The organism is Nocardia sp. NPDC003345, from assembly GCF_053589395.1.
Genome location: NZ_JBSFRU010000008.1, coordinates 1 through 47,234, shown reverse-complemented (window position 1 = coordinate 47,234; position 47,234 = coordinate 1). Strand labels below are relative to the sequence as shown.

The 47,234-nt window shown below is 68.2% G+C and carries 41 protein-coding genes; 23 read left to right on the top strand and 18 right to left on the bottom strand.

Annotation, left to right across the window (positions count from 1 at the left end):
* The 9 genes from ACWDU1_RS02200 to thpD form a co-directional block, all read left to right on the top strand.
* The coding region (locus ACWDU1_RS02200; RefSeq protein WP_449995140.1) for an FAD-dependent oxidoreductase at nt 1-1,194 on the top strand (1,194 nt) is incomplete at its 5' end.
* 136 nt (nt 1,195-1,330) lie between these two features.
* Nucleotides 1,331-2,440, top strand: a complete 1,110-nt coding sequence (locus ACWDU1_RS02195; RefSeq protein WP_449995138.1) for a PP2C family protein-serine/threonine phosphatase — start codon at nt 1,331-1,333, stop codon at nt 2,438-2,440.
* 214 nt (nt 2,441-2,654) lie between these two features.
* Nucleotides 2,655-2,960, top strand: coding sequence for a hypothetical protein (locus ACWDU1_RS02190; protein ID WP_449995136.1), 306 nt, complete (start codon nt 2,655-2,657; stop codon nt 2,958-2,960).
* Between the two features lie 161 nt (nt 2,961-3,121).
* Nucleotides 3,122-3,832 (top strand): response regulator transcription factor, encoded by a 711-nt coding sequence (locus ACWDU1_RS02185; protein ID WP_449995135.1) that lies wholly within the window; start codon nt 3,122-3,124, stop codon nt 3,830-3,832.
* Between the two features lie 3 nt (nt 3,833-3,835).
* Nucleotides 3,836-4,933: a sensor histidine kinase gene (locus tag ACWDU1_RS02180; RefSeq protein WP_449995133.1), complete on the top strand. Its 1,098-nt coding sequence runs from the start codon at nt 3,836-3,838 to the stop codon at nt 4,931-4,933.
* Between the two features lie 171 nt (nt 4,934-5,104).
* Nucleotides 5,105-5,617 carry a diaminobutyrate acetyltransferase gene (ectA, locus tag ACWDU1_RS02175; RefSeq protein ID WP_449995131.1) on the top strand — a complete coding sequence of 171 codons (513 nt, stop codon included), beginning with the start codon at nt 5,105-5,107 and terminating at the stop codon, nt 5,615-5,617.
* 1 nt (nt 5,618) lies between these two features.
* Nucleotides 5,619-6,878 carry a diaminobutyrate--2-oxoglutarate transaminase gene (gene ectB / locus ACWDU1_RS02170; RefSeq protein ID WP_449995130.1) on the top strand — a complete coding sequence of 420 codons (1,260 nt, stop codon included), beginning with the start codon at nt 5,619-5,621 and terminating at the stop codon, nt 6,876-6,878.
* A gap of 14 nt (nt 6,879-6,892) precedes the next feature.
* Nucleotides 6,893-7,288 carry an ectoine synthase gene (locus ACWDU1_RS02165; RefSeq protein WP_449995129.1) on the top strand — a complete coding sequence of 132 codons (396 nt, stop codon included), beginning with the start codon at nt 6,893-6,895 and terminating at the stop codon, nt 7,286-7,288.
* 18 nt (nt 7,289-7,306) lie between these two features.
* Nucleotides 7,307-8,176 (top strand): ectoine hydroxylase, encoded by an 870-nt coding sequence (gene thpD / locus ACWDU1_RS02160; protein WP_449995127.1) that lies wholly within the window; start codon nt 7,307-7,309, stop codon nt 8,174-8,176.
* Between the two features lie 65 nt (nt 8,177-8,241).
* Here thpD and erm read toward each other — a convergent pair whose 3' ends face one another.
* The 3 genes from erm to ACWDU1_RS02145 all read right to left on the bottom strand — a co-directional run bounded on the left by erm (nt 8,242) and on the right by ACWDU1_RS02145 (nt 12,534).
* Nucleotides 8,242-9,084 (bottom strand): ErmE/ErmH/ErmO/ErmR family 23S rRNA (adenine(2058)-N(6))-methyltransferase, encoded by an 843-nt coding sequence (erm, locus tag ACWDU1_RS02155; protein ID WP_449995125.1) that lies wholly within the window; start codon nt 9,082-9,084, stop codon nt 8,242-8,244.
* Nucleotides 9,085-9,537: 453 nt separating this feature from the next.
* A complete protein-coding gene (locus ACWDU1_RS02150) occupies nt 9,538-11,031 on the bottom strand; it encodes an MFS transporter (RefSeq protein WP_449995123.1) in 1,494 nt (497 codons plus the stop codon).
* A gap of 84 nt (nt 11,032-11,115) precedes the next feature.
* The gene (locus tag ACWDU1_RS02145) at nt 11,116-12,534 is read right to left on the bottom strand and encodes a hypothetical protein (protein ID WP_449995121.1); all 1,419 of its coding nucleotides are present in this window, start codon (nt 12,532-12,534) and stop codon (nt 11,116-11,118) included.
* 590 nt (nt 12,535-13,124) lie between these two features.
* Here ACWDU1_RS02145 and ACWDU1_RS02140 point away from each other — a divergent pair.
* Complete coding sequence (locus ACWDU1_RS02140; protein ID WP_449995119.1) at nt 13,125-14,723, top strand: alkaline phosphatase D family protein; 1,599 nt, start codon at nt 13,125-13,127, stop codon at nt 14,721-14,723.
* 19 nt (nt 14,724-14,742) lie between these two features.
* Here the strand turns inward: ACWDU1_RS02140 and ACWDU1_RS02135 are convergent, their stop codons facing one another.
* From ACWDU1_RS02135 to ACWDU1_RS02110, 6 genes are all read right to left on the bottom strand, one after another.
* Nucleotides 14,743-16,002, bottom strand: coding sequence for a cytochrome P450 (locus tag ACWDU1_RS02135; RefSeq protein ID WP_449995117.1), 1,260 nt, complete (start codon nt 16,000-16,002; stop codon nt 14,743-14,745).
* A 184-nt stretch (nt 16,003-16,186) separates the two neighbouring features.
* Nucleotides 16,187-17,968 (bottom strand): ATP-binding cassette domain-containing protein, encoded by a 1,782-nt coding sequence (locus tag ACWDU1_RS02130; protein ID WP_449995115.1) that lies wholly within the window; start codon nt 17,966-17,968, stop codon nt 16,187-16,189.
* Between the two features lie 47 nt (nt 17,969-18,015).
* Nucleotides 18,016-19,188 (bottom strand): type III polyketide synthase, encoded by a 1,173-nt coding sequence (locus ACWDU1_RS02125; RefSeq protein ID WP_449995144.1) that lies wholly within the window; start codon nt 19,186-19,188, stop codon nt 18,016-18,018.
* 84 nt (nt 19,189-19,272) lie between these two features.
* Entirely contained in the window at nt 19,273-20,763 is a 1,491-nt protein-coding gene (locus ACWDU1_RS02120; protein WP_449995113.1) for a fatty acid desaturase, read from the bottom strand.
* Nucleotides 20,764-21,109: 346 nt separating this feature from the next.
* Nucleotides 21,110-21,931: an LppX_LprAFG lipoprotein gene (locus ACWDU1_RS02115; RefSeq protein ID WP_449995112.1), complete on the bottom strand. Its 822-nt coding sequence runs from the start codon at nt 21,929-21,931 to the stop codon at nt 21,110-21,112.
* 234 nt (nt 21,932-22,165) lie between these two features.
* Nucleotides 22,166-23,473, bottom strand: coding sequence for a PucR family transcriptional regulator (locus tag ACWDU1_RS02110; protein WP_449995110.1), 1,308 nt, complete (start codon nt 23,471-23,473; stop codon nt 22,166-22,168).
* 228 nt (nt 23,474-23,701) lie between these two features.
* On the opposite strand from ACWDU1_RS02110, the gene ACWDU1_RS02105 reads away from it, so the two are divergent.
* The 8 genes from ACWDU1_RS02105 to ACWDU1_RS02070 all read left to right on the top strand — a co-directional run bounded on the left by ACWDU1_RS02105 (nt 23,702) and on the right by ACWDU1_RS02070 (nt 31,383).
* Nucleotides 23,702-24,460 (top strand): ABC transporter ATP-binding protein, encoded by a 759-nt coding sequence (locus tag ACWDU1_RS02105; protein WP_449995108.1) that lies wholly within the window; start codon nt 23,702-23,704, stop codon nt 24,458-24,460.
* Complete coding sequence (locus ACWDU1_RS02100; RefSeq protein WP_449995106.1) at nt 24,457-25,176, top strand: ABC transporter ATP-binding protein; 720 nt, start codon at nt 24,457-24,459, stop codon at nt 25,174-25,176. Before ACWDU1_RS02105 ends, ACWDU1_RS02100 begins: the two co-directional genes overlap by 4 nt.
* A 2-nt stretch (nt 25,177-25,178) precedes the next feature.
* A complete protein-coding gene (locus tag ACWDU1_RS02095) occupies nt 25,179-26,060 on the top strand; it encodes a branched-chain amino acid ABC transporter permease (RefSeq protein WP_449995104.1) in 882 nt (293 codons plus the stop codon).
* A complete protein-coding gene (locus ACWDU1_RS02090; RefSeq protein ID WP_449995103.1) occupies nt 26,057-27,130 on the top strand; it encodes a branched-chain amino acid ABC transporter permease in 1,074 nt (357 codons plus the stop codon). Before ACWDU1_RS02095 ends, ACWDU1_RS02090 begins: the two co-directional genes overlap by 4 nt.
* The gene (locus ACWDU1_RS02085) at nt 27,120-28,373 is read left to right on the top strand and encodes an ABC transporter substrate-binding protein (protein WP_449995101.1); all 1,254 of its coding nucleotides are present in this window, start codon (nt 27,120-27,122) and stop codon (nt 28,371-28,373) included. The genes ACWDU1_RS02090 and ACWDU1_RS02085 overlap by 11 nt, the downstream gene beginning before the upstream one ends.
* A gap of 79 nt (nt 28,374-28,452) precedes the next feature.
* On the top strand, nt 28,453-29,187 hold the full coding sequence (locus tag ACWDU1_RS02080; protein WP_449995099.1) for a hypothetical protein: 735 nt from the start codon (nt 28,453-28,455) through the stop codon (nt 29,185-29,187).
* Between the two features lie 173 nt (nt 29,188-29,360).
* Nucleotides 29,361-30,209, top strand: coding sequence for a crotonase/enoyl-CoA hydratase family protein (locus tag ACWDU1_RS02075; protein ID WP_449995097.1), 849 nt, complete (start codon nt 29,361-29,363; stop codon nt 30,207-30,209).
* 124 nt (nt 30,210-30,333) lie between these two features.
* On the top strand, nt 30,334-31,383 hold the full coding sequence (locus ACWDU1_RS02070) for an AraC family ligand binding domain-containing protein (protein WP_449995095.1): 1,050 nt from the start codon (nt 30,334-30,336) through the stop codon (nt 31,381-31,383).
* A gap of 40 nt (nt 31,384-31,423) precedes the next feature.
* On the opposite strand, the gene ACWDU1_RS02065 is transcribed toward ACWDU1_RS02070, so the two are convergent.
* Nucleotides 31,424-32,254, bottom strand: coding sequence for an alpha/beta hydrolase (locus tag ACWDU1_RS02065; protein ID WP_449995093.1), 831 nt, complete (start codon nt 32,252-32,254; stop codon nt 31,424-31,426).
* Nucleotides 32,255-32,556: 302 nt separating this feature from the next.
* Between ACWDU1_RS02065 and ACWDU1_RS02060 the strand changes: the two genes are divergently transcribed.
* From ACWDU1_RS02060 to ACWDU1_RS02045, 4 genes are all read left to right on the top strand, one after another.
* Nucleotides 32,557-33,690 carry an MFS transporter gene (locus ACWDU1_RS02060; RefSeq protein ID WP_449995142.1) on the top strand — a complete coding sequence of 378 codons (1,134 nt, stop codon included), beginning with the start codon at nt 32,557-32,559 and terminating at the stop codon, nt 33,688-33,690.
* 167 nt (nt 33,691-33,857) lie between these two features.
* Nucleotides 33,858-35,297, top strand: a complete 1,440-nt coding sequence (locus ACWDU1_RS02055; RefSeq protein ID WP_449995091.1) for a basic amino acid/polyamine antiporter — start codon at nt 33,858-33,860, stop codon at nt 35,295-35,297.
* A gap of 46 nt (nt 35,298-35,343) precedes the next feature.
* Nucleotides 35,344-36,597: an arginine deiminase gene (locus ACWDU1_RS02050; protein WP_449995089.1), complete on the top strand. Its 1,254-nt coding sequence runs from the start codon at nt 35,344-35,346 to the stop codon at nt 36,595-36,597.
* A 112-nt stretch (nt 36,598-36,709) separates the two neighbouring features.
* A complete protein-coding gene (locus tag ACWDU1_RS02045; RefSeq protein WP_449995087.1) occupies nt 36,710-37,306 on the top strand; it encodes a dihydrofolate reductase family protein in 597 nt (198 codons plus the stop codon).
* A 21-nt stretch (nt 37,307-37,327) separates the two neighbouring features.
* Here ACWDU1_RS02045 and ACWDU1_RS02040 read toward each other — a convergent pair whose 3' ends face one another.
* The 7 genes from ACWDU1_RS02040 to ACWDU1_RS02010 form a co-directional block, all read right to left on the bottom strand.
* Entirely contained in the window at nt 37,328-38,098 is a 771-nt protein-coding gene (locus ACWDU1_RS02040) for a MerR family transcriptional regulator (RefSeq protein ID WP_449995085.1), read from the bottom strand.
* Between the two features lie 66 nt (nt 38,099-38,164).
* Nucleotides 38,165-39,676, bottom strand: coding sequence for a flavin-containing monooxygenase (locus tag ACWDU1_RS02035; protein WP_449995083.1), 1,512 nt, complete (start codon nt 39,674-39,676; stop codon nt 38,165-38,167).
* Between the two features lie 10 nt (nt 39,677-39,686).
* Nucleotides 39,687-40,610, bottom strand: coding sequence for a ferritin-like domain-containing protein (locus ACWDU1_RS02030; RefSeq protein ID WP_449995081.1), 924 nt, complete (start codon nt 40,608-40,610; stop codon nt 39,687-39,689).
* 1 nt (nt 40,611) lies between these two features.
* Nucleotides 40,612-41,505, bottom strand: a complete 894-nt coding sequence (locus ACWDU1_RS02025) for an SDR family NAD(P)-dependent oxidoreductase (protein WP_449995079.1) — start codon at nt 41,503-41,505, stop codon at nt 40,612-40,614.
* A gap of 1 nt (nt 41,506) precedes the next feature.
* Nucleotides 41,507-42,490, bottom strand: a complete 984-nt coding sequence (locus ACWDU1_RS02020) for an alpha/beta hydrolase (protein ID WP_449995077.1) — start codon at nt 42,488-42,490, stop codon at nt 41,507-41,509.
* Between the two features lie 85 nt (nt 42,491-42,575).
* On the bottom strand, nt 42,576-43,226 hold the full coding sequence (locus ACWDU1_RS02015; RefSeq protein WP_449995076.1) for an HD domain-containing protein: 651 nt from the start codon (nt 43,224-43,226) through the stop codon (nt 42,576-42,578).
* A gap of 36 nt (nt 43,227-43,262) precedes the next feature.
* Nucleotides 43,263-44,219: a GlxA family transcriptional regulator gene (locus tag ACWDU1_RS02010; protein WP_449995074.1), complete on the bottom strand. Its 957-nt coding sequence runs from the start codon at nt 44,217-44,219 to the stop codon at nt 43,263-43,265.
* Between the two features lie 154 nt (nt 44,220-44,373).
* On the opposite strand from ACWDU1_RS02010, the gene ACWDU1_RS02005 reads away from it, so the two are divergent.
* Nucleotides 44,374-45,168, top strand: a complete 795-nt coding sequence (locus ACWDU1_RS02005) for an SDR family NAD(P)-dependent oxidoreductase (protein WP_449995072.1) — start codon at nt 44,374-44,376, stop codon at nt 45,166-45,168.
* Between the two features lie 18 nt (nt 45,169-45,186).
* Here ACWDU1_RS02005 and ACWDU1_RS02000 read toward each other — a convergent pair.
* A partial coding sequence (locus tag ACWDU1_RS02000; RefSeq protein ID WP_449995070.1) for a neutral/alkaline ceramidase occupies nt 45,187-47,234 on the bottom strand: 2,048 nt, incomplete at its 5' end.

The following is a 47,234-nucleotide window of genomic DNA, read 5'->3' as shown; positions in this document are numbered from 1 at the left end:
GATCTGATCGCCCGTACCCCGGAGGAACATCGCGCCCGCAAGATCGATGTGCGATTGCGCCACGAGGTGGTCGAACTCGATATCGCCGGGCGCCGGGTCCGCAGTCACGACCTGGCGAGCGGAGCCGAAACCTGGACCGGCTACGACGCACTCGTCCTGGCGACGGGCGCCCGTCCGATCCGTCCCGACCTGCCCGGTATCGATGCACCCGGGGTGCACGGAGTGCAGACCCTGGACGACGGCGAAGCCCTCATCGCCACCCTGTCGGCCACCACGGGCCGGCGTGCCGTCGTGGTCGGTGCCGGCTATATCGGCGTCGAGATGGCGGAGGCGCTGATCCGGCGGGGTTTCGAGGTGACCGTCGTGCATCGCGGGGCCGAACCCATGTCGACACTGGATCCCGATATGGGGTCGCTGGTGCGGGAGGCCCTGTGCGGAATGGGGGTGACGGTGGTGGGCGACAGCGCGGTCGGGGAGATCCGGACCGGACCCGATGGCCGCGTATGCGCCGTGGTGGCCGGTGATGCCGAATATCCCGCCGATGTGGTGGTGCTGGGCATCGGGGTGGTTCCCGAGACCGGTCTGGCTGCGGCGGCCGGGCTCCCGCTCGGTGAACACGGCGGCCTGCTGACGGATTCGGCCATGCGGGTGCGCGGGTACGAGGACATCTGGGCGGGCGGGGACTGCGTGGAGGTGCTCGACCTGGTGTCGGGGATGAGCCGTCATATTCCGCTGGGGACCCATGCGAACAAGCACGGTCAGGTCATCGGCGCCGGTATCGGCGGCGGCTACGCGACTTTCCCCGGGGTCGTCGGAACGGCGGTCAGCAAGGTATGCGATCTCGAGGTGGCGCGTACCGGGTTGCGTGAGAAGGACGCGCGCGCCGCGGGTCTGCAATACGTCACCGCGACGATCGAATCGACCGGGCGCGCAGGCTATTACCCCGACGCGGCCCCGATGACGGTGAAGATGCTCGCCGAGCGCAGGACCGGAAGATTGCTCGGCGTGCAGATCGTGGGGCGCGAGGGCGCGGGTAAGCGGGTGGATATCGCGGCGGTCGCGCTGACCGCGCGGATGACCGTAACCCAGATGACCGCACTCGATCTCGGCTACGCGCCGCCGTTCTCGCCGGTCTGGGATCCGGTGCTGGTCGCGGCGCGTAAGTCGGTGCGCGCGGTCGAGGAGCGCGGTTGAACTCGCCCGCCCGCCTACCCCGTACTATCTTCCATCGTCAGTACGGAACGGAACGGGTCGATGAAGGGGGCGGTGTGCGGGCCGGGGGTATCGGGATCGGGCAGCACCGGGAGCTACGCATGAAGAGGGCGGCAGGATGAACTCCGACGCGAACGCCGGGGGCGCCGACCCCGCCGACATCCTGGACGCGGTGACCGAACCCATGCCGAGAGTACGGGAGGCGACCGATACCCGGCGCCGCCTCGCGGCCGCCGAGGACACCGTGGCGCGGCAGACGATCACCCCGGGGGTGCACCGGGTCGCGCTACCCGACGACGGACTCGCCGAAGTCGTCTGCGTGCACTGCGGGACCCAGAGTCGTGGTCCGCGCTGTTCGGCCTGTGAACGCCCGCACCGGGTCCAGGACCGCTTCGAGGCCGATCTGGGCGTGGCCGGTCTCGTCACCGATCGCGGGATCCTGCACGCGCGTAACGAGGACGCGGTGGCCGCCGCTGTCGTCCCCGACGAGGACGGCAGCCCGGGGACCATCGTGCTGGTGGTATGCGACGGGGTGTCCTCTTCCCCGGATCCGCAGGCGGCCTCCGGTACCGCGGCGCGCACCGGTGTGGACGCCTGCCTGGCCGCGCTGGCCGGCGACCGGACCGCGGAGGAGGCCGCGGCCGCGGGGATGGCCGCGGCGTCCGAGGCGGTCCGCAATCTGGTCGGTCCGGACGGGGACGCGCCCTCGTGCACATACGTCTCGGCGATCGTGCGTTCGGAGGCGAACGGGCAGACCTCGGTCACCGTGTCCAATATCGGGGACAGCCGGGCCTATTGGCTGACGGCCGGGGAACCGGCCGCCGAACAGCCCGCCCGGCCCGGCCATCCGGCGGCGCTGTCGGCCGCGCAGAAACTCACCGTCGACGATTCCTGGGCGCAGACCCTGGTCGAGGCGGGCGCGATGGACGAGCAGGCCGCGATGGCCGATCCACGAGCCCATACCCTGATGCGCTGGCTGGGCGCGGACGCCGGTCAGCATCCCTGGTCCGCGGACAGTATCCGCACCTATTACGTGGAGTCGCCCGGACTGCTGCTGCTGTGCACCGACGGGCTGTGGAACTATCTGCCGGGCCCGGCGGATCTGGCCCGGCGTGCGATGGGCGCACCGACAGTGGACGCGGCCCGCGCACTCGTCGATTACGCCGTGGTCTGCGGCGGCAGCGATAACATCACGGTCGCGCTGGCCCCGGTTTCCGGCGGTTCGTGAGCGCTGCTCCGAGCACGGCAACTTTCCGGCAATCCGGGACAGGTGGCCCCGCCACGCGGTCGCGCTCGGTTCGCGCGCTGCGGACACCACGGATATCCGGTTGTCCGCGGTGTTTGCAAAAGTGCGAAGTCGGGTACAAATCCGGAAAGCCGGTGCCGGCACCCCGAGGTCGGACCGGGTGAGCAGGTACGCACCTACCGCAAGGAGGTTCGTCATGAAGGGTGGCCTGTCCGCCGCTCCGGGAACAACCATGGTCACCACGAATCATGAGGTCATCCGCCAGTGGGCGCAGCGGCGCGGTGCGAACCCGGCGACGATGCCCGGTGGCCGGTACGACGGTGAGGTGGGCGTGCTGCGGCTGGACTTCCCGCATTACGGGGGTGCGGTTCTGCAGCCCGTCAGCTGGGCCGACTGGTTCGCGAGCTTCGACGCGCGCCGGCTGAGTTTTCGCTACCAGGAATTTCGCGCAGACGGAACGCCGAGTAACTTCTTCCGCCTGGAGCATACGCACGATATGTGAACGTGAGGCATTTCACTTCAGGGGTTTACGCCGGGACGCTTTCGGCTATTCGTATAACCGGAAGGTTGCTCGAGTAAGCTGAGAAGCGGGCTGTCGCGTCGGTACGGGGATGCGAAACCCGCGCCGCGGCACGCCACGTGCGTCTGCAAGGGAATGAAAATTTGAGCGCGAACCTGATGATCGTGGAAGACGACGACCGGGTCCGGGGTGCTCTGCGCCTGGCGATGGAAGACGAAGGCTACGACGTCGCGGAGGCCGAAGAAGCCGAGGCCGCGCTCACTCACCTGCGCACGATCGGCGTGCCCGACGTGATGATCGTCGATCTGATGCTGGGCGGAATGGATGGGTTCACCTGCATCCGCGAGATCCGCCGGGACCACGATGTACCGATCATCGTGGTCAGTGCCCGCGACGATACCCACGATGTGGTCGCCGCCCTCGAGGCCGGCGCCGACGATTTCGTCACCAAACCGTTCGAGATCAAGGAGATCACCGCGCGGATGCGGGCACTGCGCCGCCGGGCGCGGTTGTCCGTGGAACGCGAGGCCCCGATCGAAGTGGTCCTCGATGCCGATCCGGACGCGCCGCTGATCCTGTCCCCGGACGGCGGCGCGGTCCGGCGCGGCGAGGAAGAGATCGGTCTCACCGTCACCGAGTTCCGGCTGCTGTGCGAACTCGCCGAGGCGCCCGGCCGGGTATTGAGCCGTGACGTCCTCCTGGAGCGCGTCTGGGACCGCGGTTTCTTCGGTGACGAGCGGATAGTCGATGTGCATATGCGCAGATTGCGAACCAAGATCGAGCGCGATCCCTCCGATCCGCGGATCGTGGTCACCGTTCGTGGCCTCGGTTACCGGCTGGACGTGCAGCGCTAACCGATGAACAGTGTGCGTAGCGATACCGGGATCGGACCCGATCCGGGGCGCTGGAGCCTGCGCAGCCGCGTGACGACCGCGTTCGCGGCATCCTCGGCCCTGATGACGCTGGTCCTGGTGGTCGCCGTGTTCGCGGTGGTCAGCGAGGAGAGCCGGACCTTCGGTGAACGCCTCCGGCACCGGCCCGGCCTGCTGATCGGCTGCGCCGTGGTCGCGGCGCTGGCCGGTGCCGGCGCCGGGATCTGGGTCGGCCGGCGGATGCTGAAACCGTTGCGCGATGTCGCCGAGGCCGCCGCGCGGATCGCCGCCGGTGAACTGGATACGCGACTACCCGATAGCAACGACCAGGACCTGGCGAGTACCGTGGCGTCCTTCAACAGAATGATCGACTCGCTGCAGCGTCGCATAGATCGGGAACATCGCCTGTTCGGTGATGTCAGCCACGAATTGCGGACCCCGCTGACCACCCTGACCACCGCCGTGGGTGTACTGAACAAGTACCGGGACGACTGCCCGCCGCGTTCGCGCCAAGCCTTGGATCTGGTGACCGCCGAGGTGGAACACCTACGGCGGCTGCTCGACGATCTGCTGGCGCTGGCCCGGGTGGAGGCCGGTATGCACCACGGCGACGCGGATCCGGTCTCGGTGGGTGACCTGCTCACGCACACCCTCAGTGACAGCCACCGCCCGGCCGGGCTGCTCACCGTCGACGACGAGGTGACGGTGCTCGGCCGCAAACTGGAACTCGAGCGTGCCGTGCTCAATGTGCTGAAGAACGCCGATAAGCACGGCGGGGGTGTGGTGGGTGTCACGGTACGCCGCGACGGCGCGGAAGCGGTGGTCGAGATCGACGATGCCGGACCCGGTGTGGCGGCCACCGACCGCGACCGGATTTTCGAACGTTTCGCCACTTCACGGTCGGGACGGCGCTATGCCACCGGTGGCACCGGAATAGGCCTGGCATTGGTCGCCGAAACTGTGGCGACCCATAAGGGCCGAGTGGAATGTGTCGAACGTCCCGGTGGTGGAGCCCGTTTCATTCTCCGGCTTCCGGTTATACAAAGAGAGGAACGACGTCATACGCCTGTAACACGATCGTAAAGAACTCGACCAGGTCACCTCAAAGTTTGTTCGTAAGCCTGGGAAAGTACTGCAAGCAGACATCGGAGTTGTATGTCTTTACAAACTGAGTCCACGCAGACCGCCGGCCCCGCCGGCGCCGACTCGACCACTTCGTCCGCCGCGACCGATGCGGAGCCCGCCAGTACCGGCGTGGTGCTGCGCGCGCCGCGGATCGCCGACGCCGCGAGGCTGTGGCAGATCGCCGACGAGTCGCAGGTCCTGGATGTCAATTCGAGCTATGCTTATCTTCTGTGGTGCCGCGATTTCGCGACCACGTCCGTGGTCGCCGAGAGCGACGGCCGTGTGGTCGGCTTCGTCACCGGCTACCTGAGACCCGAGGCGCCCGGAACACTGTTCGTCTGGCAGGTCGCCGTCGACACCGACCAGCGCGGCCGGGGCACCGGCGTCGCCATGCTGGACTGGCTGGTATCCACCGTCACCGCGCCCGGCCACCCCGCCGGCGGCAGCGTCGACGCGCTGGAGACCACCGTTTCTCCCGATAACCCCGCCTCGATCGCCATGTTCTCGTCGCTGGCCCGCCGCCGCGGCGCCGAAATGGTGCGCAGCGATCTGTTCGACCCGGATGTATTCCCGGACAATCACGCCGCCGAGGACCTCTACCACATTTCTCCGATCGCCCGTAAGAACGAAAGGGATCACTGAGATGATTACCCCCGAAACGACGATCTTCGATGAACTGGAATCCAATGTCCGCGGTTACTGCCGCTCCTGGCCGACGGTTTTCGAAACCGCGCAGGGCGCATGGCTGCGCGATGAGAACGGCAAGGATTTCCTCGATTTCTTCGCCGGCGCGGGCGCGCTGAACTACGGCCACAACAATCCGCTGCTGAAGTCCGCCCTGCTGGACTACATCGCCGGTGACGGCATCACGCACGGCCTGGACATGTCCACGGTCGCCAAGCGCAAACTGCTGGAAACCGTGCGTGACACCCTGCTGGCCCCGCGCGGACTGAACTACAAGGTGCAGTTCCCCGGCCCGACCGGAGCCAACGCGGTCGAGGCCGCGCTGAAACTGGCGCGCAAGGTGACCGGCCGGCAGACCATCCTGAGCTTCACCAACGCGTTCCACGGCATGACCCTGGGCGCCCTGTCGGTGACCGGCAACGCGATGAAGCGCGCCGGCGCCGGTGTCCCGCTCAACCACGCGACGCCGATGCCCTACGACGGCTACTTCGACGGCACCACCACCGACTTCCTGTGGATGGAACGGGTGCTCGACGATTCGTCGTCCGGTCTGGATCGCCCGGCCGCCGTCATCGTGGAAACCGTGCAGGGTGAGGGCGGTGTGAATCTGGCCCGTGACGAATGGCTACGCCACCTGGCCGCACTGTGCTCCGAGCGCGGGATCCTGCTCATCGTCGACGATGTCCAGATGGGCTGCGGCCGTACCGGCCCGTTCTTCTCCTTCGAATCGGCCGGTATCACCCCCGACATCGTGACGCTGTCCAAGTCGATCGGCGGCTACGGCCTGCCGATGGCACTGGTGCTGATGAAGCCGGAACACGATGTGTGGTCACCGGGTGAGCACAACGGCACCTTCCGCGGTAACAATCCGTCCTTCGTGACGGCGCAGGTGGCGATCGAGCACTATTGGTCCGATGATGTACTGGAGAAGTCCACCCTGGCCAAGGGGAAGCGGGTGGCCGCGGCGCTGAACGAGATCGCCGTGGCCGTTCCGGGAATATCCACTCGCGGCCGTGGCCTCGTGCACGGGTTGGTCTTCGACGACGCCTCGCAGGCCGGGAAGGTCTGCCAGGTCGCGTTCGATCGTGGTCTGCTCACCGAGACCTCGGGCGCGTCCGACGAGGTCGTCAAACTGCTGCCGCCGCTGACCATCGCCGATGACGAACTCGATCAGGGCCTGCACATCCTGAGTGACGCCGTCGAAACCGTTTGCAGCTGAAAGGGAAAAACCGAATGATCGTTCGCACCACCGAAGAAATCACCGGCACCGACCGCGATGTGGGTGCCGAGGGGTGGCGGAGCAAGCGCATCGTGCTGGGTGGCGACAAGGTGGGATTCTCGTTCCACGAGACCACCATCGAGCCCGGCACCACCCACGTCTTCCACTATCAGAACCATGTGGAAGCGGTCTGGCTGGTGGAGGGTGAAGGCACCCTGACCGACCTGACCAACGACCGCACCTACGATCTCGCGCCGGGCACCATGTACCTGCTCAACGGGCACGAGAAGCATGAGGTGCGGACGCGGACACGGATGCGGATGCTGTGCGTGTTCAATCCTCCCGTCACCGGACAGGAGGTGCACGACGAGAACGGCGTTTATCCGTTGATCGCCGTTCCGGCCGACTGAGAGGAAGGACGAACGACGTTGGTAGACAATCGGATCGATCGCTATCCGACCAGAATCGCGGAGCGCCTGCCGCAGCAGGAGCGGCACGACGCGACTGTGTGGGGCCGGATCGGCAACGCGGAGCTGGCTGCGTTCGATACCGACGGTTTCGCAATGATGGATCGTCTGCTGTCCCCGGAAGAGGTGGCCGAGTATGCGGCCGAGATCGACCGGCTGGCAGGCGATCCCGCGTTGCGGGGTGACGAACGGCTCATCGTCGAGAAATCGTCGCAGCAGGTGCGCTCGGTATTCGAGGTGCACAAGCTGAGCCCTGCGGTGGCGGAACTGGTGCGGGAATCCCGGGTGGTCGACCTGGCCCGGCAGGTACTGGGTTCGGATGTGTACATCCACCAGAGCCGGGTCAACTATCTGCCCGGATTCGGCGCCGGTTTCTACTGGCACTCCGATTTCGAGACCTGGCATGCCGAGGACGGTATGCCCTCGCCTCGGGCGGTGAGCCTGTCCATCGCGTTGACCGACAACTACCCGTACAACGGCAGCCTGATGGTCATGCCGGGGTCCCACCAGACGTACGTGCCCTGCCAGGGCGCGACACCCGCGGACCATTATCGGGAGTCACTGCGTGAGCAGGAGATAGGGGTGCCGAGCAAGGCCGATATCACCGATCTGGCCCATAAATACGGGATAACCCAGTTCACCGGTCCGGCCGGTTCGGCGCTGTTGTTCGACTCGAACATCATGCACGCGTCGGCGAACAACATCACGCCGTTCCCGCGGTCGAATATCTTCCTGGTGTTCAACAGTGTGGAGAACACCCTGGAGGAACCGTTCGCCGCGCCGGAACGACGGCCGGCGTATATCGCCGATCGCGAATTCGCGCCGGTATAGGGCGGCGAACCGCCCATGGCGACGGGGACGAACCCGCGAGGTTCGTCCCCGTCGCCATGTTCGAATCATCTACTGCGCCGGGACTGTTCCCGCGCACGGTAGGACCGGGTCCCGCCGTGCAATACGCGGAACACGGTGAGCCAGGCCTCCGGTGGTACGAAGCCGACCGCGAGCCCGGGCGCAACACCGGCCGCCGCGCAGGCGCCCGCTACGGCCGGCGCCGGGTGGGCGCGCCGCAGTGAGGCGGCGAACGAGCCGCCGATTCCCGAGAATCCCAGTTCGACGAACCTGCGGTAGCTGTCCCGGGCCTGCGCCGGGAGTAGCGGTTCGGCGCGGGGGGCGATCCGCAACAGGGCGGCGTCGACGTGCGGTACCGGGAAGAATTCGCGCCGGTCGAACCGGTGCCCCAGGGTGAATTCGGTATCCGGCCAGTGCGTCACGGTGAGTTTGGACCAGCGGCCGTAATCGCCGGTGTGCTTGCGGGCGAACTCGTATTGGGTGAGCAGCGTCGCCGCGGTGAGCTGCCGGGCCGCCAGGCACCACCGGACGATATCGGTGGTCACCGCGAACGGGATATTGGCGACCACCGTGAACGGTTGCCGCGGCGGGCGGACGATCCGGAAATCGCTGTGTACCACTCGAAAACGCGGATTTCCCGCGTAGCGCGCGGCCAGGCGCCGCGCGTAGTGCGGGTCCTTCTCGTAGGCGATCACCCGGCCGGCGCGGTCCAGAAGCGGACGGGTGAGCATTCCGTCGCCGGGTCCGATCTCGAGGACGAGATCATCTCGTCCGATACGGGCGGAGCGCACGATACGGTGCGCGGTCGCCGGATCGGTGAGGAAGTTCTGGGACAGCTGTTTACGGGTCGCGGGGCCGCGGGCAGGCGTAGGCCGGTCGTGGCGGGACATGGATCCTCCGGAGAGTGGGCCGAATCGAGAGATGCCTGATTCGCCCGGACCCATGCCGGGTGCAGAAGCGGCGCGCAGAGGCGCCGAATGGGGTCGCGACGACTGGCCGGCCGATCAAGTGGCCGGCTGTCTACGGCCGGATGCCCCCGCGGTGGGGACGCCCGGACCGGTCAGCGGAGTGTGTTGTGCACCGGCAGAGTCCGAGCTGCCGTGCGCAGGCGGATGTGGAACGCGCCGACCGCGCACACTCCGGTGATGCACAAAGTTCCCATGTGCGGCGACTGTAGACGGTGCCGGTGATCCGGTACAGCGAATTTCTCTCCGGTGCGGCTCCGCCGATCGCGGTGAATCCCCGTGCCGTCGCGAGGCGCGGAGATCGTCTGGGCCGGGCGCGTGGGATCCGATGATCCTGGGTACCGGTTTCGCCACGCGTCCCGGGTCTCCGGTGGCTGCTCAGCGCGCGCCCGCGGGCTCCTCGCAGGGGCCGGACGGGGTGAGTGCGGCGAGCTCGGTATCCAGGGCGACCTCCGCCGGGGCTTCGGCCGGGGCTTCGGCGGGCGTCGCGGCTGCGCCGATAACCGCCGCGCCGTCGCGGTAGCTACGGCTCAGCCGACGGTAATGTGCGCTGCCCAGCGCGTATCCGGTGAACAGCAGGCCCAGGACCCCGAGCAGAACGAACACCAGCGCCATACCGCGGGCCTCCCCGGTGCCGAACCAGCCACCGATCGACCGCGCGCCCGGCCCGTCGGTCATGAACGGGATGAAGAAGAACTGGGCGAGCGGGCTGATCAGGAAGGCGGTCAGGGGCGAGGCGGCCTGCTCCACACTCTGCGCGAAACCGAAGACGCGTCCCTGCCTTTCGTAGGGCACGACCTTCTGCAGTACGGTCTGCTCGGCCGCTTCGGCGAAGGGCATGAGCAGCATGAACACCGCCATTCCGGCGAACAGCAGGAACACCGAATCGCGCAGCGGGAAGACCAGCATGACCGCCCACAGCCCCATATTGACCAGCAGGATCAGGCGTACCGGGTTCGACGAGGTGCCGGTCCGGGCGACCAGCAGTCCACCCGCGATCATCACCGCGCTCAGCACACCCCAGGCCACGCCCCACAGTTGCACGGACATCATGGAGAGCGCGTAGGGGTCCATCAGGGCCATGAGTCCGCCGAAGAGCAGGTTGTTCAGCGCCGAGAACGCGATGAGCGGGACCATGCCGGGGATGCCGCGGACGACCCGGATCGTCCCGCCCAGGTCGATGCGCCGGGGTTCGCCGGCGGCCGCGGCCCGGGCCAGCGTATCGGGCAGGGTGAGCCGATGCAGATGTGCCAGTGCGGCGGACAGCACGACCACTGCCAGGACCAGCACACCCAGCATCCCGTTCCAGCCGACGAGCAGCGCACTGGCCACCGAGGTCACCAGATGCGCGATCCCGGTCGTGGTGCCGACGAGGCCGTTGGCGCGGTCGCGGACCCGGGCGTGGAACATCGCGGTGACCACGGTCGGCAGTGCGATCGTGCGTAGTCCGCCGGCCACCACCCCGGTCATCAGCAGGACGATCAGAATCCACAGCCGGACGCTCGCCGGATCCTGCCAGGCGGTGGCGGGCGTGGCCAGGTAGAACACCAGCGCGACCGCGTAGATCCCCAGGGAGATCAGCGCGGACGCCTGCATGACCGACTTCTTGCGCCGGTGGTCGACGATACTGCCGAACCAGACACCGGTACCCGCCATCGCGACCAGGAAGATACCGGCGATCATGCCGGTCGCGAACACCGAATGGGTTCGCAGATAGACGAAGAAGGTGATCGCGAACCACACCGTGAAGTTGATGAACGAGACCAGCAGGACGTTCACCAGCAGTTGCGCGAAGGTGCGCACGGTGGGGTCGCGGAGGTCGAGGCGGTCGGCGGCCTCGGCGGCGGTCCGGTGTGGGGTTCTCATACTCATGAACTCAACTACCTCGACATTGGTTCAGGTCAAGTGGTGACCTCGCGGATACGTCATCACCTGAGACCGGGGCCGCCGCCGAAACTAATCGCTGCCCGCCGTGCGGATGGCCGGATGGGTGGCGGTCGCGATCACTTCCTCGGCGACGGCCTGGGCCCGCCACATCCGCGCCTCCGCGCCGGCTCCCCGCCGGTCCAGCAGGTCGGCCAGCCCCGCCATGGCCGGGATCAACCGCCGTGCCGCGGCCGCGCGCCACCACACCTCCGCGGCCTCGGGCTCCTCCCGCCGCAGGTAGAGCAGGCCGAGGTCGTACGCGGCGCCGATATGCCCGGCTCGCGCCGCGGGCGCCCACAGCAGGGCGGCCTGTTCGTCGTTACCCAACGCGTGGGCGGCGCCACCCAAGGTGTGGAGCCGGTCCGGGTCCGCCGGATCGGTGGCGGGTGCGGGCCGGCCGGACGGGACCGGCGGCAGTGAACCGTCGGCGACGGTATCGGCGAGTGCGTCGTGTTCGGGGATATCGACACCGTCGTCCTCGGCATAGTGCTGCTGCGCTGCCGGCCGCGGCACCATCGCGAACGCGCCGCCGGCCGGGGCGTGCCGGTACGGATCCGGTCCGTAGTCGGGGAGCTCGGCGCCGCGGATCACCGGCACCAGCCCGGTCTGTTCCGGGTGGTCGGCCCATCCGGCCGGGCCGGCGGGGTGGTAACCGGCCGGGTCCGCGGAATCCCGGCGGGGCTCGACCGTGTCGTCGTACCAGGTCTCGTCGTAGGTCCCGTCCCATTCCGCCGGCCATCCGTCGTAGGCGCCGAAGTCGGGTTCGCGGTAGCCGAGATCCGAGATGACGACTGCCGGGATGTGCGGGACCGATCGGGGGAAGTCGTTGCCGCGCGGTGCGTCCCGGTCCAGCGTGAAGAGATCGGCGAAGCTACAGGGATAGCCCTCCACCTCGGTGTGGTCCGCCGGCCGGGTGGCGGGCGCCGCCGAATCGACCGGGGTGCTGCGAATTTCCACCACCAGATCGGCGAAATGCGCCGGACCTTCGCCCACACTGCACCACAGCACCGTGCGGCCGGAATCGGCGTGCTCGACCACGATCCCGTAATTGCCCATCCAGGACCGCGGCGTCCCGGTCGTATCGGACCACACCGGCGTCAGGACCAGCAGCGCGTCGGGTGTCTCGGCGGTCAGCCGGAAGTCGACACCGCGTTCGAGTGCGTCGCGCCAGATATCGACTCCGGTCAGTTGTTTGCCGTCGATATCGATATGGCCGTCGACCACGGACAGTCCGATGCCCACACTCGCCGGTCCCGGTGGCGGCGTCGCCGACAGCAGCGTTACGGTGAGCGACGTCGCCGACGCGGCCAACTGCTCGGTGTACATCGGATAGACGGTGGCGCCTTGCCATTCGATCGGTTCGGCGCTGAAGTAGCGGTCGGCCAGTACGGCCGGGGATCCGGCCGTCTCGTCCGGGAGGTCCGGCACCGGCGTCACGAGCTCCAGCAACGGTGCGGCATCATGGGCCGGGCCGCGTAGGTGCCGCGGCAGCTGACCGGCCGGCGGTACATGTATGTACCTATCGTCCTGCGATGGAATCACTCCGGTCGTCGACGCTACCGGATCGTACATATCCTGCCCCGCCTTTCCCACCGCTCCGATTCTCCCCGCAGCAATGCGGTGGCTATACCGTACTAGCCGGATCCGCTGGATGGGGCGCGATTTCGTACCCACGAGGCGTTCGGGTGCCGCGATATCGCTTTCCGGCGCCCGGAACAGCGCAGACACCTCGCGCACCCGCATGTCGGGACACGCAGGGGATCGAGCACTTCCGCGACTTCGCCGAGCGGCGGGAACGCGGTGAGGGGAGGGTGGGCGAGAGAAATTTATCTGTAACCGTCGGTTACAGATAAACCTGGCAGGATCGAACTGCCGACCGTGAACGGTGAATGCCGCCGAATCATCACCGGTCGCGTCGAGATTACACGATTCACGGTCGTGGGTGCCGGGCAGCGGTGTCCGGTAACGCTCGTCCGATGGTCACCGCGGTGTCATCCCGGGGCAACGCTGCGGTCGGTCTGGTGCGGGATCCCTTGAGAATGGACACCACACGCAGGCGCTTCCTGACTCGCGGCGCCGCGGCGGCCGCCGTTCTGGTGGCCGGTACCGGCGCGGCGGGTAGCGCACGGTTCCGTGCGCCCCGCCGGCTCGGCGACCCGTTCACGCTCGGTGTGGCCTCCGGCGACCCCACTCCGGACGGCGTCGTGCTGTGGACACGGCTGGCGCCCGACCCGATCGCGCCGGACGGTTTCGGCGGTATGGGTCCGGAGCCGGTCACGGTGGAGTACGAGATAGCGCGCGACGAGGGTTTCCGCGATATCGCCCGGCGCGGGACCGCTGTCGCCGACCGCGCCCTCGGTCATTCCGTCCATCCCGAGGTTCGCGGGCTCGAACCGGGACGCTGGTATCACTACCGCTTCCGGGCCGGATCGGCGATCTCACCGGCCGGCCGCACTCGCACCGCGCCCGCCGCGGGCGCACCGGCCCGGCGGCTGCGGTTCGCGTTCGCCTCCTGCCAGGCATGGAACGACGGCCACTACACCGCGTACGAGCATATGGCCCGGGAAGACCTCGACCTCGTCGTCCACCTCGGCGACTACCTGTACGAATATCCGATCAGCGGTGACGGCCGCGGCGTCGAGGTGGAATCGCAGCTGCGCCACGAACCTCGCGACCTGCGCGGATACCGTGTTCACTACGGCTGGTACAAGACCGATCCGGCGCTGCGCCGGGCCCATGCCGCCTTCCCGTGGCTGGTGACCATGGACGATCACGAACTCGCCGACGACTGGGCCGGGGACCGGCCGGGTCCCCGGCCCGGCGCCGACCGGCTGGCGCCGGTGTTCCGGTCCCGGCGGGCCGCCGCGTTCCGGGCGCTCTACGAACATCAACCGTTGCGGCTGGGGCAGCTGCCGTCCGGGCCGCGGATCCGAATGCACCGGCGCTACCGTTTCGGCGATCTCGCCGAGATCACGATGCTGGACACCCGCCAGTACCGGGCCGGCGGATCCATTCTCGGCGCACGGCAGCGGGAGTGGCTGGTCGACGGGTTCGCGACCTCGCCTGCCCGCTGGCAGATCCTCGGCAATCAGGTGGTGCTGGGCCGCACCGATGACGACGCCGGACCGGGTGCGGTGCTGTCCGGTGACGCCTGGGACGGATACCCGGCGGAGCGGGCCGCGGTGCTGGCGGCCGCCGCCGCGCGTTCGGTACCCAACCTCGTGGTCGTCACCGGTGACCGGCACGAGAACTACGCCGCCGATCTGCGTGCCGATCCGGCGGACCCGCGAACACCCGTGGTCGCGGCCGAATTCACCGGAACCTCGATCACCAGTGGCGGCGACGGGGTGGACAGCTACGCCCGCGGCGAACAGTTGCTGGCCGCCAATCCGGACCTGAAATTCTTCAACGCCCAGCGCGGATATGCCCGGGTCGAGGTCGGGCCACAGCTGTGGCGCACCGATTTCCGGGTGGTCCCGTATGTGAGCAGGCCCGGTGCGGGCGTATACACCCGGGCCTCCTATGTGGTGGAGAACGGTGTGCCGGGGGTAAGGGCCGCGGCCGAACCACGCCGCGGGCGGCCGGTGCCGGTATCCCGGCCCGCGGGGCCCGCGTCCGATGCCGGGGACGCGCGATAGATCGGGATCGCGTCGGGTCTCAGAGGATATGCATACCCGGCGTGGGCGGAAATTCGACCGGTAGCGCGGTGAGGGCGCGCTGGAACGGGCCCGGGCGCCAGACGGCGTCTTCGGTATCGAAGGCGGGGCGCAGATCCGGCAGGGCATCGAGTAGCTGGTCGATGGCCTCCTCCGCGATCATCCCGGCGATCGCCCGGGCGTGCGCGGGGCAGGCGTGCACGCCCGCGCCCCAGGCCAGGCCGGTCTCCGGAGCGGCCAGTGTGCCGAGGGTCCGTTCCGGGTCGTTGTTGCAGGCCGCCAGGCCGATGAGGACGGGCTGGTCGGCGGGCAGCCAGATATCGTCGATCAGCACGGGCAGCGCCGGATAGGTGATGCAGTGGTTGGCCAGCGGCGGGTCGGTAGCGAGAACCTCGTCGAGTGCCGCGCGGACAGGTGGGGCGAAACCGACCTGATTGGCCGAGAACCGGGGGTCGGTGAGTACCAGCAGCAGCGTATTGGCGATGAGATTACGCGGCGGTTCCACTCCGGTCCAGAACAATCCGAGCAGCTGGTGGGCTATTTCCTCGTCGGTCAGCTGCGCCGGATGCCGGATCAGCCTGCTGGTGACATCGTCACCCGGTTCGGCCCGGCGCACGGCGATCAGTTCGGCCAGCGCCTTCTGTGCGAGGGCTTCGGCCTCCTCGTCGGTGCGCATATCGAGTATGGGGCCGAGTCCCTGTCTCAGCTGATCGCCGAGATCGGGCGGGCAGCCCAGTATCCCGTTGAGCACCTCGAACGCCAGTGGCACGACATAGCTGTCGATCAGATCCGCGGAGCCGTCGCCACAGAACCCGTTGATCAGCGGGACCGCCACTCGCGCGACCCGGGCCCGCAGTGCGATGAGATCGACGCCGGACAGCGCGTCGACCACCACGTCCCGGTACCGCTCGTGGTCGGCGCCGGCGCTGCGCAGGGCGTTCGGCCGCCACTGCATCGTCGGCACGATCGGCAGACCGGCCGGCGCCTTCTGCTGCCAGGCCCGCGGGTCGGAGGGGAACTGGGTGGTGTCGCCGAGTATTCGCAGGGCGGTGCGGTAGCCGATCACCAGGGTGGCGGGTACGCCCGGCGCGATATCGACCGGCGCCAGCGCTCCGTGGCGCAGCCGCATCCGCCGGTACGCGGTATGCGGATCGGCGGCGAATTCCTTGGTGTATATCGGAATACGGGCGCCGCTGGCGTCGGTGGATGCGGCGGTTCTCCCGCGGCGGTGCGCCGGTTGCAGCCGGGACTGCCCTGTCACTCGAGTACCCCCTGAGGTCGGTGCGCCCGGCTCCGGGCGCGCTCGTCAACCGGCCGAACGGAATTCGCTGCTCGAAAGTGTTCGGCCGGCACACATTTCGTTACCGGCGAGGATGATACCCAGGCCGGTCCGGGCCGCGCACGCGAACCGCCGACGCAATTGCGGCACCGCAGCGGAACCGGCGTCAGGTCTGCGCCACGACCGGAACAGGGGTGACCACCGCACCGAACTCGAGTTTCACGATACGGTCGGCGCAATCGAAGTAACGGTCGTCGTGGGTGATCACGATGACGGTTTTGCCGCGGCGCCGCAATCCGTCCAGGATCTCGCGGTAGAACACCTCGCGGAACTGTGGTTCCTGGTCGGCGGCCCATTCGTCGAAAACATAGATGGGCCGGTCTTCGAGCAGTGCCGTCAACAGCGCCAGCCGCTTGCGCTGCCCCTGTGACAGCGCGATCGTGGAGAGCTTGCCGTCCTGCACCTCGACCTTGTCCTCGAGCCGCAATTCGGTGAGGTAGCGCCGTACCTCGTCGTCGATATCGGGACGGTCGAACCCCAGATACTCCTCGAAGAGATGGAAATCGGTGAATACCGCCGCCGAATTCTGCCGGAACCATTCGATATTTTCGTGATCCACCGGTTCTTCGTTCACAGTTATGGTGCCGCCGCGCGGTATATAGAGGCCGGTGACCAGTTTCGCGAGCGTGGATTTCCCGCTTCCGTTACCGCCGATGACAAAAGTGATCTCCCCGGGCTCGAATACCAGGTCCAGCGGTCCGAGCCGGAAACCGGACTGCTCACTCTCCTCGGCCTCCGGATGCGGCGGTAGCGGCCGGCCGTCGCGGTGGTGGTCGAGACGGCGGCGGCCGTCCACATCCGGCGGCGGGGCGGGCGGGCCCGGGGGATGCGGCGGCGGGCCGTCGGGGCCGGCTGGAAACGGCGGCGGTGAGTCCGAACGGTAGGCGTAGCGGACGCCGCTCAGCACCAGCCGCGCCGATTCGAGAGCCGGGCGGTCGGCGTAGGGCAGCTGCTCCTCGTTGTGCGGTGTGTCCATGGACAGGTTCATGGCCCGCACCTTGGCCAGTGCGATATCGCCGCGCAGCAGGTCGGGGAGCCGGTGCATGAAGTTCTGCATGGGCATCGACAGGAATGTCGTCACCAGCACGTAGCCGACCATCACCTCGCGGGACAGATCCAGTGCCGCGGCCACCCCGAACAGGATGAGCGCCATGGTGGCCAGCTGCAGAAGCTGCCCGAGGCTCTGTGCCAGCGCGAACCGGGCGCCGGCGTCGATGTTCTGGGCCCGCAGATCCGCCGCCGAGCCGAGCAGCCGGCGGCGCATGAAATCGCGGCGCCGGCCGCGATGCAGTTTGAGTTCCTTGATGCCCAGCGTGACCGCCTGGAACGCGCGGATGAGCGAGTCCTCGTTCTCGCGCGCGTCCCGGTAGATCCGGCGTACGCGGGTCAGGAAGAGTTCGACGCAGGCCACTCCGGCGAGAGTGCCCGCCACCATGATCGCGAAGAGCGGACCGGACAGCGTCGCGAGGAAGACGAAACAGCCCACGATGGTGGCGATATCGATGCATATGGCGGGAATCGCGGTGACCGCCATGGACAGCGAGCGCACATCCTCGGTGAGGGTGGCGATCAGCCGGTGTGTGCCGAGCCGTTCGAGATGTTCGAGCGGCGCGGCGACCACGCCGGCGCTGAGGTCGGACCGGAGCCGGTAGATCGCGTCCTGGGCCAGCCGGACCAGCAGGATCTGCGACAGCAGACCGCTGACCAGGACGACCGCGACCGTGAGGATGAACTGCCCGAGTGTGGCCGGTGGCCGCGGACCGGGCGCGACCACCCCGTTGATCAGGATGATCAGATAGGTGTTCGCGGCACCGCAGACCAGACCCGTGGCGGCCACGGCGGCGATCCGGGCCCACGAGATGGTGACGAGGAATCCGATGAGTTGCATGATGAGGTCGCTCTCTGGGTGACGCGGCCGGGCGGCCGGTCGTGGGATCAGCGCCGGACGATATCGAAGATCAGGCCCTCGAGCGTGACCCCCGGCGCGAAGGAGAAGGCCACCCCGGTGGAGATACCGGTGGTGTCCGCGGAGTCACGGACCATCCGCTCCAGGACGAAGATCAGCGAGGCGGACAGCATATTGCCGAAGCGGGCCAGGACATCCCAGCTGGTACGGGCGCACCCGGGATCGATCCCCAGCGAGCGGACCGATTCCGAGATGATCCTGGGCCCGCCCGGGTGGATTGCCCAGTGCGCGATATCGGGCTTGGTCAGGCCGTGGCCTGCCAGTACCCGCGTGACCACCGGGTCGACGCCGCGCAGGATATAGCGCGGCAGGTCCTCGGCGAGTTCGCAGGTGATGCCGTCGGCGCCGATGCCGAGCACGATCCCGTCCGCGGCGTCGTCGAACAGGTGACTGAACGTATCGCGGACCACCACCGTGCCGGGCGCCAGCGGATGATGTACAGGCGCCGCGCCGACCACGACGGCCCCGCAGCCGTCGCCGAAGAGGCTGTGGATGATCACATCGTTCACATCGTCGGCGAATACGGCGTTCACCGAGCTCAGCTCCAGGCAGATCACCATGGCCTTCTTGTCCGGATGGACCCGGGCATAGTCGGCCGCGGTACGGATGCCGTTCATCGCCGCCGCGCAACCCATGAAATTGACAACGATCCGGTGCACAGCGGGCGAGAGGCCGAGTTCCCGCAGCACCGCGATATCCACGCCCGGAGCCAGTAGCCCGGTGCTGGTGACGAAGATCAGCATCCCGATCTCGCGAGCCGGGTCGGCGACCCCGGCCAGGGCCCGGCGCGCGACCTCCACCGCCAGCGGTACGGCGTGTTCGTAGAAGAGATTCATCCGCGTCCGGATCGTGCCGGGCACCCGGCCGAATCCGAGGAACTCGGGGTCCAGCGGGTCCACCGCCAGCTGCCTGGTGTCGATCCGGGTCTTCTCGTAGATCCGGGCGATCCGTTCACGCTGCTCCGGGGCGTCGAACAGAGCGGTGACCCGCTCCACCGCCTCGGCCTGGGCGTAGGTGGCGGCGGGAGATCCGGTGGCCACGGCTTCGATCACACCCACCGTGGTCGGCGGCGCGGGCGGCAGTGGGTCGGGGCCGGGCCGGCCGCGGCCGACCGGGGAGAACCCGTCGATATCGAGGGACAGGGACACGATTTCCACCTTTCGGGAAAAGGAGCCGGCGACGCCGCCCCACGATTGATCGATCGGGGCGCCGCCGGCGTAAACGAATCAGACGGTGCCGATTCCGGTGAATCCCTGAACCATGTAGACGCCGCAGGTTTTCCACGCGGCCGGGGACAGGTGCTCCCGTACCGGACCCCAGCCCTGCTCCTGTGCCTGGCGTGAACGCGAGAACACATAGGTGCGGCATAGTTTCGGGAAACGATCCGTGAGGAAACTCTTGGGCGGCAGCCAGGCCACACCGGATTTCGCGGCCTCTTCGCGGACGATGTCCTCCGAGGCGATATTGGCGAAACCGCTGCGCTGATAGGGCAACACGTGATGCACGCGGTGCGGGCTCAGCCCGGCCGAGAGGAAACAGTCGATATAGCGGTTGCCGACCACGGTCAGGTCGTAGGCCTGCTCCAGCTGATGAACGGCCCAGTCGGCGGTATCGGACGGCGGCAGATCCGCGGTATCGACCTCGAAGTCGTGGCTGGCGACCACCAGAAAGGTGCTCAACCACAGGGTGACGACGAATTGCAGTGCCCAGGCCCAGAAATCACCGGCCACGACGAACGCCACGAGTTCGGCCACCAGCAGGAACCGCACGCCGAAGGAGCCCAGAAAATGGGGGAGCGCGCCGCCCATCGTCCCGTACATCTCCTTCACTCCGACCTTACGGGTCAGCCGGACGACATCGAGCAGCCGGATCGTCATACCGGTGACGGTGTGCCCGAATTTGTGCACGGTGTGGACGGGTATCCGATAGAGCCGCGGAATCCGCGTCATCATGGTGAAGACGTTCTTCTTGATATCGACTTCACTCTGGGTATGCGGATGGTGCAGCAGGGCGTGGCCGTCGGCGGTGACGAACGACAGCGCGACATAGTTGATATCGAACGAGTTCGTGAAGACCTTGTTCATCCCCTTCTGCGCCCGGTGGATCGCGTAGTGCCCGAACCCGGCGAGGGAGCTGCGCAGTACCACCATGGCGACGACGAACAGCGGTAGCGGCATCCAGGCCGGTAGCGTCAATCGCAGCGCCTGCACGGCGAAATAGGCGATCACGAGCAGGATCGCGACGATATCGAAGAGTCGGTCCATCCGGGCGATCCGTGCGGCCACGGCGGGTTCCCGCAACCGGGCCTTGATCCGGTGCAGCAGATCTCCGGTATCGGAGAAATCGTATGTCGGGGTATCGCGCCAGCTGTCGAACCCCTCTTTGAAGAGGAAATCGGGCGCGTTGTTCTTCGGATGGATATCCTCGGGAACCGCGCGGCGATCCAGTGCGTAGCGCTCGAGCATCCGTTCGATGCGTTCGGGTTCCCGGTGGTAGGAGCCGACGATCGAGGTGATATCGCGATTCTTGGTGCGGCCGATGAAGAATTCCCCGCCCGGATGCCTGGAGATCCAGTCGCTCAGGTCGTAGGCTCTGCCGTTGTACACCCAGACATTCGAGATCGGGGGCCGGCCTCCGGGGCCGGGTGGTCTGCGGAACTCGTCCTCCGGCGGTGCCTCGGATCGGTCGCCGACCTCCGCGTGGTCGCTGGTCGTCATGTCTATTCCTTTGTTGCCGATCGGCGGTGGAGCCGGCCGATCAGGGTGTCCTCGTATCGTCCGCGGTGGGCGCGCGTGCGGTGCCGAGCCGACGCGGGAACGGGTACGCGGATCGTGGCGGAATATCCGCCGAACGCCTGTGCCCCAATGCTTTCCGCACGGCCTCGGCGCTCGCGTGCGCAACGTTGGACGGCATCGTCGCCGTCGCCGTCGCCGCGACGATACGAACGAAAGTGAGCCGGTCACAGGACCGGAAGTGGTATCCGGTGCCGCCTCTGCGCCGGCGGCACCGGATACGTCCGAACCGCCCGGCACCGGGCACCGGCGCCGGGCGGTGACGGAAGAATCAGCCCTGCGGTTTCACGACCTCGACGGGTTCGGCCCATTTCGACAACGTGACCTGGATACTGCCGGGCGCCTTGTCCACCACCGCGCGGACCAGATTCGGGCCGTCACCGGGGGAGGGCTCCTCGGACGGCTTGGCCGCCTGCGCGGTCTCCGGCGGGGCGACATCGGCGATCCACAGGGTGATCGGATAGCTACCGCCGCCCTCGCCGGACCGCGGGACGATGGGGTCGATCACCGCCGAATCGATGGTCCCGGAGATTTTCACGACGTTGGTGCCGTCGAGCGTCTCCCGGCCTTCGGTCTTCGGATTCTGGACCTGCGCGATCACATTGGCCAAGCCTTTGTCCTTGTCCAGGATCACGCCCGGGTCGTAGATCTTCTCCGCCGGTCCCACCGGCGCGTAGGCCGCGTCGCCCGCGGCGGTGTAGAGAGTTTTGTCGACCACGATGAACTCGGCGTCGATGAAAGGCTCCTCCGGCGCGGTGCGTACCCGCGCGGTCCCCATGGCCTGACCGGCGCCCTGCGGCTGATTGGTGACATCGGCGGATACGGTCTCCACCGGGAGATCCGGCAGGCCGCTCACCTCGAGGTCGAGGTGAACCGCCTGCAGGGTCTGCGTCGTGCGGGCGGATTCCTGCACGATCTGCGCGGCCTCGGGCAACGGCGCCGAGGCCGGCGGAGCGGCCGAATCGGTGCCCTCGTCGGACGAGGTGCAGCCGGTGATCATGGCGGCGGCCAGGGCTACGGCGGCCACCACCGGCGTGACTCGGAGGAATCGCGGTCTGTGCCCGGCGTAATCGCGCATTGCAAGGTCGGTCATGGTTACCACCCCGTGAGAGATCCATTCGGCGGCGAGGAATTCGGCGCCGAGGGTTGCGGCAGCGATGCTGCCTCGCACAGAGTATGCGCAAGATCGGCGGTCCGCACCAGAGCTATCGCGATCTCGGTATCGGCTCGATGCCGTGCTCGCGCGCGGATCCGGGCCGCCGGTCCGGGCGATTCGGGATGCGGAACCTGTTCCGGCACTGGCGGTCCCCGCCGGTGCCGGAGTGGGTCAGTGTTCGCGGCGAATCGGTGCCGGGGTGTGGCGCAGCTCGATGGCGACCAGCAGTTCCACGAGATCGGTCACCCGGCGGACATTGCGTCCGGTGAGTTGCTGGATGCGGCGCAGGCGGTATTTGGCCGTGTTGTGGTGGATTCGCAGGGCGTCGGCCGCTTCCCGCAGGTTCATATCGGCTGCCACGAACGCCTGGATGGTGTCGGCGAGAACCGCGCCCTTGACGTGATCGTCGGCCAGGGTCCGCGAGACTCGCGGGTCGACCAGGCCGCGGGCGGTCTCGTCGGAATTCAGTACCAGATACCGGAAGGGGCTCAGTTCCGGCAGGGCGGTCACACCGCCGCCCTCGGGGACCAGATCCAGTGCGGTGCAGGCCTCCTGGTGACCGCGCGGCAGTTCGGCGGCGCCGGCGAGGACGGTGCTGACGCCGAGGGACACCGTCATTCCCTCACCGGTGAGGGTGTCGCGCGTGCGGCGCAGGCGCGCGCACAGATCCTCGACCGTTCCGGTGCGGCCCAGGCCGGCGACGGCGACGATATCGGAATCCCGCACCACCGCCAGGGTCCGGTGACCGTTCACACCGGTACGGGCCAGCGCCGCGGCGACGAGCGTGGATGCCTCGGTATCGGACACCGCGGCGCCGTCGTGCTCATGGCGTTCCGAGACGGTCGCGGCGACCACCACGAGCCGTTCGGTGGCGGCCAGGCCGATACCGTGCGCCGCCGCCGTGTTCAGCTGCGGTCCGCGCTCCGGGAGCGCGCCGCCGAGCAGGCATTCCATCAGGTCGCGACCGTCGCGGGAGGCCTCGGCGGACTGGTGCTGCTGGAATTCCAGGTAGGCGTGGGTGGCCTGGGTGCTGATCAGATCGCAATACCGGGTCAGCGGCAGCACCATCGACAGGGTCGCCTCCCGGGCCGCGGGTGAATCGCCCGCCTGTTCGACGAGGGACTTCCAGAAGGCCTGCTGGCCCAGCCGGAACGCGGTGATGTAGTCGGTGAGCGGTATTCCGGACTGCGCCCGCCGTACCGCCGCCCGCCGGGTGGCGGCGAGATCGGCCGCGGTGACGCGGCGCTGGTTCAGGAGCGCGCCGAGGCCGGTACGGCACAGTCGCGCGACCTGCTCGTGCACATCGGCCCGGAATTCGCTGTCACGGCCGGCGTAGCCCGGTACCTGGGCGAGGATGGCGGCGCTGCCCAGGGCGGCCACCTCGTCCGCGCGGTCGTAGATGGTGCCGACGATCCGGGTGCGCGCCACCTGTACCGGCTCCGGGAGCGTGGCGACGATCGACTGTGATCCAGCAGACATAGTCGGATGGTCCACGTGGTCGCGATGAATGTCAACACATAGCCGTAAATGTATCAAATTATGCGCAGTTCGCTTGTCCTCGGCGGACAACTTCGCGGCCGATAATTGGGACGCAAAAGCTGATGTGTTTCATTCGGGGCGCTCTTACGCTGGCCTGACCCATAGCCGGTACCGCGGACTGTGTGCTGCCGCACAGACTTTCGGCCCGGCTTCGCACCCGGAGGACTCATGCTCGAGATATCCGGCCTGACCGTTCGATTCGGCGGTATCACGGCCCTGGAGGACGTCGGATTCGCCGTCGCCGCCGGTGAGATGGTCGGTCTCATCGGGCCCAACGGCGCCGGGAAGACAACCCTGTTCAACTGTCTGACCAGGCGTTGCGCACCGACAGCCGGCGTGATGCGCTACCTGGGCACCGACCTGCGCGCCGTCCGCCCCGACCTGATGGCGCGGCTCGGTATCGCCCGCACATTCCAGAACCTGGGCCTGTTCACCCGTATGTCCGTCCGGGACAACGTGCTCGTGGGCGCGCATCACCGGGCGCGGGCCGGATTCCTGACGGCGGGCCTGTTCCTGCCCCGGGTGCGCTCCGAGGAACGCCGGCTCCGAGCCCAGGTGGACGGCCTGCTGGAACGGCTGGAACTGCACGACGTCGCCGACCATCCGGCGGCCGGCCTGCCCTTCGGCACGCTGAAACGGATCGAGCTCGCCCGCGCCCTCGCCGCGGGGCCGCGCCTGCTGCTGCTGGACGAACCGGTCAACGGGCTCAGCCACGGAGAGGTCGGGGAGTTCGCCGGTCTGCTGGCGGGTCTGCGTGTCGATTTCGATCTCACCGTGCTGGTCGTCGAACACCATATGGGCTTCGTCATGGGCATCTGTGACCGCGTCGTCTGCCTGGAATTCGGCCGGGTCATCGCCGACGGCCCACCCGAAGTGGTTCAGCGGGATCCGGCCGTGATCGAGGCCTATCTGGGGACAGCCGCGTGAGCGGGTTTCTCACCGTCACCGGGCTCACCGCGGGCTACGGCGCCGCCGAGGTCCTGCACGGCGTCGGATTCTCGGTGGCCGAGGGGGAGATCTGCGCCGTCCTCGGACCCAACGGCGCCGGTAAGACGACATTGTTGCGCGCGCTGTCGGGGATGGTCCGGGTGCGGGGTTCGGTGACCCTGGCGGGCACCGAGGTCACCGGCCGGGCGCCGGAGAAACTGGCCCGGATGGGTGTGGCCCATGTTCCGGAAGGGCGTGGCACCTTCGCGCCGCTGACCGTCGAGGAGAACCTGCGGCTGGGCGCCTACTCGCGGCGCGGTCGCGGCAGTGTCGACGCCGAGCTGCGCCGTGTCTTCGACTACTTCCCGATCCTGCGGGAGAAATTGCACGATGCCGCGGGCCGGTTGTCCGGCGGTCAGCAGCAGATGCTCGCCCTGGGCCGCGCCCTGATGTCGCGACCGCGCCTGCTGCTGCTGGACGAACCGTCGCTGGGGCTGGCCCCGCTGGTGACCCGCGAACTGTTCCGCATCGTGCAGACCATCAACACAGAGGAACGCACCACCGTGATCGTCGTCGAGCAGAACGCTCATCTGGCCCTGCGTGCCGCGCACCGGGCGCATGTCCTGGAAAGCGGGCGCGTCGTGTTGTCCGGTACCGCCGCCGATATCTCGGCGAACGAGCAGGTCGCACAGTCCTACCTCGGATACCGGGTGTAACCGTGACCGGATTCGCGCAACAGATCATCGAAGGCCTCAGCGCGGGCGCGCTGTACGCCGGTCTGGCCCTCGCCCTCGTCCTCATCTACCGGTTCACCGGGATCGTCAACTTCGCCCAGGGCGAGCTGGCCATGTTCTCCGCGTTCCTGGCCTGGCAGCTGGTCCAGGCCGGAACGCCGTTCTGGCTGGCGCTCCCGGTCACTCTCGCGATCTCCTTCGCCGCGGGAATGCTCATCGAGCGGATCGTCATCCGGCCGGTGGAGGGTGCGCCCGAACTGACCTTGGTGATTGTCACGGTGGGGCTGTTCTTCGTGGTGAACGCCGCCGCCGGCTGGATCTGGTCCTATCAGCTGAAAGCGTTTCCGAATCCGTTTCCGGAGGGAACACTGCGGGTCGGTGGGGTGAGCGCCGGATACGGCAATCTGGGCATCCTCGTCGTGGTCGCGGTGGTGATGACCCTGCTGTACGCGCTGTTCCGCTACACCCGGACGGGTCTGGCGATGCGCGCGGTGGCGGCGAATCCGCAGTCCGCCCGGCTCGTCGGGATCGGGGTGGGCACAGTGCTCGCGCTGGGCTGGGGCCTGGCCGCCGCCGTCGGCGCGGTATCCGGCGTGCTGTCGGCGCCGCTGCTGTTCCTGGAGCCCAACATGATGGGCGGTGTTCTCATCTACGCCTTCGCGGCCGCCACCCTCGGTGGTTTCGACAGTCCCGGCGGGGCGGTCGCCGGCGGGCTCATCGTCGGGGTCGCCGAAACCCTGGCCGGCGCCTATCTCGACGTCATCGGTACCGAACTCAAGATCGGCGTGCCGCTGGTGATCATCCTCGGCGTGCTGCTGGTGCGGCCGCAGGGCCTGTTCGGCACCCCGGTGGTGGAAAGGGTATGAGCGATATGGGAATTCGGCCCCCCGCGGTGGATCCACAGCCCGCCGCGCCGGTCGCGCGGCCGCCGCAGCCGCCGGCCGCCGCGCCTCGGACCCGGCGGATCCGGATCAGCGGGTCCGGCATCGTGGTGGCGATCGTGGCGGTGGCGGCCTGCTGGGCGCCGTTCGAACTGGCCCCCTTCCACACTTTCCAGCTGGCGCTGGCGATGATCTACGCGGTCGCGCTGCTCGGGCTGAACCTGCTGGTGGGGCATACCGGCCAGATATCGCTGGGGCACGGCGCCTTCTTCGCGGTCGGCGCCTATACCGCCGCGGTCATGATGGACCGCTGGGATACGCCCTATCCGCTGACTCTGCCCGCGGCGGCCGCGGTGGCCTTCGTACTCGGTATCGGTCTGGGGGTGCCGGCGCTGCGGCTGCGCGGTCTGTACCTGGCCCTGGTGACGCTGGCCATCGCGATCTTCCTGGTACCACTGCTGAAACGCTTCGAATCGGTGACCGGCGGGTCCATGGGACTGACGCTCGACAAGCCGCGGCCACCGGTCTGGACCGGGCTGGCCGAGGACCAGTGGCTGTACTTCCTGGCGCTGGCGGTGACGGCGGTGAGTTATCTGCTGGTCGCGGGCGTGCTGCGGTCGCGGGTCGGCCGGGCGCTGCACGCGGTGCGCGATAACGAGGTCGCCGCCGAGGTGACAGGTGTCCGCCCGGCGTTCTACAAAACGCTGGCCTTCGCCTGGGGCGCGATGCTCGCCGGTGTCGCGGGCTGCGTCTACATCTGGGTCATCGGTTACGTATCGCCGGATTCGTTCACCCTCACCCTGTCCATCACCTTGCTGGCGGGCCTGGTGGTCGGGGGTCTCGGCGGGCAGTGGGGGCCGCTGTTGGGCGGGATGTTCGTGATGTATGTCCCGACCTTCGCCCAGGACGTCAATCAGGCCGCGCCGGGAGTGATCTTCGGCCTGCTCATCATCGCGGTCATGTACCTCGCGCCGAATGGATTGGCCGGACTCGTCGGCCGGGCGGCGCACTGGCTCGGACACCGGGCCCGGAAAGGAAGAACCCATGCGCACTAGAGCGATACAGGCAGCGGCCGTCGCGGCGGCGGTGCTGCTCGCGGTCGCCGGCTGTGGCAGCCGCGACGACGGGGACGGCGCCGTCGCCTCCGGCGACTGCCAGGGCCAGCAGACCACCGGCCTCACCGATACCGATATGAAACTCGGGGGCGTGTTCCCGCTGTCGGGTCCCGCGTCGGCCTACGCCGAACTGCCGAAGGGGATGCAGGCCTACTTCGCCTACGTCAATGCCGAACAGGGCGGTATCGACGGACGCCGGGTCGACTATCTGCTGCGCGACGACGGATACCAGCCGCCGAAGACCGTGGAGGAGACCCGGCGGCTGGTCGAACAGGACCAGGTGTTCGCGCTGCTGTCCACCCTGGGCACGCCGACATCGGCCGCGGTCTGGGACTACCTGAACCAGCGCGAGGTACCGCAGATCTTCGTCGCCGGTGGCGCCACCCAGTGGGGGGCGGGCGAGGGTCATCCGTGGACCATCGGATGGCAGCCCAGCTATCACGCCGAGGGCCGGATATTCGCGGGGTACGTCAAGGAGCAGAAGCCGGACGCCACCGTCGCCGTCATCTATCAGAACGACGATTTCGGCAAGGATCTGCTGGCCAGCTTCAAGGAGGGCACCGCCGGCAGCGGTGTCCGGGTGATCGCCGAGCAGAGCTACGAGGTCACCGATCCCACCGTGGATCCGCAACTGCGGAACCTGGCCGGTTCGAAGGCCGACGTCCTGCTGAATTTCGCGACCCCGAAGTTCGCGGCCCAGACCCTGGCCGCCGATGCCCGGAACCCGGAATGGAATCCGCTGCACATCCTTTCGCAGGTGTCCAGCACCATGAGCGTGCTCGAACCGGTCGGGCTCCCGAATGTCCAGAACGTGGTCACCTCGGTATTCGTGAAGGATCCGGCCGATCCGCAATGGGCCGGGGATCCGGGGATGAAGCTCTACCGCGACAAACTGGCGCAGTACGTCCCGGACGCCGATCCCGACGACGGGTACACGCTGGTCGGCTGGGCGATGGCCCAGAGTTTCCACAAAACATTCGACGCCGCCGCCTGCAAAACCCGGGAAGGTTTGCGCGATGCCATGCGCTCGCTGAACGACGTCGAAATCGATCTGCTGCTGCCCGGTATCACCCTGCGGACCGGCGAGGGCGATAGATACCCCATGGAGGCCATGCAGATCCAGCGGTTCGAGGGGAACCGCTGGGTGCTCGCCGGCGATCTCGTCGATACCGCCGGTCGATGACGAAATTCCCCCGCTCAACGTCCGCGGCGCAAACCGGCGCCGACGGCCGCCTCGATATCAACCGATGAGGACAGTCACGATGAAACTCAGAACCAGCGTTGTCACCGCCGCGATCGCGGTGGCGGCTCTCGGCGCGACGGTTGCTCCGGCCTCGGCGCAGCCGGCCCCCGCACCGCGCGAACTCACCTACGAGATCACTCAGGAGGGTGATTCGGCGGTGGTGGCCACGAACGGCAAATGGCAGGTGGCCGGCGATCAGCTCATCCTGAAAGCGGTCGACGACACCCCGCTGAGCACGGTGCCGCTGACCTACCGTAAGGACGGTCTCGCCTTCCCGATCGCGGCGGCGGTCGACGGCGGGACCGCGGTACTCACCCCGCAGCGCGACGGCGGAGTGCCGGTGGCGCCGGTGAGCGCTCCGGTGATCACCCCGGAACAGGCCGGTAAGGAGATCGCCGAACAGTTCACCCCACGCGATATGCAGGCGCTGGGTGTGTTCACCCAGCGCGCGACCATGAGCGCGGCCATCGCCGGTGCCGTCGGCGCGGTGCTCGGCGGCAGCCTGGGCTGCGTCCTGGGCGCCGCGACCGGTGCGCTGGTGTCGAGCCCGATCGCGCTGCTGCTGGTGCCGTTCGTCGGTGCCACGATCGGCGGTTGCGTGGCGGGGGCGGCGACGCTGGGCGCCGCGGGCGGCATCATCGGCGCCTTCCTCATCGGTGGGCCGGTGGCCGTTTTCGCCGCGTTCCAGTACTTCTCGACCATCCTGTCCCCGTGCCCGCCGGAGCATCCGGCCTGCCGCCCGACCACCCCGTAGCAGCCTGCCCGTTCGTGCCCGCCCCGGTGTCCGGGACGGGCACGAACGCGTGTCCACCGGCCGGACGGTCTGGCCTCGGCGGCGACGCCGACGGAGGCCGCCGCGGCCCTCAGGGGCCCGGACCGGCACCGTTCCGTGACCGGATCCGGGACACGGATGGCATGCTGTCCCCTATGGCCGATATTCGCCTCGCTGTCTCAGACTCCGTCGCCACCATTACCCTGGACCGCCCCGCGCAGCTCAACGCCTTCACCACCGAGATGGGCCGTGAGCTCATCGAGGCGTTCGACACCTGCGACCGCGACGACGCGGTGCGCGCGGTCGTCATCACCGGCGCGGGCCGCGCCTTCTGCGCCGGTGCCGACCTGTCCGCCGGTGCGGACACCTTCGTCGCGCCCGACGGCGACGCCGCGGATTTCCGCGACGGTGGCGGGGAAGTGGTGCTGCGGATGTTCGAATCCCGCAAACCCATCATCGCCGCGATCAACGGCCCCGCGGTCGGGGTCGGTATCACCATGACCCTGGCCGCCGATTTCCGGCTGGCCGTCGACACCGCGAAGATCGGATTCGTCTTCAACCGCCGCGGTATCGTCCCGGAGTCGTGCTCGAGCTGGTTCCTGCCACGGCTGGTCTCCGTGCAGAAGGCGATGGACTGGGTGTATTCGGGCCGGATCGTGGCGGCGGCCGAGGCATCCGAGGCCGGATTGTTCTACGGGCTGTACTCCGCGGAAAGCCTTCTGGACGAGGCCTATGCGCTGGCGCGGCGCCTGACCGAGCACACCGCCCCGGTCTCGGTGGCGCTCTCGCGGCAGATGCTGTTGCGCGGCCTCGGCGCCGACCATCCGATGATCTCGCACCGGGTCGAATCCCGGGGAATTCGCAGCCGCGGCGCCAGTGCCGATGCGAAAGAAGGGGTTTCGTCGTTCCTGGAGAAGCGGGCGGCGGCGTTCCCGGACAGCGTGGTGCGCGATCTTCCGGATATCTTCGGCGACGATCTGCCGGTACCGCCTTTCCGGTCCTGAGGCCGGTCGCCGGGAGATAGCGCGAGTAACGCCGGGACCTCTGGCAACGATGAGTTCGCAAAAGTGCGCGGTCGCAGTGTCACGGGTCTAGGATCTGTGGCACAACGAATTTCGGAGGTGCTGCATGCCGGACGAAGTCCTGGCGCCCAACATCGAGCTCTTCTCCCGCAACGGTTTCGCCGGTCCGAACACCACCATCGTCCGGGCCCAGTATCGTCCCCGGTTCCTACGCGCCCGTGGCGATTACGTACCACGCCGATTCCACACCTGGGATCTACCGGCCGGTGTGTTCGCCGAGCCCAAGGCGCTACCGGTGCCCATCCTGCGGGGCGAGGGCATCTCCTTCGAACTGAACCGTCGTTCGGCGGCGACGACCTTCGGCTACGTCAACGTTTGGGCCGACGAACTGCACTACATCGTTTCCGGGCGTGGCGAACTCGATACCGAGATCGGCACCCTGCAGGTCCGGGCGGGCGATTTCGTACTGATCCCGCGTGCGGTCACCTATCGCTGGGGTGAGATCGCCGAGGAGATCAACGAATTCATCGTGGTCACCGCCAGCGAACTCCATCTCGATCCCGAGGGTGCGCCCGGCACCTTCAACCCGGATCTGCACCTGGACCGTCCGGTGCCGCACGGCCGCCCGGGCCTGCCGACCGACGAAGAGTACGAGGTCGTCGTCCGGACCGGCGAGACCTTCACCTCCTACTTCTACGATGTGGATCCCATTCCGTGCCTCGACGCGCTGGGCGCGCCGCTGGTACTGCGGTGGAACATCGAGCACGTGCAGGGGCTCGGCGTCGCGGAGGGCGGCCTGGCCCCGGCCCGTCTGATGAGCAGCACCTCGGGCCACGATTTCGTCTTCGGCACCGGCAGCCGGCAGAGTACCCGGCCACCGATCCACCACAACGCCGACTTCGACGAGGTCATCTGCTACGCGATGGGCCCGTCGCCGTGGGGTTCGGTCGATACCCCCGGCACCGTCACCTGGACACCGAAGGGGCTGCTGCACCAGGGTCCCGAGGAGGACGTCCGGCCGGGATACCGGGCCTTCCTGGTGGAGACCCGTTCCTCGCTGGTCATGACCCCGGCCGGCCGCGATATCGCCCATCTGATGGAAACCGATCAGTACGGCGTCCACCCCACCGAGGGGCAGCCCGCCACGGCACGCTGATATGCGGTACCGGCCGGTCACGCGGCCGGCCGGTGTCCGGTTACCGCGGCTGTCCGAGCCAGTCGATCACGGTGCCGGTGCCCTCCCGGAAGGCGCGGGATCGAGGCCGGTTCAGGAATCCGTGCCGGGACCCGTGGACCACGACGTGTTCGGCGGCGACCCCGGCTTCGGCGAGTTCACCGGCGAAAGTGGTGCTGGAGGCGCCCAAGGTGTCGTGGGCGGCATCGAGTAGCAGGACCGGCGGCAGCCCGGCGAGCTTTCCGCCGCCGGGGAAGACCTCCGGATCGCGCAGGAGTCGGGTGGAGCCGGTGTAGTTGAGATTCATCCGCCGGATGACATGCGGCGAGAACGTGTAGAGGCGGTGGCGGCCGCCCACCCGGGCCCGGACCGCGTCCGGGAGCTCCGGGAGTTCGGCGTGCAGGGTCGCGTAGGCGAGGACGAGTCCGGCCGGTGGTTCGGCATCCCGGTCACGCAGCCGCAACGCCGCGGACGCCGCGAGACAGGCGCCGGCGCTCGCGCCACCGAGCGCGATGCGCGGTGCGCCCGCCATGAGGTCGGTGGCGGCGGCCAGCACATCGTCCAACGGCGCCGGATAGCGGTTGCCCGATGGCCGCAGTTTCGGCGGACCCCAGACCCGGAACCGGGGTACCAGTGCGTAGTCGACGGTCCGGACCCGGCGGCCGGTTCCGGCGATCCGCAGTGCGACCTCGTGCGATTCGGGCTGATCGAGTCCGCCGGAGACGAAGGCGCCGCCGTGCACCCACAACAGTGGCATGGCGGCGGGGTCCGGCGTGGCGGGCAGGTATTCGCGGATGGGTACCGGGCCCCGTGGCCCCTCGACCGTCGTATCCCTGATCTCCGGATCGCTCATCCACCGTCCTCGCTGTGGGTCGTATCGGGCCGCCGCCCGCACCGCCCGGACCGGATACGGCGGCGGATCTCGGGCGATCGTATCCCCGGGCCTCGTCACCGCCCACCGCCCGGGGGTGGACCGGCTCGTATCGAACGCCTCTCGGCTCCGACCGGTGTTCCGGTTGGTGCCCCAACTCACAGCACCGGCCCGGAACCCTCGCCGCCTCCGTGTTGTTGCACCGGAGCGTGACTTCTACCGCTACCGGTCCGGCCACGAACCCCACCACCACCACCGCTCGCACCGGCTGGCATCTCCCGGCCATGCTGGCGCTGGCGCTGGGTGGTTTCGGTATCGGTACGACGGAATTCGTCACCATGGGTCTGCTCCCGGATATCGCGGGCTCCTTCTCCGTCTCCGAGCCCTCCGCGGGCCACGCCGTCTCCGCCTACGCGCTGGGCGTTGTGGTGGGCGCGCCGGTGATCGCGGCCGCCTGCGCGGCGGTCCCGCGCAAACGGTTGCTGATGATCCTGATGGCCGCGTTCACGGTCGGTAATCTCGCCTCGGCCTTCGCACCGAATTTCACCACCATGATCGGCGCGCGGTTCGTCGCAGGTCTCCCGCACGGTGCCTATTTCGGCGTGGCCTCGCTGGCCGCGGCGACGCTGGCGCCCCCGCGTCAGCGGGCCAAGGCCGTCGCCGCGGTGATGCTGGGGTTGAGTATCGCCAACGTTCTCGGGGTTCCGGCCGCGACCTGGCTGGGGCAGAGCCTGGGCTGGCGCAGTGCCTATGTGCTGGTCGCGGTGATCGGGGCGGGCACCGTGCTGGCGGTGGCGCGGTTCGTGCCGCCGCTGACCGCCATCGTCATCACCAACCCGCTCACCGAACTCGGGGCGCTGCGCCGACCCCAGGTGCTGCTCACCCTCGCCGTGGGCGCGATCGGCTTCGGCGGCATGTTCGCCGTCTATACCTATGTGAGCACCACGCTCACCGATGTCGCGGGTCTGGGGCCGGGGCTCGTACCGGTTGTGCTCATGCTCTTCGGTGTCGGCATGGTGCTGGGCAATATCGGCGGCGGGATCCTGGCCGACCGCGGTGTGGACCGGTCGATCTTCGTCGCGATGGGCGCCATGATGGTGGTGCTGCTCGGCTTCGTCGCCGCCGCCCACAACCCGGTCACCGCCGGGATCGGCGCCCTGCTGGTCGGCGCGACGGGGGCCGCGTTGGCGCCCGGCCTGCAGACCAGGCTGATGGATGTGGCCGCCGACGCGCAGACGCTGGCCGCCGCCCTCAACCACGCCGCCCTGAATATCGCCAATGCCGCGGGCGCCTGGCTCGGGGGCCTGGTGATCGCGGCCGGTTACGGCTACACGGCCCCGGCGCTGGTCGGTGCCGGGCTCGCGGCCGCCGGGGTGCTGCTGTTCACCGTGACGGTCCGGGTCGCGCGGCGCGCCTGACCCCTGCCTGCCGGCCCGCCGTCTCCGCCGGGCCCCGCGTTGTCTGTCCGACACCCCGGCGAACGTGCCGCTTGCTCCGGCGGAGGGTCGCGATGATGCATCATCACTGGTGAGCGTCGACGAATGCGGTGATACCGGGTGGTGAGGCGAGCGGAGAGGTCCTGGTGATGCCCCAGCAGCAGGTGCCGGAGCGGGCGGCGAAGGTCACCGTTCTCACCCTCACCGCGATGGTCGTCGGATCGATGGTCGGCGCGGGTGTCTTCTCGCTGCCGCGCCGGTTCGCACAGGAGACCGGTGTCGGCGGCGCGCTGATCGCCTGGACCATCGCCGGAGCCGGGATGCTGATGCTGGCGCTGGTGTTCCAGCGGCTGGCGGTGCGCAAACCCGAGCTGGACGCCGGTGTGTACGCCTACGCCAAAGCCGGATTCGGCGAATTCGTCGGTTTCTACTCCGCGGCCGGGTACTGGGCCAGCGCCTGCGTCGGAAATGTCACCTACTGGGTACTGATCATGTCCACCCTCGGGCAGTGGATCCCCGCGCTCGGGTCCGGTGACACGCTGATCGCGGTCGCGCTGTCCTCGATCGGGCTGTGGTCGTTCTTCCTGCTGATCCGGCGCGGAACCGAGGAAGCCGCCGCGATCAACCGGATCGTCACAGTGGCGAAACTGGTGCCCATCATCGTCTTCGTCCTGCTCGCCGTCTTCCTGCTCGATCCACGGATCTTCGCGGACAACTTCTGCGGCGCGGACTACGCCGGTTCGCTGTTCGATCAGGTCAGCGGCACGATGCTGGTCACGGTATTCGTCTTTCTCGGGGTCGAAGGCGCAAGCGTGTATTCCCGTCACGCGCGGCGGCGCGAGGACGTCGGCCGGGCCACGCTGCTCGGTTTTCTCAGCGTGCTGGCGATCTTCGCCTCCGTGACGGTGGTGTCCTACGGCATCATGCCGATGAGTGAGATCGCGCAGCTGCGGCAGCCGTCGATGGCCGGAGTGCTGGAGGTGGCGGTCGGTTCGTGGGGGACTGCCTTCGTCAGCGCGGGGTTGATCATCTCGGTGCTCGGCGCCTATCTGGCCTGGGCGCTCATGGCCGCCGAAGTGCTCTTCGTGGCGGCGAAGGATGCCGATATGCCGCGTTTCCTGGGACGTTCCACCGACCGCGACGTTCCCGTCAACGCATTGCTGCTCAGCACCGCCCTCTCCCAGACCGTGCTGCTGATCACCATGTTCTCCGAGGACGCCTTCGATTTCGCCCTCGATCTCACGGCCTCGCTCACCCTGATCCCGTTTCTGCTGGCCGCACTGTACGCAGTGAAACTCTGCCTCACCGGGGAGACGTATGCCCGCGAACATGCCGCCGCCCGGCGCGGTGATCTGGCCGTCGCCGTCCTGGCCACCCTCTACACCGCGTTCCTGCTGTACGCGGCGGGCTTGCGGTTCGTCCTGGTATCGCTCATCTTCTACGCGCCGGTGACCTTTCTCTTCGTCCGCGCGCGCCGGGAGCAGGGGCGCGCGGTTTTCACACCCGGCGAAGCCGCGTTGTTCGTGCTGGTCGCGATCGGTGGCGTGCTCGGGGTCGTGGCCTTGGCGGCGGGATGGATCGATCTGTGACCGGCGCCGGAACCGGTAATTCGCACATCCGACGGAAGGCAGCGCAATGACCGCGAGCACCGCACCATCCCGGTACGGAGTGCACTCCGAGGTGGGCCGTTTGCGCCGGGTACTCGTCTGCTCGCCCGGCCTGGCCCATGAGCGACTGACCCCGACCAACTCCGACGAACTGCTCTTCGACGATGTGATGTGGGTGGAGGCCGCGCAGCGCGACCATCTCGACTTCGTGAACAAGCTGACCAATCGCGGTGTCGAAGTCGTCGAACTACACGATCTGCTGGCCGAGACCATGGCCGACCCGTCGGCGCGAACGTGGCTGCTCGATCGCAAGATCGTGGTGAACCGGGTGGGCCTGGGCATGGTCGAGAATACCCGGGCCTATCTCGATACGCTCCCCGCCCGCGAACTCGCGCGTTTCCTGATCGGCGGGTTGTCCACCGCCGATCTGCCCGCGGAATTCCGTACCGGCTATATGGCCCTGGCCCGCGAATCGCTGGGCAATCCGGAGTACTTGCTGCCGCCGCTGCCGAACACCCTCTACACCCGGGACACCACCTGCTGGATCTACGGCGGGCTCACGCTCAACCCGCTGTACTGGCCCGCCCGGCACGACGAGACACTGCTGATGAAGGCGATCTACCGGTTCCACCCGGACTATGCCGAATCGGCCGTGTGGTGGGGCGATCCCGAACAGGACTGGGGACAGGCATCTCTGGAGGGCGGTGATGTGATGCCGGTCGGGAACCGGACCGTGCTGGTCGGTATGAGCGAGCGCACCTCCCGGCAGGCCATCACCCAGCTGGCGAAGGCATTGTTCGAGGCCGGGGTGGCCGAACAGGTCGTGGTGGCCGGTATGCCGAAACTACGTGCCGCTATGCATCTGGATACCGTCTTCACCTTCGCCGACCGCGATCTGGTCACCGTTCATCCCGGGATCGTCGACGGTATCCATCCGTTCACACTGCGGCCGTCGGACCGGGAGCCGGGCGTGGAGGTCACCGATGAACAGGGCACCTCCTTCGTGGATGTGGTCGCGCGATCACTCGGTTACCCCGCGCTGCGGGTGGTCGAGACCGCCGGCGATTTCTACGCCTCGGAACGGCAGCAGTGGGATTCGGGGAACAACGCCGTCGCCCTGGAACCGGGCGTGGTGTTCACCTACGACCGCAATACCCAGACCAACGCGGCACTGCGCCGGGCCGGGGTGGAGGTCATCACCATCGTCGGTGCCGAACTCGGCCGCGGCCGGGGCGGCGGTCACTGTATGACCTGCCCCATCGTCCGCGACCCCATCGACTGAACCCACACGGTGACCCGTACCGGGCAGCGGAGGTGCGATGAGTCCGCGCGCTCGCCGCCGTCTGAAGTACCGGTGTCGTCACCAGGGCGGCCCCGGGCTGTGAGGAGCAGGTATGAGCGAAGTCGTATGCGATATCTCGATCTCGGCGGACGGCTACTCAGCCGGGCTCGGCCAGACCGCCGAGCGGCCTTTCGGAGAGGCCGACGAGACGATTCTGCACTCCTGGATGTTCGACACACCGGAGGAGAACCGCGCCGAGATCGAGGCGATCACCCAGGCCAAGGCATTTATCATGGGCCGCAATATGTTCGGCCCGATCCGCGGTGAGTGGACCGGTGACTGGACCGGCTGGTGGGGGCCGCAGCCGCCCTACCGAGCCCCCGTCTTCGTGCTCACCCACTACGAGCGAGACCCCGTGGTGATGGAGGGTGGCACCACATTCCACTTCGTCACCGGAGGTGTCGGCGCCGCGCTGGAACAGGCGCGTGCTGTATCGGGCGTGGGCAATATCGCCGTCGCCGGTGGCGCCACGACGGTCAATCAATACATGGCCGCCGGACTCCTCGACGAACTGCGGTTGCACATCACCCCGTTCACACTCGGCGCCGGAACCCGTCTCTTCGACGGAGTTCCGCCACTGGAGCTGGAACAGATCTCGTCCCGTGCGGCCACCAGGGTCACCCACGTGACCTACCGGCTCACCCGCTGACCTCCGGGCCGAGCCGGATCGTCAGGAGCGGCCGGTTCCGCCCGCTCGGCGTTCGCGGTCCCGTTCCGCGGCGGTGGCGAGGTAGTCGCCGAGTTCGCGGCGCAGGGTGCTGTCCAGGGACCGGGCCAGGCTGGTGTGCACCGCGGCGACACCGAGTTCGCGCATCGTATTCAGCATCCGGGTGGTCGCGGCGATCTCGTCGTTGGAATCGGGAAGCCAGCCCGGGCCGTGCTCGTCGACGATGTGCTTCTTCGCCGCGTTGATGAGCAGGCTGCTGATCCCGTCGATGCGGGTCGCGACCTCGGCGTACACCGAGATCAGGGTGCCCAGCTCCACGCCGTACTCGTGGAGCTCGGTGAACGAGGTGAGCAACTGGGTATCGGTGATCACCACCGTGTCGCCGTCCACCCGGACCAGGCCCATCCGGCTCAGCTGTTCGACCAGTTGGTCGGCCTGGTCGCCGAGGATCGTGGCCAGCAGCTCGTGGGGAACCTCGAAGGTCTCCTCCTCCGACCAGTTGGCCGTCACGGCGTGCTGCAGCCCCAGTACCTCGGTGAGGTCCTTACCGGTCTCCCAGCTGGTGATGAAATCGGCGATATGGGCGGTGGTGAACCCGCGCTGCAGCAACGCGTCGATGAGCCGGAGCCGCTCGAGGTGGGAGTCGTCGTAGAGGATCGCCCTGCCGTCCCGGCCCGCGGGCGGCGGCAGCAGTCCGCGCTCCTGGTAGGCGCGGACGTTGCGGGCCGTTGTGCCCGCCGCACGTGCGAGGTCGTCGATGCGATACCTCGGCATCTGCTCGCGCACCTCCTCGCCCGCCTGCCGCCGGTGGTCCCGGTCCGGGAAATCGAGTGTATCCGCCTACGACACGGCCACGGGCCGTGACCGTCGCGCGGGTTCGGCCGCCGTCACCGAGTAATCGTCGAGGTCCACCTCGCGCAGCTGATTGCGGTACTGGGTGGCGAATCCCGGGTACATGGTGGCGTTGAAACCGTCCTCGGTGAGATACCAGCTGCGGCACCCCGAATTCCAGGTGGTCGCGGCGAGCCGGCGCTGGATGGCGGCGTTGTAGCGATCCTGGCGGTCGCGCCGGACGTCCAGCATCCGGAGGTCGCGGTCCAGGATGATGCCGATGGCCCGCACCAGGTAGTCGATCTGGGACTCCATGTAGACCAGGGCGGAATTATGCCCGGGGCCGGAGTTCGGGCCGAAGGTGAGGAACAGGTTCGGATAGCCGGAGACCGCGACGCTCTTGTAGGCGAAGGCGCCGCGCCGCCATTCCTCGGCCAGCACCCGGCCGCCGCGACCGGTGACCGGAATCGGCGACCCCGTCTTGGAGACCTCGAACCCGGTGGCGAACACGATGCAGTCCGCGCGGTGCTCGATCCCCTCGGCGGTACGGATACCGTCCGGGGCGATCCGGGCGATCGGCCAGGTGATCAGTTTGCAGTTCTCGCGCTGCAACGCCGGGTAGTAGTCGTCTGTCATCAGTAGTCGTTTGCAGCCCGCCCGGAAATCCGGGGTGAGCTGCCGCCGCAGCCACGGATCCCGCACCTGGCGGCGCAGCTGCGCCCGGCCGGCCAATTCGACCACGCGGGTGAGGGGCGTATTCCAGACCACGCCCAGCGCCACCGACTCGTGGCCGTAGTACCAGGCCTGGCGGGCCAGCGCCTCGGCGCCGGGAACGTGCCGGTAGATACCGCGGGTCAGGGCTCCGGTGTGCCGGTTGACCCGCGGCAGGACCCAGCCGGGCGTCCGCTGGAACACCTTCACCGACCCCGCGCGGCGAACCAGTTCCGGAATGATCTGCACCGCGCTGGCGCCGGTGCCGATCACGGCGACCTTCTTACCGGTGAAATCGTAGTCGTGGTCCCAGCGGGCGCTGTGGATCGTATGACCGGTGAAGGTGTCGATGCCGGGAATATTCGGATAGCCGGGATTGGCCAGCGGTCCCGACGCGAGGACCACGGCCCGGGCCCGGACGGGTTCGGCCGCGCCCTCGACGGCGATATCCCAGATACCCGCGTTCTCGTCGAATGTCATACCCGTGACGGTCTGCCGGAACCGGATATGCGGCCGTATTCCGGACCTGGTCACCATCGATTCGATATAGCCGAGAATCTCGCGGCTTCCCGAATAGGTATGCGACCAGTCGGGATTCGGCGCGAAACTGTAGGAATAGAGACGGGACGGGATATCGCAGGCGGCACCGGGGTAGGTGTTGTCGCGCCAGGTTCCGCCGATCCCGGAATCACGTTCGAGAACAGCGAAATTCGTGATGCCGCGCTGTTTCAGCCGGATGGCGGCACCGATCCCGGCGAAACCGGCGCCGATGACCGCGACATCGAGCGGTGCTGTACTGGTGGGGGTCATGGTTTCCTCGTCACGCTGCCGGGGTGTAGGTGATTTCCTTGGACCAGCTGGGGTCCTTGCGCAGCAGGCGGCGCGGGATCCGCCCGGTCACCTTGACCAGCGTGTCGGCCAGCAGATGGTAGGGGTGCCCCCGGTCCACCACCCAGTTGCCGTGCATTTTCACGATCTGATACATCGGCAGCCGGCGGGCGAATTCGCTGCGTTCGCCGACCTTGCGATAACGCTCCAGCGCGGTATAGAGCTTCTGCTCGTCCACCCCCATCGCGACTATGTTGTCACGCATCTTGTTCAGCAGCGGCACATAACTCAGCACGCCGATGAGGAAGGTCGGTTTCACCCAGCCGCCGACGAGTTCGATCAGCAATTTACGCATCTCGGCATGCCCGAGCACATCCATCACGGCGAAATCGACGGCCAGATGGCGTGATTCGTCGGCATTGATCCGGCGGAAGGCCTCCTGGCACACCGGATCCTCGATCTCGTCCATGATGAACTTGACCAGCGCGCCGTCGAGCGCGACCTCCAGCATCGGGATCACGGTGCCGAGGAAGGACAGTGACATCTCGTCGGAGTATTTGTCCAGGAAATCGATCACCAGTTTGACATTGATATTCGGCTGCGGGATCTCGTCGCCGTCGAGCATGCCCCAGCGCCGCATCAGGGCGAGTTCGGCATTGGCGTGCCGCTGTTCCTCGGCGTGGAAATAGCGGTAGATCTCGCGCAGGGTCTCGGTCGGCGCCTTCTTCGCCATCGCGGCGAAGCCACGGGCGCCGACGTTCTCGATCCACATCAGATCCGCCATGAACGGTTTGAGTTTGGCGTGCTGCTCCGGCGAGATCGTTTCGGCGCCGGGAGCATCCCAGTCGATATCGGCCAGCGCCCACTGGCGGTCCTTGATCTTGGCGAGCATATCGTCGAAGTCCATGGTGGCCATATCAGACTCCTGTCCTTTCTCCGGTGGTGCGCGGCGCAGGTTCGTCCTGCGGCAGCAGTCGTTCGAGTAGTCCGGCGACGGCGGTGTACTGGCCGGGAAACGCGCGTTTGAGCAGCCAGATGAGTTGCGCGTCGGGCTGGGGGAGTACGTGTAACCGGCCGCGATCGTGCGCGTCGAGGGTGATGCGGGCGACCCGTTCGGGGGAGAAGCCGGTCCAGCGCATGAGGGTGTCGGCCAGCGAACGCGAACCCTGCGTGATGCGGCCGTCGCGGGCCACATTGGTGCGCACGAAGGTCGGGCAGAGCACGGTCACCGCGATATCGGTGCCGCCGAATTCGGCCGCGAGAGTTTCCGAGAGCGCCAGCACCCCCGCTTTGGAGGTGTTGTAGACCGCCATCGAGGGCGCGGCCGCGAATCCGGCGGCGGAGGCCACATTGATGATCCCGCCGCGTCCGGCCGCCCGCAGGCGCGGTGCGAAGATCTCGCAGCCGTGCACGACGCCCCACAGGTTGATACCGAGCGCCCACTCCCAGTCGGCGAAGCCGATCTCGCCGACCCGGTGCCCGCCGATCCCGACGCCGGCATTGTTGATCACCAGCGTGACGGGGCCGTCGAGAACCGAGTCCGCGAAGCGGGCGAGGATCTCCACATCCTCACGCCGCGCGACATCGCAGCGGAAGGCATGCGCGGCGCCGGGATGTTCCCGGTCGATAGCGGCGACGGTCTCCGCGGCGCGGACCTCGTCGATATCGGCGCAGACCACCTGTCCGCCGCGGGCCGCCAACCCCACGGCCAGGGCCCGGCCGATACCGCTACCCGCCCCGGTGACGACCGCGCGGGCGCCGTGGGTACGCCCGGATGCCCCGAAAGGCAGCAGGTCTCGTAATCCCGGCATATCAGCTCACTTTCCTCGGGGTGTTCGCCATGAGCGCCGCGCACAGGAACCCGGCGGCGCGGTCCAGAGCGGCATCGGCCTCGGGTGCCAGGCGGGGGAGCGCTTGGAAGACATGCACCTGCCCGGGCCAGATCTCGAGGGTGCAGTCGCCGCCGGCGGCGCGCACCATCCGGGACAGATGGCGGGCGTCCGCGCTGAGCATTTCCGCACCGCCCGCCTGCACCAGGATCGGCGGCAGCGCGGTACCGGCAGCGACGCTCAACCGCAGGCGGGGAGTGTCGTCGGGATGACCGCTGGTGTACACGCGGGGTAACCGGCGGGCGGCCGCGGCCGAGATCACCGGATCGCGGCGGCGGCGTTCCTGTTCCGCCGCCAGTGTGAAGGTCAGATCTATCAGCGGGGAGAACATGGCGACCGCGGCCGGTTGACCGGCGCCGCGGGCGGCGTTCTCGAGCAGGAGATCGAGCGTCAGATGCCCGCCCGCGGAGTCCGCCGCGACGGCGAGGTCGCCGGCGGAATAGCCCTGGTCGAGCAACCAGCGGAAACCGGCCGCGATATCGTCGGCGGCCGCGGGGAACCGGTGCTCGGGGGCCAGACGGTAGTCGACGACGAAGACCGGTAGGCCGGTGCGCCGGGAGAGCCGGGAGGCCAGGCCGCGGTGGGTACGTGCCGAGCACAGCACATAGCCGCTGCCGTGGATGTAGTAGACGGCGCGGGTGCCGAAGCGGACTCCCGGGGCACACACCCATTCGCCGCGGACGCCGGTCTCGCGCACCTGCCGGACCTCGGTGCCCCGCAGTGGCGGGCCGCCCAGTTCCATGATCGTCGCAATGAGAGTCCGGGCGAACCACACACCGGGTCCGTTGAGGGGGACGGCGCAATTGATCGGGCGCAGTCCGTATTCCGCCGCCGTGGCCGCCAGCTGCGAACGCAGTGACGGGGCGTCGGGGACCCCGGGAGGCGAGGTCCTCGTCGACCTTGTCATGCGTTCAGAATCATTCAGCAATGTGCCATTTGTCAATGGCAGATTAATCGGAATGTCGACCGGTGTGTGCCGTGGGTCACATAGCTCAGTCGTTCCAGCCGCTCATGGCGATGATCTCGTCCCAGGTCGGCACCAATTCCGGGTGCCGGAGCCGGACGATCTCCCCGGGCAGCGACCCGGGCAGGGCTTTCTGCGGTTTCGCTACCGCCTGCTCGGCGACCGCGTCCGACAGCGCCCGGATACCGCCGTGTCTGGGATATGCCGCGTGCACGGCGTCGGCGAATCCCGCCGGGAGGGAACCGGCCTCGGGTCCGCCGGCGATATCGAGACCGATCCCGTCCACCGCGATCCAGATCGCGGCGGGTCGCCGCCGCCGGTACACCGGTGAACTGCTGAGACCACTACTGTGGGCGGCGATCGCATCCCAGATCACATCGACCCGCTCGTCGGTCACTCCGCGCGCCTCCAGGAATCGGGCCGCGTAGTCGGCGCCGTCGACCTCGAACCGCTGATCACCGTTTGCCACCTCGGCCAGACCGATATCGTGCAGAGCGCAGATCAGATACATGATCTCCGCGTCGTAGTCCACATCCGCGTGCAGGCCGTGCGCCTCGGCCAGTGCGCGACCGAACAGGAACGAGCGCAGACTGTGATTCCGTAGTGCGCTGTCGAGTTCGGCCTCGATCAGGGCGCCGGCATCCTGAGCCAGTGCTGAGGACGGGAAAGTGAGCGGCATTCGTAACTCCTTGTCGCAGGGGGTCGGGAAAAGTGATCAGCTCGTGCCGGTGAGCGGCCGGAATCGGTCCCGGTAGTCCGAGGGCGCGACCCCGACGCGGCGGTGGAATGCGCGGCGCAGCGATTCGGCCGTCCCGAAACCACACCGCCGGGCGACGGTGTCCACCGGTTCGTCCTCGGCCAGCAGCCGCTGCGCCGCTTCGATCCGGACCACCTCGACGTAGGCGGCGGGCGGCATACCGAGTTCGGCGGTGAAGCGCCGCTGGAAATGGCGCGCGCTCAATCCCGAGCGGGCGGCCAGATCGGCGATACCGTGCCGTGCGCCCGGCCGGGTGTGGATCGCGGTCACCGCGGTGCGGATCGGGTCGGTGGCGGGCTGCGCATGCCAGAGGGCGGCACTGTATTGGGTCTGCCCGCCGGGACGGCGCAGGAACAGCACCAGATAGCGGGCCAGGGTCAGGGCGGCCTGCCGGCCCAGATCCTGCTCCACCAATGCCAGCGCCAGATCCATCCCGGCGGTGACGCCCGCCGAGGACCAGACCCGGCCGTCGCGCAGGAAGATCGGATCGCTGTCCACTGTGACCCGTGGATGCTCACGTGCCAGCCGGTCCGCGTAGGCCCAATGCGTGGTGGCCCGTTTACCGTCCAGGATTCCCGCCGCGGCCAGCAGAAACGCGCCCGTGCACACCGAGGCCACCCGGCGCGCGTGCCCGGCGGCGGCCCGCAGCCAGTTCATCAGATCGGTGTCGCGGCAGGCGATATCGGTACCCGGGCCGCCGGCGACCACCACGGTGTCCACGGTGGCCGGGTCGATATCCGCCACCCCGTATTCCGCGTGGACGGGCAGGCCGCTGTCGGATCGGACCGGTCCGGCCGATGCGGCCATGACCCGGCACCGGTATGCCTGCGAGCCCTGGAAGACCTCGTGCGGGCCGACCAGGTCGAGGGCCTGGAAATCATCGAAGATCACGAATACGACATCGCGCTGCTGCACGGTTCAACCTTCTGCGCTACCCGCGATGGCGTCAACGACGTGTACCCCACAGATCACGCCACGCACCGGGTATCGGGTGGACTCGGCGCGGCGGTGTTCCGGGCCCCCGCGTGGCGATATCGGCGGGGATCGCGGTGTGCGGCACGATGCAGGTATGAATATCGACCTCTCCGGACGACACGCATTGGTCACCGGCTCCAGCCAGGGGATCGGTCTGGCCATCGCCACCGCGCTGGCCCGGGCGGGGGCGTCGGTGATCGTGAACGGGCGTGGCCCGGAGAAGACGGAGGCGGCCCGGGCCGAGATCCTGGAATCCGTCCCCGCGGCGTCGGTGCGGGCGGTCGCCGCGGACCTCTCCTCCGCCGTAGGTGCGGCGTCACTGCGGGAGAAGGTCCCCGAACTCGATATCCTCGTGAACAATCTCGGTATCTTCGAGGCGAAACCGGTCTTCGAGATCGACGACGACGATTGGCGCCGATACTTCGAGGTCAACGTGCTGTCCGCCATCCGGCTCATCCGGATGTATCTGCCGGAGATGATGAGCCAGGGATTCGGCCGGGTCATGAATATCGCCAGCGACTCGGCGGTGGTGACACCGCTCGAGATGGTGCACTACGGAACGACGAAAACCGCGCTGCTCGCCGTCACCCGCGGCTACGCGAAGGCCGCCGCCGGGACCGGTGTCACGGTCAACTCGGTGATGGCGGGCCCGACCCATACGCCCGGAGTCGAGGATTTCGTCCGCGACCTCGTGGGCGAGGACCTGTCGTGGGCGGACGCCCAGCATCGGTTCATGCTGGAGCACCGGCCGCATTCGCTGCTACAGCGCCTGATCGAACCCGAGGAGATCGGCAATATGGTGGTATATCTCGCCTCGGACCGGGCCTCGGCGACCACGGGTGGCGCCGTTCGCGTCGACGGTGGCTATATCGACTCGATCTTGCCCTGAACCCGCGGCCGTCCGGGGTCAGGCGATCTCGAACTCGTCGCTGATCCCCGAGATCGGCGCCAGGCGCCCGTCGTCGGCGAGCCGGTCGGCGTAATGCACGAAACGGTAGCGGCCGGTGTCCGCATCGGACGGGATATCCCAGATGAACGTCGCCACCGAGGTGGCCGGAGCGCGTTTGGCCCAGTGGAAACGCACCGCCCATTCGCCCTCGTTCGCGACGCGTGTCCAGTGCCCGCCGGTCAATCGCTGCACCTCCAGGAAGGTGCCGTTGCGGCGCGGATTGTGTTTGGGATGCGCGGACAGGAATTCGACGGTGACCCGGGCGCCGCGCCCGTAGGTGGCCGCCGGCTGGACCAAGGGCGCGCCGAAGTCGTATCCGGGCAACGCGGTATCCGGGCCGGGCGGGGGCACGAAGTTGGGCTGCAGCTGCGAGAGATCGCGCGGGGCCGGTCCGCGCGGCACCGGCGTGCCCGCGGCGAGCGCGGTGGCCAGCCGGGTGAATTCCTGCTGATACGCGGGCAGCGTATAGCGGCCGAACAATGTCGACGCGCCCTCGTACTGCTGGGCGTCGTATTCCTCGGGGGTGGTGACGTATTCGTGGTACGCGTTCGCATAACCCTGCATCAGCACCTGGTCGAGTCCGACCCCCAGCGCCGCCGCCACCGCTCGCCGGACCCGCAGGCCCGCGACGATGGTGAATTCGCCACCGGCGGCCGCCAGGTACAGCTCGCCGAGGCGCACGACCTGGATGGGCAGCACGCTCGGCACCCAGGGGGCCGGTGGTAGCAGGCCGAACGGGACGGCGATCGCCTTGGGCGCCTGGGCATCGGCCAGCCAGGCCGGCGCCGGCCGGTGCTGGTCGCCGCCCAGGGCGTCGAGGAACGGGTTGCGCACGCCCTCCGGGATGGGGCCGCCGGGCAATCCGGGACCGTCCTCGACACTGCCCGCGAACAGCGAGACCCCCGCGGCCGGAGGTGCGGTGCGGTGCGGTGCGCCGTCCGGGGTGAACCGGCCGTCGACCGTGATATCGGACAGGTCGATATAGCAGAAGACCGAACCCACCGGCCCGCTCATCGGACGGGCCGCCGCCAGTGCCGCCCGGGATGCGTCGTACTGGCGTTCGCCGAGGATCCGGGTGTTGTCGAATTCATTCTCCGTGGGCCCCGACCCCGGCCGCAGATTCAGGTTCGGCGACATATCACCGGCATTGGTCTGGGCGAACGCGGCCACGAAATCCGGTGCCCCGTCCAGGTATCGGACCCCGTGCTCGGTGTGCTCGCAGGTGAAGGCCGCATAGCCCTTGTTGTCGGAGCTGATCAGCCGGTTCCGGTTCGTCATCGAGGTGTTGTGGGTGGCGAACCAGGTGATCTCCCCGGCCTGCCGGCCGTCCTTGATGATCGACACCGTGGTGACCGCCGGGTCGATCGCGTCCGGGAAGTACGCGGTATCCGCAGCGGGATTGCGATCGAAGGCGATCCGGGAGCGGTTGACGCTCGCGTCGTGCAATTCGGCCCGGCCCAGCGCCAGCGTGCCGGGCCCGAGGTCGGCGTCCGCCGCGACGATCGCCTCGACCAGACCGTTCACCTCGGCATCGTAGACCTGCTGCTGGAAGCCGAGAATCGACAGATTGTAGGCGTAGTCGTGGGCGGCGCCGCCGCAGACGGCATGCGAATGTGTCGAGGTGAGCAGGACATTGCGTTCGGTGTAGCGGTCACCGAAGCGGCGGGCCAGTTCGGTGAGAACCCCGCGGTGCACCGATTGGAAGATCATCGCGTTCTCCGCCACGGCGAAAACGATCCGTTCGGCGCCCGCGACGAACACGAATGCCCGGGCCCGGGGGCGCAGGTGGATACCGGCGGTGGTCTGCTCCTGCTGCGAGTAGCCCATCATGCCGCATTCGGCGGCCGGTCCGGTGATATCGGAGATTCCCACACCGACCAGGTAATCGCCCGCCTCGGCCCGTGCCACGGCGCCGAGCCGCTCGCCGAGCGCGGGTGTGGTGGTGGCGAGCGCGCCCAGGGCCAGCGTTGCGGCCGCGGTGCCGGCCAGCATCGTCCGGCGGGGTA

Excerpts from the sequence above, each read along its gene's own strand:
- ACWDU1_RS02195 (WP_449995138.1), top strand. The coding sequence starts at position 1,331 with ATGAACTCCGACGCGAACGCCGGGGGCGCCGACCCCGCCGACATCCTG.
- ACWDU1_RS02190 (WP_449995136.1), top strand. The coding sequence starts at position 2,655 with ATGAAGGGTGGCCTGTCCGCCGCTCCGGGAACAACCATGGTCACCACG.
- ACWDU1_RS02180 (WP_449995133.1), top strand. The coding sequence starts at position 3,836 with ATGAACAGTGTGCGTAGCGATACCGGGATCGGACCCGATCCGGGGCGC.
- ectB (WP_449995130.1), top strand. The coding sequence starts at position 5,619 with ATGATTACCCCCGAAACGACGATCTTCGATGAACTGGAATCCAATGTC.
- ACWDU1_RS02165 (WP_449995129.1), top strand. The coding sequence starts at position 6,893 with ATGATCGTTCGCACCACCGAAGAAATCACCGGCACCGACCGCGATGTG.
- erm (WP_449995125.1), bottom strand. The coding sequence starts at position 9,084 with ATGTCCCGCCACGACCGGCCTACGCCTGCCCGCGGCCCCGCGACCCGT.
- ACWDU1_RS02150 (WP_449995123.1), bottom strand. The coding sequence starts at position 11,031 with ATGAGTATGAGAACCCCACACCGGACCGCCGCCGAGGCCGCCGACCGC.
- ACWDU1_RS02140 (WP_449995119.1), top strand. The coding sequence starts at position 13,125 with ATGGACACCACACGCAGGCGCTTCCTGACTCGCGGCGCCGCGGCGGCC.
- ACWDU1_RS02130 (WP_449995115.1), bottom strand. The coding sequence starts at position 17,968 with ATGCAACTCATCGGATTCCTCGTCACCATCTCGTGGGCCCGGATCGCC.
- ACWDU1_RS02120 (WP_449995113.1), bottom strand. The coding sequence starts at position 20,763 with ATGACGACCAGCGACCACGCGGAGGTCGGCGACCGATCCGAGGCACCG.
- ACWDU1_RS02115 (WP_449995112.1), bottom strand. The coding sequence starts at position 21,931 with ATGACCGACCTTGCAATGCGCGATTACGCCGGGCACAGACCGCGATTC.
- ACWDU1_RS02110 (WP_449995110.1), bottom strand. The coding sequence starts at position 23,473 with ATGTCTGCTGGATCACAGTCGATCGTCGCCACGCTCCCGGAGCCGGTA.
- ACWDU1_RS02105 (WP_449995108.1), top strand. The coding sequence starts at position 23,702 with ATGCTCGAGATATCCGGCCTGACCGTTCGATTCGGCGGTATCACGGCC.
- ACWDU1_RS02090 (WP_449995103.1), top strand. The coding sequence starts at position 26,057 with ATGAGCGATATGGGAATTCGGCCCCCCGCGGTGGATCCACAGCCCGCC.
- ACWDU1_RS02085 (WP_449995101.1), top strand. The coding sequence starts at position 27,120 with ATGCGCACTAGAGCGATACAGGCAGCGGCCGTCGCGGCGGCGGTGCTG.
- ACWDU1_RS02080 (WP_449995099.1), top strand. The coding sequence starts at position 28,453 with ATGAAACTCAGAACCAGCGTTGTCACCGCCGCGATCGCGGTGGCGGCT.
- ACWDU1_RS02075 (WP_449995097.1), top strand. The coding sequence starts at position 29,361 with ATGGCCGATATTCGCCTCGCTGTCTCAGACTCCGTCGCCACCATTACC.
- ACWDU1_RS02070 (WP_449995095.1), top strand. The coding sequence starts at position 30,334 with ATGCCGGACGAAGTCCTGGCGCCCAACATCGAGCTCTTCTCCCGCAAC.
- ACWDU1_RS02065 (WP_449995093.1), bottom strand. The coding sequence starts at position 32,254 with ATGAGCGATCCGGAGATCAGGGATACGACGGTCGAGGGGCCACGGGGC.
- ACWDU1_RS02060 (WP_449995142.1), top strand. The coding sequence starts at position 32,557 with ATGCTGGCGCTGGCGCTGGGTGGTTTCGGTATCGGTACGACGGAATTC.
- ACWDU1_RS02055 (WP_449995091.1), top strand. The coding sequence starts at position 33,858 with ATGCCCCAGCAGCAGGTGCCGGAGCGGGCGGCGAAGGTCACCGTTCTC.
- ACWDU1_RS02050 (WP_449995089.1), top strand. The coding sequence starts at position 35,344 with ATGACCGCGAGCACCGCACCATCCCGGTACGGAGTGCACTCCGAGGTG.
- ACWDU1_RS02045 (WP_449995087.1), top strand. The coding sequence starts at position 36,710 with ATGAGCGAAGTCGTATGCGATATCTCGATCTCGGCGGACGGCTACTCA.
- ACWDU1_RS02040 (WP_449995085.1), bottom strand. The coding sequence starts at position 38,098 with ATGCCGAGGTATCGCATCGACGACCTCGCACGTGCGGCGGGCACAACG.
- ACWDU1_RS02035 (WP_449995083.1), bottom strand. The coding sequence starts at position 39,676 with ATGACCCCCACCAGTACAGCACCGCTCGATGTCGCGGTCATCGGCGCC.
- ACWDU1_RS02030 (WP_449995081.1), bottom strand. The coding sequence starts at position 40,610 with ATGGCCACCATGGACTTCGACGATATGCTCGCCAAGATCAAGGACCGC.
- ACWDU1_RS02025 (WP_449995079.1), bottom strand. The coding sequence starts at position 41,505 with ATGCCGGGATTACGAGACCTGCTGCCTTTCGGGGCATCCGGGCGTACC.
- ACWDU1_RS02020 (WP_449995077.1), bottom strand. The coding sequence starts at position 42,490 with ATGACAAGGTCGACGAGGACCTCGCCTCCCGGGGTCCCCGACGCCCCG.
- ACWDU1_RS02015 (WP_449995076.1), bottom strand. The coding sequence starts at position 43,226 with ATGCCGCTCACTTTCCCGTCCTCAGCACTGGCTCAGGATGCCGGCGCC.
- ACWDU1_RS02005 (WP_449995072.1), top strand. The coding sequence starts at position 44,374 with ATGAATATCGACCTCTCCGGACGACACGCATTGGTCACCGGCTCCAGC.